The sequence below is a fragment of the Streptomyces sp. NPDC057616 genome (genome assembly GCF_042800575.1).
Taxonomy (GTDB): Bacteria; Actinomycetota; Actinomycetes; order Streptomycetales; family Streptomycetaceae; genus Streptomyces.
The window spans coordinates 196,811-250,266 of record NZ_JBHVGU010000012.1; the positions used below are offsets into that span (position 1 = coordinate 196,811).

41 protein-coding genes are annotated in these 53,456 nt (G+C 72.3%); 21 read left to right on the forward strand and 20 right to left on the reverse strand.

Features of this window, described 5'->3' with window-relative positions:
* Positions 1–502 precede the first annotated feature (502 nt).
* Positions 503–1,780, forward strand: coding sequence for an MFS transporter (locus tag ACFU97_RS17535; RefSeq protein ID WP_384256940.1), 1,278 nt, complete (start codon positions 503–505; stop codon positions 1,778–1,780).
* Positions 1,781–1,797: 17 nt separating this feature from the next.
* Here ACFU97_RS17535 and ACFU97_RS17540 read toward each other — a convergent pair whose 3' ends face one another.
* From ACFU97_RS17540 to ACFU97_RS17565, 6 genes are all read right to left on the reverse strand, one after another.
* Positions 1,798–4,674 (reverse strand): glycoside hydrolase family 2 TIM barrel-domain containing protein, encoded by a 2,877-nt coding sequence (locus ACFU97_RS17540; RefSeq protein WP_384256942.1) that lies wholly within the window; start codon positions 4,672–4,674, stop codon positions 1,798–1,800.
* A 25-nt stretch (positions 4,675–4,699) separates the two neighbouring features.
* Complete coding sequence (locus ACFU97_RS17545; RefSeq protein WP_384256945.1) at positions 4,700–5,569, reverse strand: carbohydrate ABC transporter permease; 870 nt, start codon at positions 5,567–5,569, stop codon at positions 4,700–4,702.
* Positions 5,566–6,534, reverse strand: a complete 969-nt coding sequence (locus ACFU97_RS17550) for a carbohydrate ABC transporter permease (RefSeq protein WP_384256947.1) — start codon at positions 6,532–6,534, stop codon at positions 5,566–5,568. Before ACFU97_RS17550 ends, ACFU97_RS17545 begins: the two co-directional genes overlap by 4 nt.
* Before the next feature lie 20 nt (positions 6,535–6,554).
* Entirely contained in the window at positions 6,555–7,820 is a 1,266-nt protein-coding gene (locus ACFU97_RS17555) for an ABC transporter substrate-binding protein (RefSeq protein ID WP_384256949.1), read from the reverse strand.
* A gap of 666 nt (positions 7,821–8,486) precedes the next feature.
* The gene (locus tag ACFU97_RS17560; RefSeq protein ID WP_384256951.1) at positions 8,487–9,746 is read right to left on the reverse strand and encodes an ROK family transcriptional regulator; all 1,260 of its coding nucleotides are present in this window, start codon (positions 9,744–9,746) and stop codon (positions 8,487–8,489) included.
* Between the two features lie 217 nt (positions 9,747–9,963).
* Positions 9,964–11,217 carry a D-arabinono-1,4-lactone oxidase gene (locus ACFU97_RS17565; RefSeq protein WP_384256953.1) on the reverse strand — a complete coding sequence of 418 codons (1,254 nt, stop codon included), beginning with the start codon at positions 11,215–11,217 and terminating at the stop codon, positions 9,964–9,966.
* Positions 11,218–11,358: 141 nt separating this feature from the next.
* Here ACFU97_RS17565 and ACFU97_RS17570 point away from each other — a divergent pair, with 141 nt between their 5' ends.
* The 7 genes from ACFU97_RS17570 to ACFU97_RS17600 all read left to right on the forward strand — a co-directional run bounded on the left by ACFU97_RS17570 (position 11,359) and on the right by ACFU97_RS17600 (position 19,513).
* Positions 11,359–12,366, forward strand: coding sequence for a hydroxyacid dehydrogenase (locus ACFU97_RS17570; protein ID WP_384256956.1), 1,008 nt, complete (start codon positions 11,359–11,361; stop codon positions 12,364–12,366).
* A gap of 88 nt (positions 12,367–12,454) precedes the next feature.
* On the forward strand, positions 12,455–13,129 hold the full coding sequence (locus tag ACFU97_RS17575; RefSeq protein WP_384256958.1) for a pyridoxamine 5'-phosphate oxidase family protein: 675 nt from the start codon (positions 12,455–12,457) through the stop codon (positions 13,127–13,129).
* A 58-nt stretch (positions 13,130–13,187) separates the two neighbouring features.
* On the forward strand, positions 13,188–14,516 hold the full coding sequence (locus tag ACFU97_RS17580; protein ID WP_384256961.1) for a radical SAM protein: 1,329 nt from the start codon (positions 13,188–13,190) through the stop codon (positions 14,514–14,516).
* Between the two features lie 231 nt (positions 14,517–14,747).
* Positions 14,748–16,226 carry a cellulose binding domain-containing protein gene (locus tag ACFU97_RS17585; protein ID WP_384256963.1) on the forward strand — a complete coding sequence of 493 codons (1,479 nt, stop codon included), beginning with the start codon at positions 14,748–14,750 and terminating at the stop codon, positions 16,224–16,226.
* Positions 16,227–16,435: 209 nt separating this feature from the next.
* Positions 16,436–17,536, forward strand: a complete 1,101-nt coding sequence (gene rsgA, locus ACFU97_RS17590; RefSeq protein ID WP_384256965.1) for a ribosome small subunit-dependent GTPase A — start codon at positions 16,436–16,438, stop codon at positions 17,534–17,536.
* Between the two features lie 76 nt (positions 17,537–17,612).
* Entirely contained in the window at positions 17,613–19,013 is a 1,401-nt protein-coding gene (locus ACFU97_RS17595) for a DNA-3-methyladenine glycosylase 2 family protein (RefSeq protein WP_384256967.1), read from the forward strand.
* Positions 19,013–19,513, forward strand: a complete 501-nt coding sequence (locus ACFU97_RS17600; protein WP_384257046.1) for a methylated-DNA--[protein]-cysteine S-methyltransferase — start codon at positions 19,013–19,015, stop codon at positions 19,511–19,513. Before ACFU97_RS17595 ends, ACFU97_RS17600 begins: the two co-directional genes overlap by 1 nt.
* Here the strand turns inward: ACFU97_RS17600 and ACFU97_RS17605 are convergent.
* The 3 genes from ACFU97_RS17605 to ACFU97_RS17615 form a co-directional block, all read right to left on the reverse strand.
* Positions 19,510–19,890: a PPOX class F420-dependent oxidoreductase gene (locus ACFU97_RS17605; RefSeq protein ID WP_384256970.1), complete on the reverse strand. Its 381-nt coding sequence runs from the start codon at positions 19,888–19,890 to the stop codon at positions 19,510–19,512. The genes ACFU97_RS17600 and ACFU97_RS17605 overlap by 4 nt on opposite strands.
* Before the next feature lie 106 nt (positions 19,891–19,996).
* On the reverse strand, positions 19,997–20,479 hold the full coding sequence (locus tag ACFU97_RS17610) for a DUF456 domain-containing protein (RefSeq protein WP_384256972.1): 483 nt from the start codon (positions 20,477–20,479) through the stop codon (positions 19,997–19,999).
* Between the two features lie 56 nt (positions 20,480–20,535).
* Complete coding sequence (locus ACFU97_RS17615) at positions 20,536–21,525, reverse strand: helix-turn-helix domain-containing protein (RefSeq protein ID WP_384256974.1); 990 nt, start codon at positions 21,523–21,525, stop codon at positions 20,536–20,538.
* A 500-nt stretch (positions 21,526–22,025) separates the two neighbouring features.
* On the opposite strand from ACFU97_RS17615, the gene ACFU97_RS17620 reads away from it, so the two are divergent.
* Together ACFU97_RS17620 and ACFU97_RS17625 are read left to right on the forward strand one after the other, a co-directional pair.
* Positions 22,026–23,519, forward strand: coding sequence for a PP2C family serine/threonine-protein phosphatase (locus ACFU97_RS17620; RefSeq protein ID WP_384256976.1), 1,494 nt, complete (start codon positions 22,026–22,028; stop codon positions 23,517–23,519).
* A 78-nt stretch (positions 23,520–23,597) separates the two neighbouring features.
* On the forward strand, positions 23,598–25,340 hold the full coding sequence (locus ACFU97_RS17625; RefSeq protein WP_384256978.1) for a pyruvate dehydrogenase: 1,743 nt from the start codon (positions 23,598–23,600) through the stop codon (positions 25,338–25,340).
* Positions 25,341–25,360: 20 nt separating this feature from the next.
* Here the strand turns inward: ACFU97_RS17625 and ACFU97_RS17630 are convergent, their stop codons facing one another.
* On the reverse strand, positions 25,361–26,767 hold the full coding sequence (locus ACFU97_RS17630; protein WP_384256981.1) for a helix-turn-helix domain-containing protein: 1,407 nt from the start codon (positions 26,765–26,767) through the stop codon (positions 25,361–25,363).
* A gap of 239 nt (positions 26,768–27,006) precedes the next feature.
* Here ACFU97_RS17630 and ACFU97_RS17635 point away from each other — a divergent pair, with 239 nt between their 5' ends.
* Entirely contained in the window at positions 27,007–27,624 is a 618-nt protein-coding gene (locus ACFU97_RS17635; RefSeq protein WP_384256983.1) for a hypothetical protein, read from the forward strand.
* A 98-nt stretch (positions 27,625–27,722) separates the two neighbouring features.
* Positions 27,723–28,184, forward strand: coding sequence for a hypothetical protein (locus ACFU97_RS17640; protein ID WP_384256985.1), 462 nt, complete (start codon positions 27,723–27,725; stop codon positions 28,182–28,184).
* Here ACFU97_RS17640 and ACFU97_RS17645 read toward each other — a convergent pair whose 3' ends face one another.
* A complete protein-coding gene (locus ACFU97_RS17645) occupies positions 28,185–31,193 on the reverse strand; it encodes an alpha-mannosidase (RefSeq protein WP_384256988.1) in 3,009 nt (1,002 codons plus the stop codon).
* A gap of 217 nt (positions 31,194–31,410) precedes the next feature.
* On the opposite strand from ACFU97_RS17645, the gene ACFU97_RS17650 reads away from it, so the two are divergent.
* Positions 31,411–31,863: an ATP-binding protein gene (locus ACFU97_RS17650; protein WP_384256990.1), complete on the forward strand. Its 453-nt coding sequence runs from the start codon at positions 31,411–31,413 to the stop codon at positions 31,861–31,863.
* 68 nt (positions 31,864–31,931) lie between these two features.
* On the opposite strand, the gene ACFU97_RS17655 is transcribed toward ACFU97_RS17650, so the two are convergent.
* Positions 31,932–32,978: a DUF2637 domain-containing protein gene (locus tag ACFU97_RS17655; protein WP_384256992.1), complete on the reverse strand. Its 1,047-nt coding sequence runs from the start codon at positions 32,976–32,978 to the stop codon at positions 31,932–31,934.
* 304 nt (positions 32,979–33,282) lie between these two features.
* Positions 33,283–34,143, reverse strand: a complete 861-nt coding sequence (locus tag ACFU97_RS17660; protein WP_384256995.1) for a (2Fe-2S)-binding protein — start codon at positions 34,141–34,143, stop codon at positions 33,283–33,285.
* 155 nt (positions 34,144–34,298) lie between these two features.
* On the opposite strand from ACFU97_RS17660, the gene ACFU97_RS17665 reads away from it, so the two are divergent.
* Together ACFU97_RS17665 and ACFU97_RS17670 are read left to right on the forward strand one after the other, a co-directional pair.
* A complete protein-coding gene (locus ACFU97_RS17665) occupies positions 34,299–35,153 on the forward strand; it encodes a GntR family transcriptional regulator (RefSeq protein WP_384256997.1) in 855 nt (284 codons plus the stop codon).
* Between the two features lie 131 nt (positions 35,154–35,284).
* Positions 35,285–35,590, forward strand: a complete 306-nt coding sequence (locus ACFU97_RS17670) for a hypothetical protein (protein ID WP_384257000.1) — start codon at positions 35,285–35,287, stop codon at positions 35,588–35,590.
* Between the two features lie 25 nt (positions 35,591–35,615).
* On the opposite strand, the gene ACFU97_RS17675 is transcribed toward ACFU97_RS17670, so the two are convergent.
* Both ACFU97_RS17675 and ACFU97_RS17680 read right to left on the reverse strand, forming a co-directional pair.
* Positions 35,616–36,398 carry a hypothetical protein gene (locus ACFU97_RS17675; protein ID WP_384257002.1) on the reverse strand — a complete coding sequence of 261 codons (783 nt, stop codon included), beginning with the start codon at positions 36,396–36,398 and terminating at the stop codon, positions 35,616–35,618.
* A 151-nt stretch (positions 36,399–36,549) separates the two neighbouring features.
* The gene (locus ACFU97_RS17680) at positions 36,550–38,250 is read right to left on the reverse strand and encodes a PucR family transcriptional regulator (RefSeq protein ID WP_384257004.1); all 1,701 of its coding nucleotides are present in this window, start codon (positions 38,248–38,250) and stop codon (positions 36,550–36,552) included.
* Positions 38,251–38,593: 343 nt separating this feature from the next.
* On the opposite strand from ACFU97_RS17680, the gene ACFU97_RS17685 reads away from it, so the two are divergent.
* The 5 genes from ACFU97_RS17685 to ACFU97_RS17705 all read left to right on the forward strand — a co-directional run bounded on the left by ACFU97_RS17685 (position 38,594) and on the right by ACFU97_RS17705 (position 45,281).
* Positions 38,594–39,484 carry an FAD binding domain-containing protein gene (locus tag ACFU97_RS17685; RefSeq protein ID WP_384257007.1) on the forward strand — a complete coding sequence of 297 codons (891 nt, stop codon included), beginning with the start codon at positions 38,594–38,596 and terminating at the stop codon, positions 39,482–39,484.
* Entirely contained in the window at positions 39,484–40,065 is a 582-nt protein-coding gene (locus ACFU97_RS17690) for a (2Fe-2S)-binding protein (protein WP_384257009.1), read from the forward strand. The genes ACFU97_RS17685 and ACFU97_RS17690 overlap by 1 nt, the downstream gene beginning before the upstream one ends.
* A gap of 5 nt (positions 40,066–40,070) precedes the next feature.
* A complete protein-coding gene (locus tag ACFU97_RS17695) occupies positions 40,071–42,455 on the forward strand; it encodes a xanthine dehydrogenase family protein molybdopterin-binding subunit (protein ID WP_384257011.1) in 2,385 nt (794 codons plus the stop codon).
* 169 nt (positions 42,456–42,624) lie between these two features.
* Positions 42,625–44,082: an NCS2 family permease gene (locus tag ACFU97_RS17700; protein WP_384257013.1), complete on the forward strand. Its 1,458-nt coding sequence runs from the start codon at positions 42,625–42,627 to the stop codon at positions 44,080–44,082.
* A 47-nt stretch (positions 44,083–44,129) separates the two neighbouring features.
* Positions 44,130–45,281 carry an XdhC family protein gene (locus ACFU97_RS17705; RefSeq protein ID WP_384257016.1) on the forward strand — a complete coding sequence of 384 codons (1,152 nt, stop codon included), beginning with the start codon at positions 44,130–44,132 and terminating at the stop codon, positions 45,279–45,281.
* A 60-nt stretch (positions 45,282–45,341) separates the two neighbouring features.
* On the opposite strand, the gene ACFU97_RS17710 is transcribed toward ACFU97_RS17705, so the two are convergent.
* From ACFU97_RS17710 to ACFU97_RS17725, 4 genes are all read right to left on the reverse strand, one after another.
* Positions 45,342–48,107: an SIR2 family protein gene (locus tag ACFU97_RS17710; protein ID WP_384257018.1), complete on the reverse strand. Its 2,766-nt coding sequence runs from the start codon at positions 48,105–48,107 to the stop codon at positions 45,342–45,344.
* Positions 48,108–48,966: 859 nt separating this feature from the next.
* Positions 48,967–49,407: an SRPBCC family protein gene (locus ACFU97_RS17715; RefSeq protein ID WP_384257020.1), complete on the reverse strand. Its 441-nt coding sequence runs from the start codon at positions 49,405–49,407 to the stop codon at positions 48,967–48,969.
* Positions 49,408–49,535: 128 nt separating this feature from the next.
* Complete coding sequence (locus tag ACFU97_RS17720) at positions 49,536–50,153, reverse strand: thiol:disulfide interchange protein DsbA/DsbL (protein ID WP_384257023.1); 618 nt, start codon at positions 50,151–50,153, stop codon at positions 49,536–49,538.
* Positions 50,154–50,248: 95 nt separating this feature from the next.
* On the reverse strand, positions 50,249–51,409 hold the full coding sequence (locus tag ACFU97_RS17725; protein ID WP_384257025.1) for a magnesium and cobalt transport protein CorA: 1,161 nt from the start codon (positions 51,407–51,409) through the stop codon (positions 50,249–50,251).
* Between the two features lie 145 nt (positions 51,410–51,554).
* Here ACFU97_RS17725 and ACFU97_RS17730 point away from each other — a divergent pair, with 145 nt between their 5' ends.
* The gene (locus tag ACFU97_RS17730) at positions 51,555–52,682 is read left to right on the forward strand and encodes a winged helix DNA-binding domain-containing protein (protein WP_384257028.1); all 1,128 of its coding nucleotides are present in this window, start codon (positions 51,555–51,557) and stop codon (positions 52,680–52,682) included.
* 18 nt (positions 52,683–52,700) lie between these two features.
* On the opposite strand, the gene ACFU97_RS17735 is transcribed toward ACFU97_RS17730, so the two are convergent.
* A complete protein-coding gene (locus ACFU97_RS17735) occupies positions 52,701–53,348 on the reverse strand; it encodes a LysE family translocator (protein ID WP_384257031.1) in 648 nt (215 codons plus the stop codon).
* Positions 53,349–53,456 lie beyond the last annotated feature (108 nt).

The window sequence follows — 53,456 nt, forward strand, 5'->3', positions numbered from 1 at the left end:
GTGGGGGGGGGGGGGGGGGGTTGGGGGGGGGGGGGGGGGGGAGGGGGGGGGGGGGGGGGAGGGGGGGGGGGGGCCCCTCCTTGGGGTGGGGGGGGGGGGACCCCGTGCCGGTCGCCGTCAGGCCCGTGAGGGTGAGCGCGACGGCCGCGAGGGTGCCGATGAGTCGTCTCATGGTGGGGGTGTCTCCGCTCGGAGGGAGTGGGGAAGGGGGGAGGAACGAGCGTCGGTAACCTGAACGTTGCTCATGTTCGGTGTCAACCAGTGTGACCGGACAGGGCAGTTGGGAGAACAGGGCGGGACGAGTTCACAGCTTCGGCCGAGTTCCTGGGCGGACTCGGCGTGATGCTCTTCGACGTCGGCCTCAACTCGCCGCAGGCGGCGGTGATTTCGGACGGTCTCCGGCGGTGCGCTCGCTCGGTCAGGTGCCCGCCGTGGCAGGGACGGAGGACATGCGGCGCGGACATAGGGTTGCCGGAGCCGGCGAGGGGGAGTGGGGGGACGCGTGACGAGTGAGGCGCGTACGGACGGCGGTGAACCCGGTGGACGGTCGCTCGACGGTGCGTCCGTCGCCGGGCAATCCCTGGGGCGGAACAAGGACTTCGGGGTCTTCTGGGTCGCGCAGACGCTTTCCGTGCTCGGTGACTCGTTCGCTCTGATCGCTCTGCCCCTGCTGGTGCTCGAGGCCACCGGATCGGTCGCCAGGATGGGGCTGCTGACGGCCGCCGGGTCGGTGGCCGCCGTGGGTGCGGCGGTGTTCGCCGGGGCGCTGGTGGACCGGGCCGACCGCCGGCGGCTGCTCATCGCCTGCGATCTCGTGCGGATGGTGCTGTACGGCGTCGTCCCGGTGGTCTGGCTGTTCGGGCCGCGGATCTGGCTGCTGTACGTCGTGCTGCCGCTGTGCGAGGCCGTCGGGATGCTCTTCGCGGTCGGCTATGTGACCGTCGTACGCAGTCTGGTCGGTGGCGAGCGGCTGACCGAGGCCAACGGCCGGCTGAACGCGACGGCCGCGGCGGCCGGGGTGCTGGGACCGCTGGGCGCGGGAGTCGTCGCGGGATGGACCGGGCCGGCCGCCGCGGTCGGCGTCGACGCGGCCAGCTTCGGGGTGTCGGCGGCCTGCATGCTGCTCGTGCGCTTCCGCGCCCGCCCCGCCGACGACCGCGCGGCGCGCGGCGCCGGGCTGTGGCGTGACCTGCGCGCGGGCGTCTCCTTCCTGCGCGGCCACCCGGTCCTGCGCTCCCTCACCGCCCTCCTGTGCGCCTTCAGCTTCCTCACGCTCGGCCTGACCGACCTGGTCATCTACCACCTCAAGCACGACCTCGGCCACGACGACGGCACGGTCGGCACCGTCATGGCGTGCGGCGCGCTCGGCACCATCGCCGGCTCCCTGCTGGTCGCCCGCATCCGCCGCCGGCTCGGCTTCGGACGCACCTGGACGGGCGCCGTCGCCGTGTGCGGACTCGCCTTCGCGGGCCTCGGCCAGGTGCACGGCGTCCCTCTCGTGGCGGCGCTGAGCGCGGCCTTCCTGGCCTGCGTCGGGATCGCCGGCACCTGCTCCATGTCCCTGCGCCAGGAGATCACCCCCGAGCCCCTGCTCGGCCGCGTCACCTCCGCCTTCTGGACCCTCCAGTACTCCGCCGCCCCCCTCGGCGCCGCCGTTCTGACCTGGTCGGCGGAGCATCGGGGGACGGCGGCGGTGAGCCTGGTGGCGGGCGGCTGCTGCGTCCTGGTCGCGGTCGCGGCCCTGTTCACGCCGGTACGGCGCTCAGGGCGCCCCGCGTGACCCGCTGCCCGTGACGCTCAGCCGATCTCCGTGAACACGAAGGAGAACTCGGCCGGTTCGGCGGTCAGCCGGTACTGCGGCAGCACGCCCGGGCCGCAGGAGCCCGAGCCGATGCCGTGCAGGCCGTGGTCGAGATGGACCCAGACCGTGTCGCCCGGCGTGAGGTCGGTGAGATGGGTGGCCGCGTCCAGCTGCTCCGTCGTCCAGCGCCGGGCGCTGAAGGAGAACTCCGGGTCGCCCTCGACGCGCAGCCCGCCGATCTCCGCCCAGCGGACGTCGGCGCGCGCGCCGTTCTCCTGCGGGCGTACGTACGGCGTCTGCAGGCCGTCCACGGTGGACTCCCAGCGGCCCAGCCTGGACGCCGACTTGGTGTCCGGATAGCCCTCGCAGGGACCGCCGCCGAACCACCGCACGGCGTCGGCCCGCGCCAGCCCGAGGCGGATGCCGAGCCGGGGCAGGGGCATCGTCCACTCGCCGTCCGGCCCCACGGACACGGTCAGCTTCAGCGCGGTGCCGTCCGACGTCCAGCGGTACACCGTGCGCAGGCCGAACTCCCAGGCGGCCGGCGCCACCCGGGTCCGCACGGTCAGCGCGTCGTCGCCGAGCTCCACGGCGTCGAGCCGGTGCCGCATCCGGTGCAGGCCGTACGTGCGCCAGACCGTCGCCCAGCGGGTGTCGGACTGCCACGCGGCGCCCGCGTCGTTGTCGGTGGTGGCGCGCCACACGTCCAGGCGCAGCCCGCTCACCCCGACCCCGCCGATCGTCCGCAGCGCACCGGTGCGGGCGTCGAAGGAGGCCGGGCCAAGGGTGATCACCCGGTCCCCGAGCACCGGTCCGTCGGTCGCGGCGACCGCGGGCAACGACCGTACGGCGACGGGGGCCTGTCCCCACGCGATTTCGTGCCCCCGGGGCGCCCAGGCGGTGTCCGCCGCGAGCAGCGCCCGTACCGTCCACCCGGTCTCGGCACCCCGCGGCGTCTCCACGGGCGGCTCCGGCAGCTTGACGTCGGCCGAGGCGCCGGGTGCGAGCGCCGGGACCGGCAGCGTGCCCGTCCCGGCCGTCTCCCCGTCCACCTGGTACGACCACTCGAAGGCGAGGTCGGACAGGTCGGCGAAGTCGCGCCGGTTGGTGATCCGCACGGTGCCGTCCGGATGGTCGGACGCGATGGTGACCGGCTCGACGACCTTCTTGAACTCCAGCAGGCCGGGGGAGGGCCTGCGGTCAGGGAAGACCAGGCCGTCGCAGACGAAGTTGCCGTCGTGCAGCTCCTCGCCGAAGTCGCCGCCGTAGGCGAAGCCCAGCCGCGGGTGGGTGATGCCGTGGTCGATCCACTCCCAGACGAAGCCGCCCTGGAGCCGGTCGTGGGCCTCGAACAGCCGCTGGTAGTCGGCGAGGCCGCCCGGGCCGTTGCCCATGGCGTGGGCGTACTCGCAGAGGATGAAGGGGAGTTGGCGCCGCCTGTGCGTCCCGCCGTCGAGGTTCCGGCCGATGCTCTCGACCTCGGCGTGGGCGGCGTACATACGTGAATAGACGTCCGTGTCACGGCAGTCGATGTCGCCCTCGTAGTGCACGAGGCGTGCGGAGTCGCGTGTGTGGATCCACTCGGCCATGGCGGTCAGGCCGCGTCCGGTGCCGGCCTCGTTGCCGAGCGACCAGATGACCACCGACGGATGGTTCTTGTCGCGCTCGACCATGCGCGCGGCGCGGTCGAGCAGGGCCGGGGTCCAGCGGTCGTCGTCGACGGGGTTGTCCCGCCAGGCCTGTTCGGTGAAGCCGTGGGTCTCCAGATCGCACTCGTCGATCACCCACAGGCCGTACTCGTCGCACAGGTCGAGGAAGGCCGGGTGCGGCGGATAGTGCGAGGTGCGGACGGCGTTGAGGTTGTGCCGCTTCATCAGCAGCACGTCCTCGCGCATGGTCTCCAGGTCCAGGGCGCGGCCCTTGTCCGGGTGCCACTCGTGCCGGTTGACGCCCTTGAAGAGCAGCGGCCTGCCGTTGACCTTGACGAGACCGTCCTCCAGGGCGACCGTCCGGAAGCCGACGCGCAGCGGCACGCGTTCGCCCGCGGTGACGAGCACGCCGTCGTAGAGCTTCGGCGTCTCGGCGGTCCACGGCTCGACGGGGACGGTCACCGGGGTACCCGTCTCGACATCGATGTCCAGCGCGGGCACGGACACCCGCCCGTCGACGTCGGAGTCGACGCGCAGGGTGCCCTCGCCCGTGCGGTGGTCGTAGGAGGCGTGCACGAAGAAGTCGAGCGCGCTGCCGGCCGGGCGGTGCAGCAGCGTCACGTCCCGGAAGATGCCGGGCAGCCACCACTGGTCCTGGTCCTCCAGGTACGAGCCGGCCGACCACTGGTGCACGCGGACGGCCAGCACGTTGCCGCTCGGCTTCAGCAGATGCCCGACCGCGAACTCGTGCGGCAGCCGGGAGCCCTTGAACTCGCCGATGTCCGTGCCGTTGAGCCAGACGCGGGCGCAGGACTCCACGCCGTCGAAGCGGATCACCGCACCGCCCTCGGACAGGTCCGGCCAGTCCGCGGGCAGGTCGAAGACGCGCAGGTGGTCGCCGGTCGGGTTCTCCGTCGGGACGCGCGGCGGGTCCACCGGAAAGGGGTAGAGGTGGTTGGTGTAGATCGGCAGGCCGAACGCGCCGTCGCCCTGGAGCACCCAGTGACCCGGGACCGTGACCTCGGCCCAGTCCCCGGCGTCGAATCCCGGCTCGGCGAACGAGTCGTCCTCTGCGTCGGCGGTCGGTGACCACCGAAGCCGCCAACTGCCGTTGAGTGAAAAGGACTTCGCGTCCGAGGACGCGTACCAGGCGCGCGGCGGCAGAGCCCCGCTGCCGGGGGAGACGTCCTCGACGTAGTCGATGGCCGTGGTGCGGAAAGACATCGGTCTCCAGGTCGTGGAAGGAGGGTCAGCCCTTGATGCCGGTCTGCGCGATCCCCTGGACCAGCCAGCGCTGGAGGAAGAGGAACACGAACACCAGGGGAAGGATGGAGATGGCGGTGGCCATGAAGATCAGATGGAAGTTGACGGTCTGGTTGGTCATGAAGGAGGAGAGCGCCACCTGAACGGTCCAGGAGCTCGGGTCCTGGCCGATGACCAGCGGCCACAGGAAGGCGTTCCAGCCGCTGATGAAGGTGATCGTGGCGATCGCCGCGAAGAAGTTCAGCGAGTTGGGCACGACGATCCGCCAGTACGCCCCCCAGTAGCCGAGCCCGTCCACGCGCGCCGCCTCCTCCAGTTCCTTCGGGAACCCCAGGAAGTACTGCCGGAACAGGAAGCAGGTGAAACCACTGAACAGGCCCGGGACGATCAGACCGCGGTAGGTGTCCACCCAGCCGAGGGAGGAGACCAGCACGAAGCTCGGCACGAACGTCACGGCCGTCGGGACCATCAGGGTGGCGAGGACGGCGTAGAAGACCTTGTTGGCGTGCCGGTACGGGATGCGGGCCAGGCCGTACCCGGCCAGGGAGCACACCAGGAGGGTGCCCACGGTGGTCAGCAGGGCGACCACCGTGGAGTTCCACAGCGAGCGGCCGTACTGGACCGTCGTGTCGTCGAACAGCTCGGAGATGTTGCCCCATTGGAAGGACGGAAGCCACTTCCAGGTCTCGCCCGTGATCTCCGGGTCGGTGGACAGGGAGTTGCGGACGATCAGGTAGAAGGGGATCAGGAACAGCAGGGCGGCGACGACGACGGCGAGGTACAGGCCGGTGTTGCCGAGGACGCCGCCGCGCTTCCCGCGGCCCTGTGTGCGGATCCGCGGTGCGGTGCTGGTCACTGGGAGTCCTCCCCTCGTCCGAAGCCCAAGAGCTTGCCCTGGAACAAGGTGACGAGGCAGATCAGCAGCGACAGGACGACCGCGCCCGCACTGCCGGCGCCGTAGTCCTGGTTGGTGCCGAGGGCCGCCTTGTAGAGCTCCATGAGCGGTGTCTGGGCCCAGGTCGCCTTGGTCGTGATGATGTTGAAGAACTCGTCGAACGCCTGGTACGCGGCGATGAGCAGCAGCAGGATCACCGCGGTGGAGGTGGCCCGCAGCTGCGGCAGCGTGATGTGGCGGAAGGTCTGCCAGCCCGACTTGGCGCCGTCGATGGCGGCGGCCTCGTACAGCTCCGGCGGGATGTTCTGCAGCGCGGCCAGGAACAGGATCATGTAGAAGCCCGACTGGATCCACAGCCGCAGGGTGACGATGACCAGCCAGTACCAGGGCGGGCTGGGGTTGGCGAGCCAGGCGATGTTGTCGACGCCGAACCAGCCGAGGACGGTGTTCGCCAGGCCGAAGCGGACGCCGCTGAAGATGGACATCTTCCAGATCAGCGCGGCGGCGACGTAGGAGACGGCGGTCGGCAGGAAGAACACCGACCGGAAGAACGCCCGCATGAACCGCAGCCGGTTCACCAGCAGCGCCAGCCCCAGCGACAGCGCCCATGTCGTCGGCACGATGAAGGCCGCGAAGACGGTGAACGTCAGCAGCGAGCCGGGGAAGTTGCTGTTGGTCAGGATCTGCCGGTAGTTGTCGAGGCCGACGAAGCGGCTCGGCGTGACGGTGTACCGGGCGTCGAAGAAGCTGAGCCAGACGCTCCAGCCGATCGGCACGAAGACGAAGATCACCAGGCCGATCAGGAACGGCCCGGTGAAGAGCCAGAAGTTCAGGGTGGCATTGGCCCGCAGGCCCCGCCGCGGCCGGGCCGCGGGGGCCTCGGCCGAGGCGGGCCCGGCGACCCCGCGCGTGGTGGTGGTCGACATGACGTGGTCTCTCCGCCGGCCTATCCGAACAGCTTCTTCAGCTCGACGTCGACCTTCTTGTCGCAGGTGTCGAGCGCGGACTCCGGGTCGCCGCCCTTGCGGACGCAGGAGGCGATCACGTCGTTGAACGCCGTGATCATGGTCTGGTCCCAGCCGATGTTGTCGAAGTGGCCGAAGTCGTTGAAGAGCTTGACGCCCTCGGCCGGCAGGCCCGACTTGAGCTTGGTGGCGCCGCCCGCGATCGAGGTGCGCGGCGGGATGTGGAAGCCGTAGGACAGCGACCAGTCCTCCTGGTACTTCTTCTGCTCGATCCACAGCCACTTCACGTATTCCTTGGCCGCGTCGACGTTCTTGCCCTTGGCGTTGACGAACATCGACCAACCGCCGTTGTAGACCGACTGCTTGCCGCTGCCGCCGATCTTCGGGAACGGGAAGATGCCCAGGTCGTCGCCGAGCGCTTTCTGCATCGCCGGCATGGACCACATGCCGCCCCACTGGATGGCGCACAGGCCCTGGTCGAGCGAGGACGGGTCCCAGAAGTCGGTCGGCGCGTCGAGGAGCACATGGCCGCTGGTGAACAACTGGCGCAGCTGCTTGAGGCCCTGGACGACCCCGTCCGTGTGGTACGCGATCTTGTTGCTCGCGTCGAGGGTGTCGGCGCCGGCCGACCAGATCACGTTGGACTGGACGGCGGTGAAGTCGTTGCCGAGGTAGACGCCCTTGACCTTGTCGGTGGTGAGCTTGGCGGCGGCCTCCAGCAGCTCGTCCATGGTGGTCGGCACACCGACCTTGGCCTTCTCCAGCATCGACTTGCGGTAGTAGAAGAACTGCGGGTCGTCGATCATCCGGACGCCGTAGATCTTCCCGTCGACCGTGTGCGACGTGATGTCGTTCTGGTTGAAGTCGTCCTTGACCGGGTCGATGATGTCGCTCAGGTCGGCCACCTGGCCGCTCTTGACCATCTGCAGCTGCGGGTGGAACTCGAAGACGTCCGGCGCCTGCTTGGTGAGCAGCGCCGAGAAGAGCTTGGCCTCGAAGTTGTTGCCCGTGATCCAGTTGGTGCTCACGTGCGCGTCCTGGTACGCGGCCGCGTACCGCTTGATGGCCTGCTCGGTGCCGGCCTCGCCGTAGGCGTGGAAGTACTGGACGAGCTGCTTGCCCGAACCGGAGCCGCCCCCGCGGCCGTTGTTGCTGCCGCACGCGGCGAGCGTGCCGGCGGCCGCCATGCCCGCGGCGGCGCGGAAGAGGGATCGGCGGGACCAGGTGCTGTTGCTCATTGCCGACATGCTGACGTCCTTGTCTCGTGTGCGGCTGCGGCTCCACGGCTTCAGCGCGACGTGGCTCGAAATGCGGTGCGGTGCGGGGACGTTATTCTTCTGCTAAGCCTTCGGCAAGGGGTTGGACGAAGTCTGCGCGAAGCGTTGTACACGGTTCGGGATGCCGAACGGATGGTACGGAGGTGCTACGGCTTCTCTGCCTGCTCCAGCTGAAGTCCGCAAGTCGTCGTCAGGCCTGAACTCCCGTCCGTCAGGTACCCGTTGGCGCCCCTGAGGCCGCCCTCCGAACTGCCGTGGCCCTTCCGGTCGAAGACGTGTCGTGGGAGCCGTCGGGCGCCGGGAAGTCCTCGGCTGCGCGGGCGGGCGTGGTGACCGCGGCACCGCCACCGCCGATGGTGTAGCGGTACGCGAGAGGTCGAGGCCCTGCCTCGAGAAGAGCAACCGGGCCACCCGGGCCTGCACTTCGGGCCGGAAGTGCTGCAGGTCGTCGACCCACCAGGCGCCGGACGCGCCGATGTCGTCGATGGTCTGGGCGGCGTGCGGGGAGACCTCGGCCGCCGCGGGGGGCGGCCGAGACGGGCGGGGCGGAGGTCGGGGGTGCCGCGAGGGCGAGCGCGGCAGCGGCCGTCGGCAGGAACGGTTTTCTGCGGTGGGTCACGTGCATCCCCGCCGTCGTCATGAAGGTGGTGCGGTACGGCTCCTTGCGGGGGTGGTGCGGTTCTTCGCGGGCTGTGCCGTCTGCCCGGGGCGCGTCTGCAGCGCCCCTTCCAGCGCGAACGTCGCCGCGCCCAGGCAGACCGGGTCGGTGGGGATGGGGGAGAGGACGATCTCGGTGGCCGCCATCGGCCGCGGCAGCGCGTGCCGGGCGACCGCCTCGCGCACCTCGGCGATCAGCGGGTCGCCGAGGGCGCTCGCGACCCAGCTGCTGAGCACGACCACCTCGGGGTTGAACAGGTTGACCAGATCGGCGATGCCGGCGCCGAGGTACTTGACGGTGTCGCGGACCACCTTGAGCGCCACCGGGTCGCCGGTGCGCAGCCCCAGCGCCAGCGCGTCGACGGTGGCCGTCTGGTCCTCGGTGTGCAGCAGCGGACTGTCGGGGCTCAGCTCCCGCAGGGTCAGCATGATCCCGGACGCGCCGACGTAGGCCTCCACGCAGCCGTTCTTGCCGCACCGGCACAGCCGGCCGTCCAGGACGATGGTGGTGTGGCCCCACTCGCCGGCGCTGTTGCTGACGCCCCGGTGCAGGGCGCCGCCGAGGACGAGTCCGGCGCCCACGCCGGTGCCGAGGTTGACCACCACGGCGTCCCCGCGCCCGCGCACCGCCCCGAACCACAGCTCGGCGACCGCGGACGCGCGCAGCGGGTTGTCCAGGTACAGCGGGTAGGCGATGTGCTCGGTCAGCAGGTCCAGCAGCGGCACGTCGTGCCAGTTCCAGTTGGGCGCGTACTCCGAGAAGCCGGTGGCGCGGTCGACCTGGCCCGGGACGCTCACGCCGACCCCGAGCACCCGGGCGCCCTCGATTCCGGCCTGCGCCACCACCGAGCCGACGGCGGCGGCGACATGGCCGACCACCTGCTCGGGCAGGCTCTCGCCGGGGCGGACGTCCTCCTCGGCGCGGGCCAGCACGTTCAGCGCCAGGTCGAACAGCTCGACATGGACGTACGTCTCCGCGATGTCGACGCCGATCAGCGCGCCGCCCGAGGCGTTGACGGCGACCAGGCCGCGCGGGCGGCCGCCCGCCGAGTCCTCGAAGCCGACCTCGGTGATCATCCGCAGCTCGAGCAGCTCGCCGACGAGCGTGGCGACCGTCGCCAGGCTCAGCCCGGTGGCGGCCGCCAACTCCTGCCGTGAGGTGGGAGACTGGGCGATGATCTGGCGCAGCACCTCGTAGCGGTTCGCGGTGCGGATGTCCCGTGATGTGCCGCGCTTCATCGAAGTCCCCTCCCTGCCGGGCCCCTCCGGCGCGGCGCAAGGCTATGGCCTGCGGAGGACTTTCGACAAGGGGTTAGGAAAGGGGTCCGGAAAAGTCCTGGCCCCGGGCCCCGGAGGGCGCGACGGGCACGCGACGCGTGGCGGAGAACCGACGCGTACGAGCCCGGACGCGCCGCGGAGCCCGGACGCGCGCCGGCGCCCGGACGCGCGGCGTAGGTCAGCCGTCGAGCACGTCCCGCACGAACGCGTTGCTGAACTTCCCCGCCGGGTCCAGCGCCCGCGCCAGCGCCCGGAAGTCGTCCAGCCGCGGGTACAGACCCCGCACCGCCGGCGCCGGCAGGGTGAACACCTTGCCCCAGTGCGGGCGGGCGCCGAAGGCGTCCAGCGCCTCCTCCAGCCGCCGCACCACCGGCAGCACGGCCTCGGTGTCCTCGATCCAGGTGAAGTGCAGCGCCACGGTGTCCCGCCCGTACGCCGGGCTCAGCCACTGCGTGTCGGCGGCGACGGCACGCACCTCGCAGGTCTGCGTGACGGGTGCGAGCGTCGCCCGGACCGCGTCGACGGCGTGCAGCGCGTCCAGCGCGTGCGGCCGCGGCAGCAGGTACTCCGACTGGAGCTCCGCACCGCTGCTCGGCACGAACTCGGCCCGGAAATGCGGCAGTCGCTCGTGCCAGGGCCCGGGCACGCCGAACTGCTCGGTGCAGTTGACCGCCGGCATGCCCGGCACCGGGTGCAGCTTCTCGGTCGCGGGCGGGGCCCACGGGAAGTCCGGCAGCGGCTGGTCGGTACGCCGCTTGCGCCACACCTGGCGGAAGCCCGGCGCCCGCCAGTCGGTGAACAGGCTCACGCTGTACGCCGACGCCATGATCGTCTCGAACGTCCCGAAGTCCATTCCGTCCAGGGGGAGTTCGGTGAACAGGTGCTGCTCGACCTCGTAGGCCGGCTCCAGGTCGAGGATCAGGGCGGTCACGACACCCAGCGCGCCCAGCGAGGTCACGGCGCCGTCGAAGCGGTCGTCGCCGCGTGCGATCCGCAGCGTCGACCCGTCCGCCACGACCAGCTCCACCTCCCGTACGGCCGAGGCGAGCGAGCCGTTGGCCACGCCCGAGCCGTGGGTGCCGGTGGCCACCGAACCGGCGACGGAGATGTGCGGCAGCGACGCCATGTTGGGGAGGGCGAGCCCGTGCGCGTGCACCGCGCGGGCCAGTTCCGCGTACCGGACGCCGCCCGAGACCCGTACCGTACGGGCGGCCGTGTCGACGTCGAGCACCGGCGGCAGCCCGGCGATGGAGACCAGCGCGCCCTGCGGGCCCGGCTCGGCGATCTCGTTGAAGGAGTGGCCGCTGCCGAGCACGCGCACCGTCGTGCTCGCGGCCACCAGGGTCCGGAGCGCGTCGAGCGAGTGCGGGCGCAGCAGCTCCTTGGCCGTGTAGGTGATGTTGCCGGCCCAGTTGGTGACCGTGTCCGTCATGCGTGCCGTCCCTCCGCGGAGTGTGTGCGCGTTGACCCTCTCATCCGCACCCGCCTACTTTAGAGAGCGTTTTCCACGCGGTTTCCGTGCCCCCGGCCTCGTGCCCCGGCGTGCGCGCCGCCCGGCTGGAGGGTCACGTCGTTGCCCGAGCGTCCCCAGGCGCTGTTCGCCATGACCGCCGAGAACGTTCCGCAGGTCTTCCCGCCCCAGGTGCTGGCGCGGCTGCGCGAGTCCGTGGACGTCGACCCCGCACTGGTGGTCCAGGACGTCACCGGTCCCGCGGCCCGCGACGCGCTGGCCCGCACCGAGATCCTGATCACCGGCTGGGGCTGCCCCCGGCTGGACGCGGCCGCCCTCGACGCGGCGCCCAAGCTGCGCGCGATCCTGCACTCGGCCGGGTCGGTCAAGGGCTTCACCACGCCCGAGGTGTGGCGGCGCGGCATCGCGGTCTCCTCGGCGGCCGCCGCCAACGCGATCCCGGTCGCCGAGTACACCCTCGCCATGATCCTGCTGGCCGGCAAGGACGCCCTCGGCGCCCGTGACCGGCTGCGCACCGGGCGCGCGTTCCCCGGCTGGGAGGTCGTCCCCGGCATCGGCAACCACGGCCGCCGGGTGGGCGTCGTCGGCGCCTCCCGCATCGGCCGCCGCCTGCTGGACCTGCTCCGCCCCTTCGACCTGCGCCCGAGCCTGACCGACCCGTACGTGGACGAGGCGCAGGCCGCCGCGCTCGGCGTCCCGCTGCTGCCCCTGGACGACCTCCTGCGCACCTCGGACGTCGTGACGCTGCACGCCCCCTCGACCCCGGAGACACGACACCTGATGGGCCGCCGCGAACTGGCCCTGATGCCCGACGGGGCGGTCCTGATCAACACCGCGCGGGGCGCCCTGGTCGACCACGAGGCGCTGACCGCCGAACTGCGCACGGGGCGCCTCGCCGCGATCCTCGACGTCACCGACCCCGAGCCGCTGCCGCCCGACTCACCCCTCTACGACCTCCCGAACGCCTTCCTCACCCCGCACCTCGCCGGCTCCCAGGGCAACGAGGTCGCGCGCCTGGGCGGCGTGGTGGCTCAGGAGGCGGACCGGTTCGTCAGGGGTGAGGGACTGGCGTACGCGGTGGACCCGCGGATGCTGGAAAGAGAGGCTTGAGCTACGGATTTCGTAGCTCAAGCCTCAAGTGATGGGTGATATCGAATCCCCGTAGCCATCTCGATGCGATATCAGTAGCGTACGGACCATGGCTCCCGAACCGTTGCCCCCGGCCCTCCCGCAGACCGGCCTCACTCGTCATCGCCGCCTGCGCGAGCAGGGCAGTCTCGACCGGGCCGACCTGGAGGCGATCCTCGACGCCGGATTCGTCTGCCACCTCGGTGTGGTGGTCGAGGGGCGGCCGCTCGTCGTCCCGACGGTCTACGGACGGGACGAGCGGCAGCTCTACGTCCACGGGTCCGTGGCCAGCCGCAGCCTCGCCGGCGGTACGCCGGTCTGCGTCACCGTCACACACGTCGACGGCCTGGTCCTCGCCCGCTCGGTCTTCGAGCACGGCGTGAACTACCGCAGCGCGATGATCCACGGTGAGGCCCGCGCGGTGACCGACCCGGAGGAGAAGCTGGAGGGCCTGCGACGTCTCACCGAGCACGCGGCGCCCGGGCAGTGGTCCTACGCCCGCCGCCCGAACCGCAAGGAGCTCGCGGCCACCACCCTGCTCGCCCTCTCCCTGGAGGAGGCCTCCGTCAAGATCCGCACCGGGCCGCCCGACGACGGCGACGGCCCGGACGCGGAGCTCGGCCTGTGGGCCGGCACCCTGCCCCTGACCTCGCTCTGGGGCGCTCCCGTCGCCGACCCGGCGCTGCCGCCGGGCACCCCCGTACCAGGACACATCGCGCACCGTGGGGGGACCCGGCACGGCTGACGCGCGGGCGAAGGCATACCGTGAGGAGTCGAACGTCCGAACCGGGAGGAGAGTGGGGATGGGCAGCCGTACCGCACTGGTCGAGGATCTGATGGAGCGCTTCCCGCACGTGCCGCGGGAAGCCGTCTTCAAAGAGGACCTGCTGCGAGGAGGCGTGGCCTTCGACCCGTCCGCGCTGAGCGACAACGAGTCCGGCGAGGTCAAGCCGAAGTCCTACTTCATCTTCTCCTTCGACCACGGCACCCTGCCGGAACTCGGCGAGGCCGCTCTGCGGCGTCCGCCGGAGGAGATCATCCTCACCGGCGGCCCCTACGACCTGCGCCGCACCGTCGTCTCGGTGCGCGTGAACCCGGCCTCGCCGTACCGGGTCGCCGCCGACGAGCACGGCGTGCTCGGCCTCTACCTCGACGGGAAGCGCATCTCGGACGTCGGCGTGCCGCCCATGCCCGAGTACTACCGGCACACCCTCTCCAACGGGAAGTCGGTCATGGAGGTCGCCCCGACCATCCAGTGGGGCTACCTGATCTACCTCACCGTCTTCCGCGTCTGCCAGTACTTCGGCGCCAAGGAGGAGTGCCAGTACTGCGACATCAACCACAACTGGCGCCAGCACAAGGCGGCCGGGCGGCCGTACACGGGCGTCAAGGACGTGGAGGAGGTCCTGGAGGCGCTGGAGATCATCGACCGGTACGACACCGCCAAGGCGTCCACCGCCTACACGCTCACCGGCGGCGCGATCACCAAGACGGTCTCGGGACGCGACGAGGCCGACTTCTACGGCCACTACGCCAAGGCCATCGAGGAGCGCTTCCCCGGCCGCTGGATCGGCAAGGTCGTCGCGCAGGCGCTGCCCAAGGACGACGTGCAGCGGTTCAAGGACTACGGCGTGCAGATCTACCACCCCAACTACGAGGTGTGGGACGAGTATCTGTTCAAGATGTACTGCCCGGGCAAGGAGCGGTACGTCGGCCGGGACGAGTGGCACCGGCGCATCCTGGACTCGGCGGACGTCTTCGGCGCGCGCAACGTGATTCCCAACTTCGTGGCGGGCGTGGAGATGGCCGAGCCCTTCGGGTTCAAGACGGTCGACGAGGCGATCGCCTCCACCACCGAGGGCCTGCGCTTCTTCATGTCGCACGGCATCACGCCCCGCTTCACCACCTGGTGCCCGGAGCCCACCACCCCGCTCGGCAAGGCCAATCCGGCGGGCGCGCCGCTGGAGTACCACATCCGGCTGCTCCAGGCCTATCGCCAGACGATGGAGGACTTCGGCCTGTCCTCGCCCCCCGGCTACGGCCCGCCCGGACCCGGCCGCGCCGTCTTCTCCGTCAGCTCCTTCATGGACAGCCTCCCGGCGCAGGAGGCGGCGCAGACGGCGCAGGTGTGAGCCAGAGCTTCGAGTGATCCCTGGGCACGGTGAGTCGAAGCGTGGTCTCCTTGCGTACATGAGGCTGTAGTTGCGCCGCGCGGCCGGTTCCCCAGGGGTCTGTCAGGACAACTGAACACAGCGCTTGTCAGTTGTGAGAGAAACGTGAAAGGCTCCTGCCCTGCCGCGAGGTTCCCCCCAACTCCTTTGCCGTCATGGTGAGTTGACCTCGCTTGTGGATGCAGGAGACCCATGCCCGACCTGCCGACCCCGAAGGACGCCGCCGAGGCCGCGCTGTTCTCCGAGTGCTGGGACGCGGTGCTTTCCTACGCGGACCTGTGCACCGCCGGCGCTGCGGCGGCGACGCAGCTGGCCACCGAGGCGTTCGCGCTCGGAATCCGTGAGGTCCGCGCGTCCGGGGCCGCCGCGGTCCGCGACAGCGGCCGCCGCCGGCCCCGGCTGCCGGTGATCCCGCTGCTGCTGACCGCCGTACGCACCACGGCGACGGCCTGGGAGTCCGGCGGCCAGGGGTCCGACCTCGACCCGGACCTGCGGCTGTGGCTCAACTCCGACAAGGCCGCGCGCTACACCGGACTCCCACTGCGCCGCCCGCTCGCGCTGCGGGCCCTGCGCGATCTCCAGGAGCCCGACGCGGCGCTGCTGTGGCTGGCCGAGGTGGAGGCGCTGCCGCTGCCCGTGGTGGCCCGCCGGCTCGGCCTCGACCCGGACCTGGTCGGCGACGAACTCGCCCAGGTGCGAGGCCTGTTCAGGGACCGCTGCCACCGCGCCCACCTCGACACCCCGATGGACGCGCAGTGCCGCAGCTACGCCCGCCTTCTCGACGCGGTCACCCGCTCGCCGGCCGCCGACGTCCCGCCTGACCTCTCGCGGCACCTGGCCACCTGCGTGGACTGCGCCGAGGCCGCCGCCTGTCTGCGCCCGCAGGGCGGCGGGCTGCCCGCCGCCCTCGCCGGCGGCGTCATCGGCTGGGGCGGCCTCGCCTACCTGGAGCGCCGGCGCCGCGCTGCCGAGGTGCGCCTGGGCGCCGGACGCCCCGAACGGGCCGACGCCGAGGGCCGCGAGCCGAAGAACGGCACGAACCGCGCACGGGTGCTGCGCGGTGGCCTGCTCGCCACCGCCGTCGTGGTGTCGCTGCTCGCGCTGGCGGTGTCGCTGATGCCGTTCGGCTCCGGTGACGAGGGCGCCGCGGGCGGCGACACCCCGGCCGACAGCTCGCCGGTGGCGGCCCCCGCGCCGTCCCTGCCCGCCCTCACGACCTCGCCCGCCGCCTCCCCGACGCCCACCCCGACCGCGACCAGGACCCGCGGCAAGGCGAAGAACCCGGACCCGGAGCCGCAGGGCACCACCTCGTCCACGGCCGCGAGCAAGCCGGTGCCCGACACGAGCGAACCGGCCTCCTGCGAGGTCACGTACCACCTCGACAGCCAGTGGCCCGACGGCTTCCAGGCCACCGTCTCCGTCACCACCGCCGGTGCGCTCGACGGCTGGCAGGTCGCCTGGTCCTTCCGCGACGGCCAGCAGGTCGGCCAGATGTGGGACGCGAGCGTCGCCCAGACGGGCTCCCGCGTCACCGCGTCCAACGCCGACTACAACAGCTCGGTCGCCGCGAACGGCACCCTCACCTTCGGCTTCCTGGCGTCCTGGCAGGGCACGAACTCACCGCCCTACGCCTTCACGCTCAACGGGCGTGCCTGTACGAAAACCGGTTGACGGGCCACCGCCGCGACGGGCTACTGTGGCGGCGGTTCACACGGCGGCCCCCGGCCGCCGTGCCGAGACAAGTGTGTGACCGAGGAGGTGTCGACCGATGGCTGTCTTTGCGACGAGCGCTGCCCGCATCCAGATCATCACGTCCACCTCCGTGGCCGCCGGCTGACGACCTCTCACCTCGCCGGGGCCGCCCTTCGAAGGGTCACCCCTTGACTTCCAGCTCTGCTGCTTCCGTTTTCTCCGCGCTCACTCCCTACGGCTGGGACGACGCATGGGCGGACGAGTTCGCCCCCTACGACACCGAAGGACTCCTGCCCGGGCGGGTGATCCGGGTCGACCGCGGTCAGTGCGACGTGGTCACCGCCGGCGGAATCGTCCGGGCCGACACCGCGTTCGTCACCCCGCACGACCCGATGCGGGTCGTGTGCACCGGCGACTGGGTCGCCGTCGAACCCGGCGGGAACCCCCGCTACGTCCGCGCGTATCTGCCGCGCCGTACCGCCTTCGTGCGCTCCACCTCCTCCAAGCGGTCCGAGGGGCAGATCCTCGCCGCCAACGTCGACCACGCGATCGTCGCCGTGTCCCTCGCGGCCGAGCTCGACCTCGGGCGCATCGAGCGCTTCCTGGCCCTGGCCTGGGAGTCCGGCGCGCAGCCGCTCGTCGTGCTCACCAAGGCGGACCTGGTCCCGGACCCGGTGACGCGGGCGCACCTCGTGCAGGACGTCGAGCTGTCGGCACCGGGCGTGCAGGTGCTGCCCACCAGCGCCGTGGACGGGGGCGGGCTCGACATCCTCGTCGCCACCGTCTCGGGCGGCACGTCGGTGCTGCTCGGCCAGTCCGGCGCGGGCAAGTCGACCCTCGCCAACGCGCTCCTCGGCGCCGAGGTCATGGAGGTGCAGGCCACCCGGGACGTCGACGGCAAGGGACGCCATACGACGACCACGCGCAACCTGCTCGCCCTGCCGGGCGGGGGCGTCCTCATCGACACACCCGGCCTGCGCGGCGTCGGCCTGTGGGACGCCGAGACCGGTGTCGGGCAGGTATTCGCCGAGATCGAGGAACTGGCGCAGCGGTGCCGCTTCCACGACTGCGCCCACGAGGCGGAGCCGGGGTGCGCGGTGCTCGCCGCGCTGGACTCCGGTGACCTGCCGGTCCGCCGGCTGGAGAGCTACCGCAAGCTCATGCGGGAGAACCAGTGGATCGTCGCCAAGACCGACGCGCGGCTGCGGGCCGAGCTCAGGCGCGACTGGAAGCGGAAGGGGGCCGAGGGCCGCGCGGCGATGGAGCTGAAGCGCGGCCGTACCCGGTAGAAGCCGGGACGGTCCCAGTGTCGCGTCCGATTTCCGCCAGACCGGTGGGCCGCCAGGGCGGAGACTGGAGAGCGTGATGGACGAGGACACACGCTACGAAGCCGTACGCAGCCGCGACGCCCGTTTCGACGGTGAGTTCTTCTTCGCCGTCGAGACGACCGGGATCTACTGCCGGCCCAGCTGCCCGGCGGTGACGCCGAAGCGGCGCAACGTGCGGTTCTTCGCGACGGCCGCCGCCGCGCAGGGCTCGGGGTTCCGGGCCTGCCGGCGGTGCCGGCCGGACGCCGTGCCCGGATCGGCCGACTGGAACGTCCGCGCGGACGTCGTGGGGCGGGCCATGCGGTTGATCGGGGACGGCGTCGTGGACCGCGAGGGCGTCTCCGGGCTCGCGGCACGGCTCGGCTACAGCGCGCGGCAGGTGCAGCGGCAGCTGACCGCCGAGCTCGGTGCCGGGCCCGTCGCGCTCGCCCGGGCCCAGCGCGCGCACACCGCGCGCGTGCTGGTGCAGACGACGCGGCTGCCGATCACGGAGATCGCGTTCGCGTCCGGATTCGCCAGCGTGCGGCAGTTCAACGACACCATCCGTGAGGTGTACGCGGCCACCCCGACCCAGCTGCGGACCACCGCACCGGACGGGGGCCGGGCCGGGCGGCGGGGGACCCCCGGCGCCGAGATCCCCCTGCGGCTCGCGTACCGGGGGCCGTACCGCTCCGGTGCCGTCTTCGACCTGCTGGCCGGCGAGGCCGTGCCCGGGGTCGAGGAGATGAGCGGGGAGCGCGGGCGGCGGACGTACCGCCGCACGCTCCGGCTGCCGCACGGCACCGGCATCGTCGCCGTCGACGAGCGGACGGGCAGCGCCCGGTCCGCGTCCGGGCCCCACCCCGGCGGCTGGCTGGACGCCCGGCTGCACCTCACCGACCCCCGCGATCTGACCACCGCCGTCGGACGGCTGCGGCGGCTGTTCGACCTCGACGCCGACCCGTACGCCGTCGACGAGCGGCTCGGCGCCGACGACCGGCTCGCTCCCCTGGTCGCCGCCCGGCCGGGGCTGCGGTCCCCGGGCGCCGCCGACGCCGAGGAGCTGGCGGTGCGCGCGGTGGCCGGGACGGCGCAGGCCGAGCGGCTGGTGCGGCGGTACGGCAAGGCGCTCGACTCGCCCTCCGGCGGCCTCACCCATCTCTTCCCGGAGCCGGCCGTCCTCGCCGGGGCCGAACCCCACGGCGCGCTCGGCGCGCTCACGGCCGCCCTCGCCGACGGCGCCGTACACCTCGATCCCGGCGCCGACCGCGACGACGCGGAGGCGGCCCTGCTGGCCCTGCCCGGCCTGGACGCCGCTACCGTCGCCGTGATCCGCACCCGCGCCCTCGGCGACCCGGACGTCGCCCCGCCCGGCCCGGACGTGCCCGACAGCTGGCGCCCCTGGCGCTCCTACGCCCTGCAACACCTGCGCGCAGCAGGAGAGTTGGACCGACCGTGATGACCACCCTCTGGACCCGCGTCGACAGCCCGGTCGGCCCCCTCCTCCTGACCGCCGATCCGAGCGGCGCCCTGACCTCCCTCTCGGTGCCCGGGCAGAAGAACGGCCGCACGGTGCAGGACGGCTGGCGGCACGAGCCCGCGCTCCTGCGCCCCGCCGAGGAGCAGCTGGCGGCCTACTTCGCCGGTGAACTCAAGGAGTTCCGGCTGGAGTTCAGCACGCCGGGCAGCGAGTTCCGCGAGCGGGTGTGGGCCGCCGTCGAGTCCGTGCCGTACGGGGCGACCACCACGTACGGAGAGATCGCCGCCCGTATCGGTGCCTCCCGCGCCGCCGTGCGGGCCGTCGGCGGCGCGATCGGCGCCAACCCGCTGCTGATCGTCCGCCCGTGCCACCGGGTGATCGGCGCGGACGGATCGTTGACCGGCTACGCGGGCGGCCTGGAGCGCAAGGTGCGGCTGCTCACCCTGGAGGGGAGCCTCCAGGGCGTGTCCGGCTCTTAGGACGTGCCGTCGTCCTCCAGGCCCCAGCTGTGGATCCGGCGCGGGTGGATGCGGATCACCTCCTCGCTGAAGTGCGGGCCCAACTCGTGCGGCCCGGTGAGGAGTTCGGCCTCGCCACGGATGTCGATGCCGCGGACCCTCCAGGGGCGCAGGCTGACGATGTCGTCGACGACCAGGGCCACCTTGGGGTTGTGCCGGAGGTTGCGCCACTTCTTGGTGCGGCCCATGGCATGGCCGCCGACCAGGATCGTGCCGTCGTCCTGCGGGAAGAAGCCGACCGGGTTCGCCTGCGGCTGCCCGTGCGGGTCGACGGTGGCCAGCCGCCCCAGCCGCTGCGATCTCAGATACGCGCGCTCGGCCTCGCTGAATTCGGTCATGCCCGCCAGCCAAACACGCCACCCCGGCGCGCACATCGGTCCCCGCCCTACGCCGCCGGACCTACGCCCGCCCCATTGGCTCGGCGCCGCGTCAGCCCCGGACCCGTCAGCCCCAGACCACCGCCCCCAGCCACGCCCCCGCGATCAGCAGGCACGTGAACAGCTCCGCCAGCAGGCTGGAGCCGCCCGAGCGCATAGCGGTCCGCAGCGCCGCCATCGCCTCCCCGTGCCGTCCCAGGCGGTGGCGCTCGCAGAGGTAGATGCCGCCCATGAAGCCGGGGATCGCGCCGAGCACGGGGATCAGGAGGAAGCCGAGGAACGCGCCCGCCCCCGCGCAGGCCCAGGTGCGGGCGGTGGCGTCGCACGCGCGCAGCCGTCTGGGCGGCAGGGCCCAGCGCACCACCTGGGCGAGAAACAGCGCGACGGTCGCCCCCACCAGCACGAACCACGCCACCGGCTGCGGATCCTTCAGCGCCCACCACAGCAGGGCGGCCCACACGAGCCACGACCCCGGCAGCCCGGGCACCAGCACTCCGCACAGGCCGAGCAGGAGGACCAGTCCGACCAGCAGGAGGTCCCACACTCCCATCTGACCAGGGTGCCGGAGGAGCGCGGAAGCCGCAGATCAGCCGTGATCGGCCGTGCTCAGCCCGAGTGGTCCCGGGCCACCCAGCCCCGCTCGTACGCGTGCCAGCCGAGCTGCAGCCGGGTCGTCACGCCCGTCAGCTCCATCAGCCGCTTGACCCGGCGCTGCACGGTCCGCAGCCCCAGGTCCAGCTGTTTCGCCACGCTCGCGTCCGTCAGGCCGGCCAGCAGCAGCGACAGCACCTCCAGGTCCGTGGCGTCGGGCCCGTCCGGCTGCTGCTCGGTGACCCCGTCCGCCCCCAGCCGCAGTGGCAGCGCGTCCCGCCACACCGACTCGAACAGCCCGGACAGCAGCTCCAGCAGCCCGCTCTCGTGGACGACCAGCGCGGCCGGCTCCGCGGTGTGCGTGGTCAGCGGGACCAGGGCGAGCGTCCGGTCGGCCACCACCAGCTTGGTCGGCACCCGGTCCACCACCCGCACCTGCTCGTCGCGGCCGAGCGCGGCGGACAGCTCGGTGATGCCGTCCGGCAGGTCCAGCACCGAGCGCTCGACCACCACCCGGTAGCGGACCCCGCGCCCGGCCGCCTGCTCCTCCGCCTCGTTGTCCGGGCCGGTGACCACGACCGGGGCGCCGGTGACCAGGGCGCACACCTCCTCGCTCGCCCCGAGCTGAAGCTGCAGGAAGCGCTGGGCGACCGCGGCCGCGCCGATCACCACCTCGACCAGGTCGTGCACGGCGGGCTCGGCCGCGGCCGCCCGGTACTCCTCCGCGAGCAGCGCCACCGCCAGCTCCGCCTGCTCCAGCTCGTGCCGCTGCTGGGTGAGCAGGGCGCCCAGCGCCACCGCGGGCGGCGCCGCCACCCAGCGCCCCGGCCGGGCCGAGGACTGCGCGGCGAGCCCGTGCCGCTCCAGCCGGCGCAGCGCGCGCTCGGTGTCCTGTTCGCCGAGCACCAGCCGCCGCGCGAGATCGGGCACGTCCGCCGCGCCCACGGACACCAGCGCCCGGTACGCCGACTCGTGCGTCTCGTCCAGCCCCAGCACGCCCAGCATCGGTCTCCCGCCCTCCCCGACGTTCCGCGCGGGGTGCGCGGTGGCGGAAAACAGCCACGGCGCAAACCCGCCTCGGCACATCATCGCCGTATCACCCGGCACTCTGCCAAGGTGTGGGCACGCCTGGGTTGATCAGCACGTGTGCGAGGCGGAGGGGGCGCGTCCGCGCCGCACGGCGGATCTTCAGGTACATCGGTCACACTCGGGTCCGGTCGACCGGGACCTTGGCGTGATCCGGGCATCCAGAGCGTGATCCGGGCCCGAGACGTGCCGTCGGCGCAGCGCCGGCACGAAGGGGATTCGGGCCCGGGTCACTCCCACGTCGCCGGGCGGTTCTCCCGTGGGGGGTGGAACCGCCCGGCGGCCTTGACGCACGGCCGTTCGACGGCCCCCCCGACGCGCCGTTCGAGGCGGACAGCGCGCCGTTCGAGGCGGAGTGCCGTGCCCGATTTTCCTGATGCCCCGTTTTCATACGGCCCGGTCGGTGGACAATTGGGGGCATGAGCCAGCAGGGGGGAAGTCCCACCGGTCACGACGACGACTGGTGGGGGCAGTTGTACGACGAGGCCACCGAGGACACGGGGCCCACACCCGCGCCCGACAGCCTGGACGACCGGTTCGCCTCCGCCTCGGGAGCCGTCGGCGGAGCCGAGCACGAGGGCGCCGAGGCGCCCCCGGCACCGCCCCGCGCCGCGATCGCCCCGCAGCGCGCCCCCTGGGAGCCGCCGCCGGCCGCACCCGCGGGCCCGGCACCGGTCTCCGCGCAGTCCGGCGTGCAGTCCGGCGCCCGAAGCGGGGTCGAGTCCGGCGCCCCATCCGGTGACCGCACCTCGACGGAGACCCCCGCCACGACGGCCCCCGCCTCGGCCGCCTCCGTCGCTCCGGCCGCTTCCGCAGCCTCGGCCGCCTCCGTGACGGACACCGTCGCGGACACCGGTGGTGCCGGCGCGGAGCCGCCGCCGGAGCCCGCGCCCGACGGACAGGCCGCCCGCACCGCCACACGGCTGGACGTCCCCACCCTCCCGCCGTCCCCGGTCGACTACGTCGGCTCGGGCCCGCCCACCTACGAGGCCGAGCCCACCGCGCTGCCGCCCGCCGACCCGGACGACCTCGACGACCTGGTCGCGGACACCGTGCTCGACGGCGCCCGCTACGGCGCCTGCGTCCTGCGCGCCGCCTCCGTCCGCGGGGACTCCGCGCGCTACCGCGGCGAGCCGCGCCGCGACTCCCTGCTCACCGCCCGCTTCGGCACCGGCGAACAGGCCCTGGTCCTGGTCGCGATGGCCACCGGCGCCCGCGCCACCCCGGGTGCGCACCGGGCCGCCGCCGAGGCCTGCCACTGGATCGGCCGGGCCGTCGGCCGCAGCCATGCCCGGCTCGCCGAGGACATCAGGGCCGGCCGGCGCGGCGACCTCAAGTCGGGCCTGCACCGCCTCACCGACCGCAGCCTCGGCAAGCTCCGCGCGAGCGCAGCCGAGCAGGGCATCGAGCCGGAGGAGTACGCCGCCACCCTGCGCTGCCTGCTGCTGCCGGCCGACCCGGAGTGCCGCACCCGCGTCTTCTTCGGCGTGGGCGCCGGCGGACTGTTCCGGCTGCGCGACGGCGACTGGCAGGACATCGAGCCGCGCGTGGGCGAGGTCGCCGGCGAACCCGTCGTCGGCTTCGGCTCCCTGCCGGCCGAGACCCCCGAGGGCGACCGGCTCACCATGGACCTCGGCATCCCCACGCCCCCGAGCCCGTACGACCCCGCACCCGAACCGCCCCGCGAACCCTTCCGGTTCCGCGCCTCCGTCGCCCGCACGGGTGATGCGCTGCTGATGTGCACCGGAGGTCTCGCCGAACCCCTGCGCGGCGAGCCCGACCTGTGCCGCCACCTGGCGACCCGGTGGTCCGGGGCCAACCCGCCCGGTCTCGCCTCCTTCCTCTCCGACACCCAGGTCAGGGTCAAGGGGTACGCGGACGACCGGACGGCCGCGGCGGTTTGGGAGGCGTGAGGGCCCGCGCTGTGAATTGATGGAACCCGGAGGGATCCGAAAGACGCAGACCGCGGAGACCGAAGGGCACTGACAGCCATGGCCAAGCAGAACGTCGCCGAGCAGTTCGTCGACATCCTCGTCCGCGCCGGAGTCAAGCGCCTCTACGGCGTCGTCGGCGACAGCCTCAACCCGGTGGTGGACGCCGTACGCCGCAACGCCGCCATCGACTGGGTGCACGTCCGCCACGAGGAGACCGCCGCCTTCGCGGCCGGTGCCGAGGCCCAGATCACCGGACAGCTGGCCGCCTGCGCCGGCTCCTGCGGGCCCGGCAACCTCCACCTCATCAACGGCCTGTACGACGCCCACCGCTCGATGGCGCCCGTCCTCGCCCTGGCCTCGCAGATCCCGTCCAGCGAGATCGGCCTCGGCTACTTCCAGGAGACCCACCCCGACCAGTTGTTCCGCGAGTGCAGCCACTACAGCGAGCTGATCTCCAACCCGAAGCAGATGCCCCGCCTGCTGACGACCGCCATCCAGAACGCGGTCGGGCGCGGCGGCGTCAGCGTGGTCTCCCTGCCGGGCGACATCGCCGACCAGCCCGCCCCGGAGCGGGCCGCCGAGACCGCGCTGGTCACCTCCCGGCCCAGCGTCCGCCCCGGCGACGCCGAGATCGACCGCCTCGTCGACATGATCGACCGCGCCGAGAAGATCACCCTGTTCTGCGGCAGCGGCACGGCGGGCGCCCACGCGGAGGTCATGGAGTTCGCCGGGAAGGTCAAGTCGCCCGTGGGACACGCCCTTCGGGGCAAGGAGTGGATCCAGTACGACAATCCCTACGACGTCGGCATGAGCGGACTGCTCGGCTACGGCGCCGCCTACGAGGCCACCCACGAGTGCGACCTGCTGATCCTGCTCGGCACCGACTTCCCGTACAACGCCTTCCTCCCCGACGACGTCCAGATCGCGCAGATCGACGTACGGCCCGAGCACCTGGGCCGCCGCTCCAAGCTCGACCTGGCCGTGTGGGGCGACGTGCGCGAGACGCTGCGCTGTCTGATCCCGCGGATACGCACCAAGCAGAACCGGCGCTTCCTGGACCGCATGCTCAAGAAGCACGCGGACGCGCTGGAGGGGGTGGTGAAGGCCTACACGCGCAAGGTCGAGAAGCACGTGCCCATCCACCCCGAGTACGTGGCGTCCGTGCTCGACGAACTCGCCGACGAGGACGCCGTGTTCACCGTCGACACCGGCATGTGCAACGTCTGGGCCGCGCGCTACATCTCGCCCAACGGCCGCCGCCGCATCATCGGTTCCTTCTCCCACGGCTCGATGGCCAACGCGCTGCCGATGGCGATCGGGGCCCAGTTCACCGACCGCAGGCGGCAGGTCGTCTCGATGTCAGGGGACGGCGGGTTCTCCATGCTGATGGGCGACTTCCTGACCCTGGTGCAGCACGACCTCCCGGTGAAGGTCGTCCTCTTCAACAACTCCTCGCTCGGCATGGTCGAGCTGGAGATGCTGGTCGCCGGTCTTCCCTCCTACGGCACCACCAACAAGAACCCCGACTTCGCGGCCGTCGCCCGCGCCTGCGGGGCCCACGGTGTGCGGGTCGAGAAGCCCAAGGACCTGCACGGCGCCCTGAAGGACGCCTTCAAGCACAAGGGCCCGGCGCTCGTCGACATCGTCACCGACCCCAACGCCCTGTCCATCCCGCCGAAGATCAGCGCCGAGATGGTGACCGGCTTCGCCCTGTCTGCGTCGAAGATCGTGCTGGACGGCGGGGTCGGGCGCATGGTGCAGATGGCCCGCTCCAACCTCCGCAACATGCCGCGGCCGTAGCGCCCCGACGGCCGTGGGGCTCAGCTGTCGTAGGGGACCCAGGCGCGGTCGCCGGCGCCGTTGGTGCCGTACCAGTAGCGCGGCATGCCCTTGATGCCGCTCGTGCGGAACGGGCGGCCGTGGTCGTCGATGCGCAGCGTGCCGCTGCTGCCCTGGCAGGACCAGTCGAGCTCCAGGTACCAGCGCACGTCGTAGGCCTGCGTGGTCGCGTCGACCAGCAGCACCTCCGGGTCCTCGGCCGAGACGCGGTAGGGGAAGTGCACGGCGGGGATGGTGTGTTGGCTGTCCGCGCCGTCCTTCGGGCGGGCCACGGGGCGGTCGGCGTCGAGGTTCACGGTGAAGCTGCGCGGGGTGAGCTCGCCGCCGCAGCCCTGGTCCATGGCGTACGCGCTGCCGGCGGCCGGGGTGCCGCGGCTGACGACGCGCACCCGCAGCGCCTCCAGGACCACGGCGGTGGAGGACCGCCCCTGCACGGAGATCTGCACCATCGTCTGCCGCCCGTGCACCGCGCCCTGCGTGGCCGCCCAGGTCCCGGCGTCCTGCTGCACCGGGGGCGGCGGGACCTGCGCGGGCGGCTTGTCGACGACGTAGTCGTGGCCGCAGCCGTTCTGCCAGACCTGGGAGTCCGCGTGCCAGGCGAGGGGCACACCGGTGACCGGCCGGCCGGCGCCGGTGGGGTCCTGGCCCGGACCGGCGGACGAACCGGCGGACTTCTTCCCGGCGGCGGACGCGGACGCGCTCGGAGTGCCGCCGGGAGACGAACTCGCGGACCGCTTCGGCGTCGGCGAATCGTGGGGTGCCGCGGGAGCACTCGTCCCCGGCACAGAGTCGGAACGCGGCCCGGCCGTGTCCGAGGAGTGATCGTCCGACAGGGCCGACAGCCCGCCGAGGGTGGCGAGCAGCGCACAGGCGACGGCGGTGGACACGAGCACGCGCCGGCGGCGGTACCAGGGGCGGGCGGCCGCGGCGGGGGAGGGCGCGGGGTGTTCGGCACGCTCCGGCGAGGCACCTTCGGCAGGTCCGGCGTCCCGTGGCGACGCACCGTCGTCGGGCCCTGCCCCCTGCGGAGAGACCCCTTCATCGGGCCCGGCGTCCTGCGGCGAGGCATCGTCGGTGTCGGACCCGCCGTTCTCGGGCGAGGCACCTTCGGTGGTCGTGCCCGTGGCCCGGGGCCGCTGACGTGCCGCCACGGCCAGCAGCCACAGGCGGTGCAGTTCGAGGCGTTCGTCCGGGGCCGCCTCGCAGAAGGCCGCGAGCCGCTCGACGGGCGCGAAGTCCTGGGGTACCGCCTCGCCCGCGCAGTACCGGTGCAGCGTGGAGGTGTTCATGTTCAGGCGGCGGGCCAGTGAGCCGTAGCTCCGGTCCGTACGCGCCTTCAGCCGGCGCAGCAGAGCCGCGAACTCCTCGACGTCGTCCCGAGTCTCCACTCTTCCCCCGTCGTCCACCGTGTCCCCGTATCCCAGGCACTCATATACCTGCACGTCAGATGGGCTGGGATGGTTCCACCGTCGCCGATGGGCCGTCTGTCGTTGCGCCGGGCCCCGGTGGCGGCCGATGCTCTTGGTGTCGCACCGACCGGGGCCGGACGGACCATCCGCCGGCGGGGCGGCATCCCGCACCCATGCACCGATTCTCGACCCATGCACTCATCCACGGGGGGACATCCATGCCCAAGCGCACCCGAGCAGGCGCGCTCCTCGCACTCTCCGCCGCGGGCCTCGCCCTCGGCACCGCTCTCGCCGCCCCGGCGAACGCGGCGACCACCGCGCCCGGCTTCCTCGCGGCCAGGGACCTGCCGCCGCACCCGTCCTCGACCTGGACGGCGGACAAGGCCGCCGCCGGCGTACCGGAGGACACGGAGTGGGACGCCTGTCTGCGGGCCCTGCCGGGGCACGAGCGGGCCTGGCACCGCGACTTCCGGACGGACCTCGACACCAACGCCCGCCAGATCACCGTCGTGCTGCCCGACGTCCGCTCGGCCAAGGCCCTGGTCTCGGCCCTGGACAAGGACATCAGGTCCTGCCCGCGGCGGATCGAGGCGGCCGACCCGGAGACCGAGGCGACGGGGAAGGACTACGGGAGGCTCGCCGTCGAGGAGGGCGCCCACGTCTACGGGCTGCACACCGAGACGTCCTGGGGGGCCACCGACGTCCGGCTCCTGGCGGCCGGCCGGGACGGCCGGACCGTCACGGTCGTCAACTGGGCCCAGCTGGGCGGCTTCGAGGGCGCCCCGGTGAAGGCCTTCAAGAAGACGGCCGTCACGGCCGTGAACAAGCTCCACTGACCGCAGCACCGGGGCCGCCCTCCCGCCACGGGGGTCGGGAGGGCGGCCGGCACGACCATCTCATCGACCACAGCACACACCGAAAACGGGGAACACACATGTCCGGCAAGACCCGCACCGTCCTGACCGCCGGCGTCCTCGCCGTCGCCCTCGGCCTCGGCGCCACCGCCACGGCCTCCGCCGGCACGCCGCGCAGCGTCAGCGGCAAGCCGTCCGACGACATCACCCGCATCGCGAACTTCTACGGCGCCTACATCGACGCGGTCACCGACGAGGACAGCGGCAACCTCGGCACCGCGCTGCGCAGCCACTACCTCAGCGCCGGCTTCCAGAAGGAACTGGCCGCCTGGGAGGACAGGGAGCACGCCGACGGCGTCCTGCGCGCCCAGAACGTGCCGCTCGCCTGGAAGGTCACCGCCAACGGCAGCACCGCGAACCGCACGGAGGCCGTCGTCACCCTCACCTGGAGCAGGAGCAGCACCACCAAGCTCGTGGTCGACATGGCCCGCGACAGCCGCAAGATCGTCCACATCGGCGAGCAGGGCGCGGCGGCCAGGTAGTCACTGCGGCCGCAGCCGCACGGTGAGGATCTGGAACGGCCGCAGCTCGAAGGCCAAGTCGCTCTCGCGCAGCGGCCGTTCCAGCAGATCCGTCACCTCGGACCCGGCCACCGGGAACCCGGGCGTCAGCGTGGCCCGCGCCCGTCCGCCCCGGGACTCGTAGAGCCGTACCACCACGTCGCCGCTGCGGTCCTCGGCGAGCTTGACCGACTCGACGGTCACGGCCGGGTGGTCGACGCGGACGAGCGGCTCCACGGCGGGCGCGGGCGCCACCCGCAACGGCAGGTTGAGCGCGAGCCCCTCGGCGACGGCGTCCCCGACGTCCGCGCCCGGCAGCAGCGCGTACGTGAAGCGGTGCGTGCCCAGGTCCGTCTCCGGGTCGGGGCTGTGCGGGGCGCGCAGCAGCGTCAGCCGTACGGTCGTGCCGAGGCCGGCCTCGTGCGGCGTACGGGTCACGTCGTGGCCGTACGTCGAGTCGTTGAGGACCGCCACGCCGTAGCCGTCCTCCGCCACCCTCAGCCAGCGGTGCGCGCAGATCTCGAAACGGGCCGCGTCCCAGGAGGTGTTGGCGTGCGTCGGGCGGTGCACATGCCCGAACTGGATCTCCGCCGTGGAGCGTTCGGCGTGCACGTCGACCGGGAAGGCGGCCTTCAGGACCTTCTCCGACTCCTGCCAGTCGACGTCCGTCACGACGTCGACGCGGCGGCCCGCGGCCGCCAGCCGGATCTCCTGCGTGATCCGGGACTTCCCGAACAGGCGGGTCACCCGCACCGCCGCCGCCAGTGGCCCGTCCGCCACCAGCTCCACCGACTCGACGTCGGTGAGATCCGTGTGCCGGCGCCGGTAGTGCCGGTCGATGTCCCAGGCGTCCCAGGCGTTGGGGTGGTCGGGGTGCAGCTGGAGCAGGTTGCCCGGGCCGCACAGCACCTCGCGGCCGGCGGCCAGGTCGCGGACGGAGGACAGCAGGCCCCGCTCGTCCACGGTCACCCGCAGCCGGGAGTTCTCCAGCACGTACGCGCCGCCGTCCTGCCGCGCCCGTACGGTGTCGTCCGCGGTGTCCGTGACCGCCGCGCCGCCCAGGCCCGGCACCGTCACCAGCCCGCTCGCGACCACCTCCGTGCGCGGATACGGCGAGGCGTTGAGCACCACCGGCCCGCCCGTCCCGAGCGCGGCCACCGCCTCGGCGGTGATCTCCTCGATCTCGGTGAGCACCCGCGCATAGGTCTCGCGCGCCTCCCGGTGCACCCAGGCGATGGACGAGCCGGGCAGGATGTCGTGGAACTGGTGCAGCAGCACCGTCTTCCACAGGCGGTCCAGCGCGTCGTACGGGTAGGCGTACGACGGATCGTGTACGGCCGCCGTCGCGCACCACAACTCGGCCTCCCGCAGGGCGTGTTCGGAGTGCCGGTTGCCCTGCTTGGTCTTGGCCTGGGTGGTGTAGGTGGCCCGGTGCAGCTCCAGGTACAGCTCGCCCGACCACACCGGCGCCTGCGGCCCGTACTCCTGCTCGGCGGCGGCGAAGAAGGCCGCCGGCTTCTCCACCTCGACGCGCGGCGACCCTTCCAGCGACCGCAGCCGGCGGGCCCTCTCCAGCATCTCGCGGGTCGGACCGCCGCCGCCGTCGCCCCAGCCGAAGGGGACCAGCGAGCGGGTGGCACGGCCCTTGTCGGCGAAGTTCCGCTCGGCGTGGGCGAGTTCGCGGCCGTGCAGCTGGGAGTTGTAGGTGTCCACGGGCGGAAAATGGGTGAAGACGCGGGTGCCGTCGATGCCCTCCCACCAGAAGGTGTGGTGGGGCATCTTGTTGGACTGGTTCCAGCTCAGCTTCTGGGTCAGGAACCAGCGGATTCCGGCCAGTTTCGCGAGCTGCGGAAAGGCCGCGGTGTAGCCGAAGGAGTCCGGCAGCCAGATCTCCTCGGTCTCCACGCCGAGTTCTTCGGCGAAGAACCGCTTTCCGTGCACGATCTGCCGCGCGAGCGCCTCGCCGCCGGGCATGTTGGCGTCCGACTCCACCCACATCGAGCCCACCGGGGCCCAGTTGCCGTCCCGCACCGCCTTCTTGATCCGCTCCCAGATGTGCGGCTGGTTCTGCTGCACCCAGGCGTACTGCTGGGCCTGCGAGCAGGAGAACACCAGCTCCGGGTAGTCGGCCGCGAGCGCCGTGACGTTGGCGAAGGTGCGCGCGGCCTTGCGGACCGTCTCGCGCAGCGGCCACAGCCACGCCGAGTCGATGTGCGCGTGCCCGGTCGCGGAGATCCGGTGCGCGCTGGCCGAGGCGGGACGGGACAGCACGTCGGCCAGCGCGGCCCGGGCCGCAGGCGCCGTACCGGAGACGTCGTGCAGGTCGAGGGCGTCGAGCATGTCCTCCAGGGCGCGCAGGATCTCGTGCCGGCGCGGCCGGTCCATCGGCAGCTCGTGCATCAGCTCCGACAGCACCTCCACGTCCAGCACCAACTGCCACACGCCTTCGTCGAGTACGGCGAGGTCGGCAGAGCGGAACCGGTAGATGGGCCGATCCCCGGCGGTCAGCACGTCACCCAGGCGCGTAGGTGCGAAGCCGTGCAGAACAGCCGGATTGGCGGCCGCCTCCAGAAGCAGATGCACCGGTTCGCCTCCGCTCGCCGGTGAGCCGACGGCCAGGTGCCGGTTGCGCGGGTGAATGCCCTTCAACGGCACGCCGGAGGCGTCGTGGAGGAGTCCCTCGGCCTGGAAGCCGGGGCCGTCGCCGGAGAAACCGGGGTCGATCACCGCCTCGACGCGGCGGCCCGCCCACCCCTCGGGCACCTGGCCGGTCAACCGGAACCAACTCGTCGACCAGGGCTTTCCCCACGCCGTTCCGGCGGTGAAGGGGGCGAACTCGGCCTGCAGCGCCTCGTGCACGGGAACCGGCTCGCCCGGCACATGCCAGACGGACAGGACCAGGGGCACACGCTCCGCGTACTGGGCGGGTCGCACGAACTGTCCCATGGCGCGCTCCAGCCGCGCCTCCACCAGCAATCGGTCGTCGTGCACGGCGGCTCCCTCGGCGCTCGGACGGCACTGCCCAGGGTGGCACCTACCCGGCCGGAATCGTCGCATCCGTGGCCGAACGCCTGGTCGTTGAGCAATCGACATGACTGGCGCGTGCGCAGAGGGGCAAGCATCCCCCGTGAACGTGTTCGACACGGAGGGGACCGACATCGGCACGCGGGCGGGGGTCATGAAGAGGCAGGCGCGAGGGGGCGGTCCCATGGCGATCGGGGCCTTCTCGGCGAAGACGGCGGAGGTACAGGACGACGACGGCACGGGGCGGACGGAGCCGTCCCAGCTGCGGCAGAGACTCGGACGGTCCGACCTGAAGGCGGTGCCCGAGGCACGCAGGGCACTGCGCGAGCTGCTCACGCAGTGGGGCAGGCCCGGCCGTTCGGAGGTGGCGGAGCTGCTGACCAGCGAGCTCGTCACCAACGCACTCATCCACACCGACACCGACGCGGTCCTGACGGCCACCGTCTCACCCTGCGGCCTGAGGGTCGAGGTACGGGACTTCGTGGCCCGCAGACCCAGGCTGCGCGTCACCAACACCGACGACGGCACGCACGGCAGAGGTCTGCTGCTGGTGCAGTCCCTCGCCGACGCCTGGGGGGTCCGCACCCACGGCGTGGGGAAGGTGGTGTGGTTCGAACTGGACGCCGGGGCGGCCTAGCCGGCCCGGCGGCAACGGGAAGGGGGCGCGGCCCGCAGGCCACGCCCCCTTGTTCCGTCACACCACTGCTAGCCGAACTGCTGCTCCAGGTCCTTGAGCTTGCGCTCCAGGGAGTCGAGGCGCGGCAGGGCCATGGTGTCGTCCTCCGCGGTGAGATCGACGGTCACCTGTTCAGAACCGCCCTTGCGGACGGGCTGCAGGGACGGACGCGAGCGTACGGGCAGCGGCTCCGGGTTCGCTATGGCAGGCTCCGCTGAGACCGAGGCGGAGGAGCCCCGCTCCAGCGCCTGCGGTTCGGTCTGCCGGCCGCCGCCACGGCCGATGAACCCGCGGTGCCCACGGCTGATGGCCTTGAGCTGGGCCCGCTCCAGACGCTCCTGCTCGCGCCGGCGCAGCCGGTTGGACTCCTTCTGCCGCTCGTCCTCGCGCACCTCCTCGACCGCCTCGTCCAGGCTGCGCACGCCCTCCAGGAGCATGAGCGACCAGGCCTTGTAGGTCTCGCGAGGGGCCCGCAGCCAGCGGACGATGCGGATCTGCGGCAGTGGACGCGGCACCAGGCCCTGCTCGCGCAGTGCGGCGCGGCGGGTCTGCTTCAGCGCGCGGTCGAACAGGACGGCCGCGGACAGCGACATGCCGGCGAAGAACTGCGGGGCGCCCGCGTGGTCGATGCCCCTCGGCGCGTGCACCCAGTTGAACCAGGCCGCGGCACCCGCGAACGTCCACACCAGTATCCGGGAGCCGAGCGCCGCGTCACCGTGGCTGGCCTCGCGCACCGCGAGCACGGAGCAGAACATGGCCGCGCCGTCCAGGCCGAACGGAACCAGGTACTCCCAGCCGCCGGAGAGGCCGAGGTTCTGCTGGCCGAAGCCGACCAGACCGTGGAAGGAGAGTGCCGCGGCGACCGCCGCACAGCAGAACAGCAGGACGTAGGAAGCGGTGCCGTATATGGCTTCCTTGCGCCTGCGGCGCTCCTCGCTGCGCTCCCACGAGTCGTCCGTCTTCGCGTGCTCCCCGGACCGCTTGCTGCGCGCGAGCACCGCCACCGCCGCCAGCATGCCCAGGAGCAGTACGGCGCCCGGAAGCAGCCAGTTCAGCGATATGTCGGTCAGTCTCATCTGGGGTCCCTTGCATTGGGATAGGGCGTAACGCCCGCCATAGTGGCCCAATCCCTCCGGCCCTCAGGGGGTTTCGGGGCAAGAGGCCGCCAAGGAAGTGCAAGGGGATGCCCATGGCAGCGATCTGCTCGAACTGCCGCTTGAGGGGCGGGAGTTGAGTTCGAATAAGACTACCCGTACGGGTGGTTCCACGGAAAGTTCCTGCGGCAAGTGAGGAAGTTGTGAATTGCCGGTAACCGGGCGGGCGCCTCGTACCGCGGCCGATCCTACGGGACCGGCGGCGTCCGCGGCGCCTGAGGGTGCCTCAACTCGCGGCCGTGGCCAGCAGCTTGGTCACCCGGTCCGCGTCACAGGTGCGCGGGCAGGTGGCACACGTGTCCTGGGGGCGCACGGTGTAGAACATGCAACAACTCGCCCGGTCCCGGGTGGGCAGCGCCTCGCCGTCCGGCCCGGTCAGCTCCCGGAAGGCGGCGGACCCGGCGTACGGCTTCGTGGCGCCCGGCAGCAGCGCCTCCAGCTCGCGCATCGCGCGCCGCTCCTCGCCGAGCAGGTGGGCGACGTACCACAGACCCTCGACGATCTCGTCGGTCGCCATGCCCCACAGGGCGCGGCCGCGCCGGCGCATCCGCGGCCCGAACCCGGCCAGGACCGGTTCGAGGTGCTCGGCGACCGCGGCCCGCACCTCCGCCCGCAGCGCCTCCTCGCCGGCGACCACGCGTGCGCCGGGCAGGGCGGCGGCCGGATCGCCCGGCAGACAGGCGAAGCCGGCCGGGCGCACGGCCAGGCGGCCGGCGGAGAGGCCCGGCGCGGTGCGGTCGTAGGCGACGTGCGTGACGGGGAGGCGGGGCACCCGGCGCAGCAGGAACCACGGCACGGTGATCAGCAGGCAGGCGGGCCAGGCGTAGCGGTGCAGGCCGAAGCTCGCGACGACGTCCGGGCGGGCTCGCGTTCCGTAGTCCCGCCGCACCTGTGCGTCGTCCCACTCCAGGAAGGCCGTGAGGCCGGTGCCGCCCTCGGCGAGCGCGTCGGCGCCGACCCAGCCCCCGGTCCTCGGCGCCGGCTCGTCCGCGCCGAGCTGGGTGATCTCCAGGCCCGGAAAAGCGGTGGTCAGCCGGGTGTACGCGGCCGCGAGCACCGACGGGGGCACGGGGGTGTGCACGGGCATGCGGAACCGCCGATCCGGGATCGTTTGGAGGTAAGCCTTACCTTACCCGTATTCGTAGAGGTTTGAACTGACGGCTCCTGCGCCTATGGTGCTTGACGGACGAGTAACAACCCGTCGTAATGGCCCCAAGTACCGATACGTCCGAAGGAGGACCCGTGAGGCAGAGCGCACAGGGCTCGGCGGAGACGGGGACTCCCGAGGTGTGGACGGCGGCCGTGCCGCGGGTGCCGCAGCAGCCCGCCGCGGCGGACGTCGACCGGGAGCGCTGGGGCCCCACCCGCGCGGGCGGAGGCGAGCGCGCGGGAAGCGCCGAGCGCGGAGACGACGCCTCGGGTGCCACGCGCGGCGAGCACACGCACAGCGAGCCCCCGATCCCGCGCCCCCGCCCGGTGCAGCGTGCCTCCGTGCGCGGCCAGATCCTCGCCGCGCTGCGCAAGGCGCTGGTCGCGGGCGAGCTGGCCCCGGGCGAGGTCTACTCGGCCCCGGCGCTGGGCGAGCGGTTCGGGGTCTCCGCGACGCCCGTCCGCGAGGCGATGCAGCAGCTGGCGCTCGAGGGCGCGGTCGAGGTGGTCCCCAACCGCGGCTTCCGGGTGATCGAGCGCGGCACCCGTGAACTGGCCGAACTGGCCGAGGTCCGCGCCCTGATCGAGGTCCCGGTGGTGCTGCGGCTGGCCCGCACGGTCCCGGTCGAGCGCTGGGCGCAACTGCGCCCGCTGGCCGAGGCGACGGTCCGCGCCGCCTCCTCCGGCTGCCGCGCCACGTACGCCGAGTCCGACCGCGCCTTCCACCGCGGCCTGCTCTCCCTCTCCGGCAACGAGCAGCTCGTCCAGGTCGCCGACGACCTCCACCGCCGGGCCCAGTGGCCCCTCGTCGGCGCCCCGGCGTCCCGCGGCCGCACCGCGCTCCTCGCGGACGCGGCCGAACACGCGGCCCTGCTCGACGCGTTGATCGCCCGCGACCTCGAGGTGGTACGGGGACTGGTGGGGGAGCACTTCACCTCAGCGCCCTGAGGGACGGGCCGCCGTCACGGAACGGTGGGCTCCAGGTGACGGTTCCCGACGCGGCGAACCCGCACCGCGCGCCGTGCGTGGACGTCCGCACACGGCACGGACAGTGCGTGCCGGCGACGGAGGTGACACCGATGCCCGACCCGTCCTTCTACGCCCAGCAGGCCGCGCAGCAGGCCCAGCAGCAGGCGCGACAGGCTCACCAGCAGGCCCACCAGAGCGCCATGCGGGCTCATCAGCAGGCCGTCCAGGACGCCGTGCGGCGCGGCCACCGCCCGCCTCCCGCGCCGGTCCACACGGGGCACGGGGGACGGGCCGGCGGTCTCGTCCCGTTCCTGCTGCTGGTCGTCGTGGCCGTGGTCCTCTCCCGTGACGCCGCGCTGCGCCACTCCGTCCTGGGCTCGCTCCACCACCTGCTCACGACGGTCCTGCACCGCTGACGGGTCGGGCCGCACCGGGTGAGGGTCAGGCCGTCGCCGCTCCGGCGGCCGGTGGGGCCAACTGTCGTGCCAGCCACGTCGGTACGCCCCCGAGCAGCCGGAACAGGCGTCGCGCCTCCTCGCGCAGGCGGGACGCCTCCGGCTCCGGTTCGGTGTCGGCCAGCGAGACCAGCGCGGGTGCCGTGCCGACCAGGTAGCCCAACTCCTCGCGGATGCGCAGGGATTCGGCGAAGCCGTGCCGCGCCTCGGCCAGCTCGCCCTCCCGCAGCGCGAGTCCGGCGAGGTGGCGCCAGGTGAAGGACAGCAGCAGCGGGTCGGAGTGGGCCGTGGCGCCCGCGTGCGCCCGCCGGAACGCCGCCCGGGCGGCCTGCGGCGACCCGGTGAGGTTCTCCGCGAGCAGCCCCCGCCGGAAGTCCAGCACGGCCCGGCCCGCGGCGCCCGGCGCGATCAGTGCCGCCGCCCGCCCCAGCGCCGCCCGCGCCTCGTCGGCCCGGTCGCGCACTCCGTGCAGCGTCGCCGCGTACGCAAAGTGCCCGCGTTCACAAGCGGCCGCGCCCCGCTCGTCGTCGGTGTGGGCCAGCGCCTCGGCCGTGCGCAGCGCGTCCTCGGCCTCTTCCCAGCCCTGCTCGGTGTAGAGACACCGCTCGACCAGCAGCGCGGTCCGCTGCAGAGCGGCATCCGCGGTGCCGGGCGGGAGCAGCGCCGCCGCGTCGGCCCAGCAGGCCCGCGAGCGCAGCCGCCATACCGCGGTCTGGAGGGGATCGTCACCAGCGGTCGTTCCGTAACCAGACATGGCGGTATGCGCCACGTTGCCCTCCCCGAGCACGCCATCGAGCTATGAGTGGTGGCGGCATCTCAGCACGAATTCCGGCGCCCGGCCAAGGGGGTGGGTGAAGGATTTCACAAAGTCGTGGGCGCCGACGGCACTTGGTGCCACAACGCCCGGGGCGCGTGTGACCTCAGCTCATCCGCAGCGCCAGGAAGAAATCGAGCTTGTCCTCGAGGCGCGAGAGATCACGGCTCGTCAACTGCTCGATCCGCCCGACCCGGTAGCGCAGCGTGTTGACGTGCAGGTGCAGCCGGGTCGCGCACCGCGTCCAGGAGCCGTCGCAGTCGAGGAACGCCTCCAGCGTGGGGATCAGCTCGGCGCGGTGGCGGCGGTCGTAGTCGCGCAGCGGATCCAGCAGCCGGGCGGTGAAGGCGCGGCGGACGTCGTCCGGCACGAACGGCAGCAGCAGCACGTGCGAGGCCAGCTCCTGGTGGCCCGCCGCGCACACCCGTCCGGGCCGCGCCGCGGCCACCCGCCGGGCGTGCCGTGCCTCCTCCAGCGCGCCGCGCAGCCCCTCCGCCGAGTGCACGGCGGCGCTGACGCCGAGCGTGACCTGCCCGTCGTCGTCCAGGCCCGCCGACAGCGGGTCCCGGACGGACTCCAGCAGCGTGTCCGCGAGGATCCCGGCCTCGGAGCCGTCGTGCTCGGCCGAGACGGCGGGCAGCGGTACGAGCGCGATGGCCTCGTCGCCCGTGTGCGCCACGGCGATGCGGTCGGACGGCTCGGGGCCCGTCGCGAGCGGGTCGACCAGGATCTCCTCCAGGAGTGCCTGCGCGACCGGCCCCGCCTCGATGTCCGAGCCCTCCCACTCGACCCGGGCCACCACCACCTGCCAGTGCGGGGCGGCCCCGAGCCCGGGCAGCAGCACCGGCGCGGCCACCCGCAGCCGGGCCGCGATCTCGGCCGGCGCGGCGCCCGACTGCACCAGCTCCAGGACCTCCTGCGCCAGCCGTCTGCGCACCGTGCGGGCCGCGTCCCGGCGGTCCCGCTCGACCGAGATCAGCTGGGTGACGCCCTGGAGCAGGTCGAGCCGCTCCGCGGGCCAGTCCCCGGCGTCGGCCTCGACGGCGAGCAGCCAGTCGGAGAGCACCGTCTCGCGCACGTCCCGCGAGGCCTGTGCCGCGCGCCCGCCCCCGGCCGGCGCCGGGCGCTGCCCCCAGGACCGGATCGGGAAGAGGCTGTACGTGGCCGGGCCGAGCGTCACCCGGTGCGGCCCGCGCCGGCCCGTGCGCGCGGCGGCCAGGTGCTCCGCGGCCAGCTTGGCGCAGAGGTCGGCGGGCATCCCGGGCCCCGCGACCTTGGGGCCCGCGATGAGCCGCCCGGTGGGGGAGAGCACCCAGGCCCGCAGGTCCAGGTCGGAGCCGAGCAGGTCGAGGACCACGTCCGGGCCGCCGCCCGTGGGGCCCGAGGTCATCATCCGCCGGTGCCGGTCGACGACGGCCGCGAGGTCGCCGGCGCGCTCGCCGGACACCTGCCGCACCACGTGCTCGGTGATCGTCGCGAACGCCACCGACTCGTGCACCGCGAACAGCGGGAGCCGGTGCCGCACGCAGGCCGCGACCAGGTCCTCGGGGACGGCCCCCAGCTCCGCCTCACCGGCGGCGAGCGCGGCCACCCCGGCCTGCGCGAGGATTCGTACGAACGGTTCCGAGTCGTCGGCGTCCCGGCGCCAGGCCAGCCCGGTCAGGACCAGCTCGCCGCCCGAGAGGTAGCGGCTGGGATCGCGCAGGTCCGTCGTCATCACACCGCGCACGGTGCGGTCGAGCTCGTCGTCGCCGCCGAGCAGCCGCAGGCCCAGCGCGTCGGTGTCCAGCAGTGCGCGCAGCCGCATTCTCGTCGCCGCCGTTCTTTGTCTCGAAATCTACGATGTGGGGTGAGGAGGGCCGGTGGAAGGTGCCCGCTGACCGCCGCGTCCGGCGCATCCTTCGATTGCCAGGCTGTTTCCTGCGTTTCTACAGGAAAACGAAGAGGTTGCTGATGACCTCCGTTCATACGAATCTACAAGATGCCCGGCTTGGCCAGCCAACTCCTTCATGGTTTCCGTGACTGACCCCGGCGGAGTACGGCGCTGTGTACTGGCTCCACTTCGCGTAAACAGCACATGAACGAGCCGCGACCGCCGCACCCGATCTGGCTCGATCCGTACGACCACGAGACGAAGAAGAGAGCCGGCAATGGACTTCCTTCGCCCCGCCAGCTGGCAGGAGGCGCTCGCCGCGAAGGCCGAGCACCCCACCGCTGTGCCGATTGCGGGTGGCACCGATGTGATGGTCGAGATCAACTTCGACCACCGCCGGCCCGAGTACCTCCTCGACCTGAACCGCGTCGGCGACCTCTTCGAGTGGGAGGTCGGCGAGGAGAGCGTACGGCTGGGCGCCTCCGTCCCGTACACGCAGATCATGGAGCACCTGCGCGCCGAGCTGCCGGGTCTCGCCCTCGCCTCGCACACGGTCGCCTCCCCGCAGATCCGTAACCGCGGCGGTGTCGGCGGCAACCTCGGCACCGCCTCCCCGGCCGGCGACGCCCACCCCGCCCTGCTGGCGGCCGGCGCCGAGGTCGAGGTCGAGTCGGTGCGCGGCAGCCGCCGTATCCCGATCGACGAGTTCTACACCGGCGTGAAGCGGAACGCACTCGCCGCGGACGAACTCATCAAGTGGGTGCACATCAAGAAGGCCGACGGGCCGCAGCAGTACTCCAAGGTCGGAACCCGCAACGCGATGGTCATCGCGGTGTGCGCCTTCGGTCTCGCGCTGCACCCGCAGACGCGGACCGTTCGCACGGGCATCGGTTCGGCCGCTCCCACACCCGTCCGGGCCAAGACCGCCGAGGAATTCCTGAACGCGGCGCTCGAAGAGGGCGGCTTCTGGGACAACGGAAAGATCATCACCCCGTCGGTCGCCAAGCAGTTCGCGGAGCTGTGCTCCGGTGCCTGCAACCCGATCGACGACGTCCGGGGCACGGCGAGCTACCGCCGGCACGCGGTCGGCGTCATGGCCCGCCGCACGCTCACCTGGACCTGGGAGTCGTACCGCGGCGCCCGCCGCATCACCGAGGGAGCTGCGTAATGCGCGTCAACTTCACCGTCAACGGACGCCGGCAGGAGGCCGACGACGTCTGGGAGGGCGAGAGCCTGCTCTACGTCCTGCGCGAGCGCCTGGGCCTGCCCGGCTCCAAGAACGCCTGCGAGCAGGGCGAGTGCGGCTCCTGCACGGTCCGCCTGGACGGCGTCCCGGTCTGCTCCTGCCTGGTCGCGGCCGGTCAGGTCGAGGGCCGCGAGGTCGTCACTGTCGAGGGCCTGGCGGACTTCGCCAAGCAGCGCTCCGAGGGCGGCTGCGCGAGCGGCGCCTGCGGCACGTCGCTGCAGGACGCCCAGCAGTGGGCCGCCAAGGGGCAGGACTCGCAGACGGGCGAGGGCGGCGAACTCTCCCCGATCCAGCAGGCGTTCATCGACGCCGGAGCCGTCCAGTGCGGCTTCTGCACGCCGGGTCTGCTGGTCGCCGCCGACGAGATGCTCGAGCGCACCCCGAACCCGAGCGACGCGGACATCCGCGAGGCGCTGTCGGGCAACCTGTGCCGCTGCACCGGCTACGAGAAGATCATGGACGCGGTCCGCCTCGCGGCCGCCCGGCAGGGAGAGGCGGTCTGAGCCCGATGCCCACCAACGGAGCTCCCACCAAGATCACCCAGGGGTCGCAGACCAAGGGCGGCATCGGCGAGTCCACGCTCCGCCCGGACGGCACCCTGAAGGTCACCGGCGAGTTCGCGTACTCGTCCGACATGTGGCACGAGGACATGCTGTGGGGCCAGATCCTGCGCTCCACCGTCGCGCACGCCGAGATCGTCTCCATCGACACGGGCGAGGCCCTCGCCACCCCGGGTGTCTACGCCGTCATGACCTACGACGACCTGCCGACCGAGGTGAAGAACTACGGCCTGGAGATCCAGGACACCCCGGTCCTCGCGCACGGCAAGGTGCGCCACCACGGCGAGCCCGTCGCGATCGTCGCCGCCGACCACCCGGAGACCGCGCGCCGCGCCGCCGCCAAGATCAAGGTCGAGTACCGCGAGCTGCCCGTCATCACCGACGAGGCCTCCGCGACCGCGCCCGACGCGGTGCTCGTGCACGAGGGCCGCGACGACCACCACTCCGGCCACGTCCCGCACCCGAACATCGTGCACCGCCAGCCGATCGTGCGCGGCGACGCGGACGAGGCGGCGCGGCGCGCCGACGTGATCGTGCGGGGCGAGTACACCTTCGGCATGCAGGACCAGGCCTTCCTCGGCCCGGAGTCCGGCCTCGCCGTACCGGAGGAGGACGGCGGCGTCCACCTCTACATCGCCACCCAGTGGCTCCACTCCGACCTGCGCCAGATCGCGCCCGTGCTGGGCCTGCGCGAGGACAAGGTGCGGATGACGCTGGCCGGCGTCGGCGGCGCGTTCGGCGGCCGCGAGGACCTGTCGATGCAGATCCACGCCTGCCTGCTGGCGCTGCGCACCGGCAAGCCCGTCAAGATCGTCTACAACCGCTTCGAGTCCTTCTTCGGGCACGTCCACCGCCACCCGGCGAAGCTCTACTACGAGCACGGGGCCACGAAGGACGGCAAGCTCACGCACATGAAGTGCCGGATCGTGCTGGACGGCGGCGCCTACGCCTCCGCCTCCCCGGCCGTCGTCGGCAACGCCTCGTCCCTGTCGGTCGGCCCGTACGTGATCGACGACGTCGACATCGAGGCCGTCGCCCTCTACACCAACAACCCGCCCTGCGGCGCGATGCGCGGCTTCGGCGCGGTCCAGGCGTGCTTCGCCTACGAGGCGCAGATGGACAAGCTGGCGGCGAAGCTGGGCATGGACCCGGTGGAGTTCCGCAAGCTGAACGCCATGGAGCAGGGGACCATCATGCCGACCGGGCAGCCGGTCGACTCCCCGGCCCCGGTCGCCGAACTCCTGCGCCGCGTCAAGGCGATGCCCATGCCGCCGGAGCGCCAGTGGGAGTCCAGCGAGGGCGCGGACGTACGGCAGCTGCCCGGCGGCCTGTCCAACACCACCCACGGCGAAGGCGTCGTCCGCGGCGTCGGCTACGCGGTCGGCATCAAGAACGTCGGTTTCTCCGAGGGATTCGACGACTACTCCACCGCCAAGGTGCGCATGGAGGTCGTGGGCGGCGAGCCCGTGGCCACCGTGCACACCGCGATGGCGGAGGTCGGCCAGGGCGGTGTCACCGTCCACGCGCAGATCGCCCGCACCGAGCTGGGCGTCGCGCAGGTGACCATCCACCCGGCCGACACCCAGGTGGGCAGCGCCGGTTCGACGTCCGCCTCCCGGCAGACCTACGTCACCGGCGGCGCCGTGAAGAACGCCTGCGAGCTCGTGCGCGAGCGGGTGCTGGAGATCGGCCGCCGCAAGTTCGGCACCTACCACCCCGCCTGGGCCACCGCCGAACTGCTCCTGGAGGGCGGCAAGGTCGTCACCGACGGCGGCGAGGTCCTCGCCGACCTGGTGGACGTCCTCGACGGCGAGGTGGTGGAGCTGGAGGAGGAGTGGCGCCACCGCCCGACCGAGGCCTTCGACCTGCGCACCGGCCAGGGCAACGGCCACGTCCAGTACTCCTTCGCCGCGCACCGCGCCGTCGTCGAGGTCGACACCGAACTCGGCCTGGTCAAGGTCATCGAACTGGCCTGCGCGCAGGACGTCGGCAAGGCGCTCAACCCGCTCTCCGTCGTCGGCCAGATCCAGGGTGGCACCACCCAGGGCCTGGGCGTGGCGGTGATGGAGGAGATCATCGTCGACCCCAAGACGGCGAAGGTCAGGAACCCCTCCTTCACGGACTACCTGATCCCCACGATTCTCGACACGCCGACCATCCCCGTCGACGTGCTCGAACTCGCCGACGACCACGCCCCGTACGGGCTGCGTGGCATCGGTGAGGCACCGACCCTGTCGTCGACCCCGGCTGTCCTCGCGGCGATCCGCAACGCCACCGGACTCGAGCTGAACAGGACCCCGGTCCGGCCCGAGCACCTCACCGGCACCGTGTGAAAGACCTCCGGGCGGCGCACGGAACGTCACACCTTCCGCGCCGCCCGGAGAACCCAGTTCGTTCGTCTCGGGCCGTCCCCCGGGTCGTGCGGCCGCAGCACCATCCCAAATCCCGCAGTCGCCCCGTGGCGCTGCCGGGTGCCCCTGTGAACCTTGGGAGTAGGCCCACATGACCCAGCAGTCACTGGAGCCGGCGACCACCGCCGACGACGCGGGTGCAGGATCCCGCGTCCCGGCCGGCAGGTCCTGGCTCGACCGGTACTTTCACATATCCCAGCGCGGATCCTCCGTCGCACGCGAAGTGCGCGGCGGCGTCACCACCTTCATGGCGATGGCGTACATCCTGCTGCTCAACCCCCTGATCCTGTCCGGCAAGGACGCGGCGGGGGACACGCTCGGCCAGAAGGCCCTGATCACCGCCACGGCGTTCGGCGCGGCCTTCACCACGCTACTCATGGGTTTCGTCGGCAAGGTGCCGCTTGCCCTCGCCGCGGGCCTGTCCGTCTCCGGCGTGCTGTCCTCGCAGGTGGCTCCGCAGATGACCTGGCCGCAGGCCATGGGCATGTGCGTGATGTACGGCGTGGTCATCATGCTGCTGGTCGTCACCGGCCTGCGCGAGATGATCATGAACGCGATCCCGCTCGCGCTCAAGCACGCGATCACCATGGGCATCGGTCTGTTCATCGCCCTGATCGGCCTGGTGAAGGCCGGCTTCGTGCACCAGGGCAAGGCGACCCCGGTCACCCTCGGCCCGACCGGTGAACTCGCCGGCTGGCCGGTGCTGCTCTTCGCCGTCACCCTGCTCGCGATCTTCATGCTGCAGGCGCGCGGCGTCCCCGGCGCGATCCTGATCGGCATCGTCGGCGGCACCGTGACCGCCGTCGTCCTCAACGCGGCCGGGGTCATCGACCCGAAGCAGTGGGCGAGCGGCGCTCCCGAACTGCACGGCAGCGCGGTGTCCATGCCGGACTTCTCGCTCTTCGGGAAGGTGGAGTTCGGCGGCTGGGGCAGCGTCGGCGCGATGACCGTCGGCATGATCGTCTTCACGCTCGTGCTGGCCGGCTTCTTCGACGCCATGGCCACCATCATCGGCGTCGGCACCGAGGCCAAACTGGCCGACGACCAGGGCCGGATGCCGGGCCTGTCCAAGGCGCTGTTCATCGACGGCGCGGGCGGCGCGATCGGCGGCGTCGCCGGCGCGTCGGGCCAGACGGTGTTCGTCGAGTCCGCCACCGGCGTCGGCGAGGGCGCCCGTACGGGCCTGTCCTCCGTGATCACCGGCCTGTTCTTCGCGGCCTGCCTGTTCTTCACCCCGCTGACGGCGATCGTCCCCGGCGAGGTCGCGGCCGCGGCCCTCGTGGTGATCGGCGCGATGATGATGATGAACGCCCGGCACGTGGACTGGGCCGACCGCGCCACCGCGATCCCGGTCTTCCTGACCGTCGTGATCATGCCGTTCACGTACTCCATCACCGCGGGCGTCGCGGCCGGAGTCGTCTCCTACGTCGCCATCAAGATCGCCCAGAGCAAGGCGCGGGAGATCGGGGCGTTCATGTGGGGCCTGACGGCGATCTTCCTGATCTACTTCGCACTCAATCCGATCGAGAGCTGGATGGGCGTGCACTAGCCGCCCGTGGACAGCCCTACGCAGCAACCCCGTGAGGAGACCGACAGATGCTGGACATCGCCGAGGAGCTGAACCGGTGGGTCGAGCAGGGACGTGACTTCGCCGTGGCCACCGTGGTGGCCGTCGGCGGCAGCGCACCCCGCCAGCCCGGCGCCGCCCTCGCGGTGGACGCCGACGGCACGGCGATCGGCTCGGTCTCCGGGGGCTGTGTGGAGGGTGCCGTGTACGAGCTGTGCCGGCAGGCCCTGGACGACGGCGACACCGTCCTCGAGCGGTTCGGGTACAGCGACGAGGACGCTTTCGCCGTCGGCCTGACCTGCGGCGGCATCATCGACATCCTCGTCACGCCGGTACGGGCCGGGGATCCCGCCCGCCCGGTGATCGCGTCCGCGCTCGCCGCCGCCGCCCGTGGGGAGGCGGCGGCGGTGGCGCGGATCGTACGGGGACCGGCCGAACTGCTCGGCCGGGCCCTCGTGGTGGGCCCCGGAGGCTCCACCGAGGGCGGCTTCGGCGGCCGCCCCGAACTGGACCGCACGGTCGCGGCGGAGGCCGGTGCCTTCCTGGACGCCGGGCGTACCGGCACCCTGGAGATCGGCGAGCAGGGCTCGCGCTGCGGCGCCCCGCTCACGGTCCTGGTCGAGTCGTCCGTGCCCGCCCCCCGGATGATCGTCTTCGGCGCGATCGACTTCGCGTCGGCGCTGGTGCGGATCGGCAGGTTCCTGGGCTACCGGGTGACGGTCTGCGACGCGCGCCCCGTCTTCGCGACGAAGGCGCGCTTCCCCGAGGCCGACGAGATCGTCGTCGAGTGGCCCCACCAATATCTGGAGCGCACGCCGGTGGACGGCCGGACGGTCCTGTGCGTGCTGACCCACGACGCGAAGTTCGACGTCCCGCTGCTGCGGCTGGCGCTGCGCCTGCCCGTCGCCTACGTCGGCGCGATGGGCTCCCGCCGCACCCACCTCGACCGCAACGAGCGCCTGCGTGAAGTCGGCGTGACGGAGCTGGAACTGGCGCGCCTGCGCTCCCCGATCGGCCTCGACCTCGGCGCCCGTACGCCCGAGGAGACGGCCCTGTCCATCGCCTCGGAGATCGTCGCCGACCGGCGGGGGGGCAGCGGGGTCTCCCTGGCCGGCGCGCACACGCCGATCCATCATGACGGTGCGTCGGTGGGGGTGGGGCGGATCGGGTCGGTGGCGTGAAACTCGCCGACGCGGACCGCCCGGCGGTGCATCATCTCGAGTCCGGTTGGACCGCCTCGGTCACAGGAGCCCCTTGCGGGGAAGCACCCACAGCTTCCCCTTGCCCAGTAGCGGAGAGAGGGAAGCATCGGCCGTTGGCACCAGAGTGTCCACCGCTGCCTGTACCGCCACCCACGCGTCGGCGTTCTCGATGGGCGAGACCCCGTGCGCGTCGAGGTAGCGGCGGTGCTGGTTCAGATGACTGGTCGACTGCCTGCTGAGCCGACGTCCCGCCACCAGCCCCACGACACCGCGCAGTGCGTCGAGGAACACGGGGTTGGTCGTCTGCGCGTGCAGCGCGGCCAGCCCAACCCCCATTCCCAGCAGGCCGACCACTACGTCCTGCTCGCGGACGGATAGCGGCAGAGTCACGCCGCACAGCAGGACGTTGGACGCGTACTGGCCATCCTGTCCGGCGGCGGTGCCCCATGCCGGATAGAACTTGATCTTCGAAGCGGAGTCCGTCATGGACCCCAGCTCGCGACAGGCGCGTTCGGCGACGCTCAGCGCGTCGCCGATCCGCCCCGCGCGGCGCAGCGCGGTGATCTGGGCCGTGCGGAAGCTCAGCCGTCTGGGCGAGGCGATCACCGCGGCCTCGGCTGCCGCCACGGCCTCGTGGGCGAACCGTTGCTCCTGCGCCGCTGACAGCCGCAAGGACAGGTAGGCGGTGGAGTGGAGGTCATCGTCGAAAGTCTTCGTCTCCTGGGATATCTCCACGGCCGCGGTGACCAACCTCCGTACGATCGAGGCGAGTTCCTTCGGATCCCCTTCCTGGCTGATGTCGAGGGCGGCGTTTGCGATGGACTGGTGACGGACCCACAGCGCGGGTCCGTGCCCCGACGCCGCGGCCTCCCTGCCCAACGGGTTCATGACCTCCCACTCGACGGCGTCCGCGGACTTCAGCCCCACGGCCCGCGCGAGGACCCGACGGGACAACGGGGACCCGTTGCCCCGGCCAAAGCGGCAGGCGGAGTGGAGCAGCGAGATCATCAGGAAACACTCGCGCAGTGAGCAGTTCCCGACGGGACTGTATGCACGGAGCCGCTGCAGCAGCTCCATGACGTGGCTGCGCAGCAGGGGCCCGTACCGGACCTGCAGCATGGCCCCGACGAGCGCGCTGTCCTGGCGGCCGTAGGAGGCCTGGGCCAGTCGAATCAGCCGGGCGGCCCGCTCCTCCTGTGGCGTCTCGGCGAGTTCGCCCAGGGCGTTGAGCTCCTCCCACGCGGTGACGAGGGCTTGACCCTCCGCTTCCGAGAGACCGGTGCCCACGAGGGTCTCCAGGGCCGGCCGCAGTCGGCCGGCTGCGCCCTGGTCGCGCCACTCCCGTTCCTGTGCGGCCAGCAGCACATGGATGTCCGTGCGGCCGCGGTTCACGCACGCCGTCATGAGCCGCTGGAGGTCGTCGATGACGAGGGCGCCGTCGTCGCTCACCAGGAGGATGCGGTGGTCCGGCCGCTCTGGCAGGGCCAGGACCGCGTCGGGGTCGATGCCGGCGCCGGCTTCCCGCCAGTACACCGTGATGTCGTCGTGGCTGCGCACCAGGTCGACCGTCGCCTGGCGCAATGCGATGCTCTTCCCCTCGCCCATGGGGGCCACGGCAGCCACGATCTGCTTGTCGAGCGTGCCATCAATGCAGTCGCGCACCCGGTCGGACAGTTCCCCGACGAGGGCGAGGCGGGGCACCCGGGTGTCGAGTGCGGTGCGCCAGCCGGGTTCCGCACCGTCGAAGAACCGAACGACGTCGTCCTCGCCGTGCTGAGCCCGGGATTCCTTGTCGAGAAAGGCGCGGTCCACGCGCCGCCAGCCGGTCAGGCCGGGCTGGGGCAGGGCCGCCAGGTAGTCATCGAGCAAGCGCGGGAGCAGTTCGTTGGCGTCGATGCCGTCGTAGAAGTACGTCCTGCGCAGCGAGCGCAGCTCTTGGAAGAGCCCGGATTCGAAGTCGCCGGGGGTGAGCTTCGGATACGAGCACCAGATCAGATCGCTGTCCTGGGTGTTCTGCTCCAGCACCCGCTCGCGCAGCGTCCGGGAGAAGGCGTCGTCCCAGCCGCTGTAGCCGATCACCACTACGACATGACCATGCAGCGACTCCCGTAGGCTGCCGTGAAGTTGGGGACGCTGTCGCTGCAACTGGGTCGCCGTGTGCAGGGTGTCGCCCCAGGACCAGTACCCGTGCACGTGCGCGATGTTGACCTGCTGTTGGTGATGGGGCTGGATCAACCGGCCATCGAGGTCGAAGTACTGGAAGTTCGGTTGGCCGCCGGCTTTGCGCACGGCGATCTCCAACAGTGGATCGAAGTTCGTCGTGATCACGGGGCCGCGGCGCTCAGCGGGCAGATGGCGCAGAAGCCGGCCCAGCGCCTCCACTCCCCGGGGCAGCTTCCACAGGCCGGTCTGCTCTTCGAGGGCGGTGAGTTCCTGCGGGTTGTTGCGCCTGTACAGGGCCGACCGGGCGGCGGCATTCTTGCCGGTGCAGGCACCTAGGACCGCCCGCCGGATTACCCTGTTGAGATGGTCCTGACCGAGGTTGTACTCCACGAAGTGGGCGGCCTGCTGGTACTTCTCGCCGTCCGTGGGGCCGACGACCTTCCGGTCGAACCGATCCCGCTCCACCTCCTCGTCGAGCAGCTTCCGCATGGTCTCCACGATCCTGCCGACGCCGTCGACGGCCCCGATGCTGATGCCGGAGCCGGTGATGAAGGCGACAGGCTTGTCGCCCTTGACCAGCAGCGTCTTCAGGCGTGTGACGAGATCGTCCGCATCGCCGGTGATCACCTCATCGATCGCCAATGAACCTTCCCCCCGCATGCGTTGCACCCCGAGTCTCGGCAGTGTAGTCGCCGCTGCGCCGGCACAGTCAGCGCCGCGACTTGCAGGGTGGCCGGCGGGGCGGCAGGGTGGGGTGACCGAGAGCAGGGGTGCCCGTCGGGCAAAAGCACATCGGGGGCCGGCAGCTGAGCGGGTCGGCGAGTGGAGTGGGCGCGGAGACGGGGCGCCGTTTGTCGCCGGTGGCGACCACGGTGCTCGGCGCCGGTCTCCTGGCCGGACTGGTTGTAGTGTTCGGCGGCCCGGTGAGTCTGTGGCCTTGGAGCTCGAACTAGTTCAGTCCGGCACCGACGAGGGTGCCGTCACGTCCCGGTGTCGCCGTTCGAGATCGGGACGTGGTCGCTGACCGCCGACAGCGCGATGCTGTTCGCGGTGATCCTGTGCAGCGGGCCGGGCAGCTTCGTCCACGGTGACATCGTTCGCGACCTATCTGGGCAACAGGCGGTTGTACGCCAGCTGCTGTGGTGTACCTGCTCCGGGCCGGTATCGGGGTGGCGCTGGTCGTGTTCGTGTACTTCCTGCTTCGCGATGGTCTCTTTGCGGGGGGTTCGGGTGCCGGTGCCACGAATCCGTACGGCTTCTCCGGCATCGCGGCCTGTGTGGTCTGTTCTCGAAGCAGGCGACGGACAGGCTTCGGGAGGTCTGCGACACGATCCTCAGCGCCAAGAGCGACGGCGACCACGAGCGCGGCGACAAACTGCCCGCCGTCGCGACCGGGGACCCCGACCGCGGCCAGGCGCGAACGGGTCCACCGGTCTTCGATCGTGAACATGCCGACCGTTCCGCGCGGCCGCAGGTGCACGGGGCACCCCGGAAGCGGCCCTTACTCCATCCGCAGAAGGCGATTCACCGCTCTCCCGAACATGTATACCGCCGCACTCCGCAGCAGCGGGTCGAACAGCCCCGGCAGCCACAGGACCGCCAGTTCCTCGCGCCAGACGACCCGGCTACGTCCCCCCGGCCCAGTACGTACCTCCATCTCCGCCCAACCCGTCACCACCCGCCCCCGCTTCTCCAGCCGGCACAGGCCCGCCGCGGTGTCCGTGGGCGGACGCCAGACCGTGACCTCCATCGGGTCGTCGAAGGCGAGGGGCCAGATTCCCGAACGGGCCACGACGAGCGTGCCGACCCGGGTCGGCGACGGCGGCACCACTTTGACCCGGGTCAGCGGGACCACGTCGCCATGGCGGCGCCACTCCGTGAGGCGGCGCCACGCCTCGTCGAGCGGGAGCGGTGCCGTGCGTTCGAGAAGAAAGTTGACCACACGACGAATCGTAGGCAATCCGCGCTGCTCACAGGCGTGTTCACCCGCACGTCATGCGCGTGGGCGAGCGCATGGGCGCCGCCGTCGGCGCCTGGTTTCACTCCTTGTGCCTCACGGCGTCAGGCGGCTCACGCGGTGCGGTACAGGTGGTCCATCACCGAGAGCGTGTCCGAGGCGCTGCCGACCTGCAGCGGCGACGTACGGAAACGTCCGCCGACGACCACCGTGGGCTCCTCCACCACCTGGTAGCGCTCCCGGAGCGCGGGCGCCGCCTTGACCTTGGCGTCGACGGCCTTGGACCGGTAGGCGGTCCGCACCGCGTCGACGTCGAGGCCCCGCGTGGCCGCCCAGGCCAGCACCCTGCGCTCGGTGGTGAGGTCCTGGTGCTGGTCGCGTACGGCGCGGAAGACCGGGAGCGCCTCCCGCTCCGCGAGGCCGAGCCGGTCGAGCGTGTAGAACAGGCGGGCGTAGGCGAGCTGGCCGGGCTGGTCCGTCCAGGCAGCGGGGATGCGGACCACCTTCACCCGCGGGCTCTGCCGCGCGGCCCAGTTCTCCAGCGGCTTCTCGAACGCGTAGGAGTCCGGGCAGTCGTACCAGAACACCTCCACCACCTGGCGGGCGGCCACACCGGTGACCGGGTGCTTGAGCCGGAAGTACTGCTCGCCCTCCTTCGGGCCGCCGGAGGCGGCGCCGAGCAGGCAGGTCAGCACGGTCGTCAGCGCCAGCAGGCGCATCGTCTTCTTCATGGCGGCCACCCTGGCGCCCCGCTACCCCGCGCGCCCCGCTGACACACGCAAGGTCCCTCGTTCGGCCGCCCGCGGCGTGGCGCCGGGCGCTGCCGTCAGAGCCAGCCCCGCCGCTTGAAGATCACGTAGAGGCTGAAGCAGACCACGCCCATCAGGCCGATCGCGAAGGGGTAGCCGAAGCTCCAGCTCAGCTCCGGCATGTCGTGGAAGTTCATCCCGTAGATCGTGCCCACCAGCGTCGGCGCGAACAGGATCGCCGCCCAGCTGGAGATCCTCTTGATCTCCTCGTTCTGCTCGAACCCCGCCTGCGCGAGCGCCCGCATCTCCGCGTTCTGCTGCTGGGTGACCAGCGTCGCGTTCACCGTGAGGATGTCGGCGAGGGCCTGGCGGAAGCCGTCGACGCGCTCGCTGGTGTGCGTGACGTGGTCGGCGACGTCGCGCAGATAGCGCTGGAGCTCCTCGTCCGTGCCGTACTTGGAGAACCCGGCGATCAGCCCGTGCAGCATGCCGACCAGGGGGCGGGTGGCGCGCTGGAACTCGACCATCTCGCGGGAGAGTTCGTAGATGCGGCGGGATACCTCGGGGTCGCCGCGGAAGACCTCGGTCTCGATCTCGTCGATGTCGTTCTGGACGCCGGCGACCACCGGCGCGTACCCGTCGACGACCGCGTCGAGGATGGCGTACAGGACCGCCTCCGGACCGAGCTTCAGCAGTTCCGGGGAGTCCTCCATACGGTGGCGGACCGCGGAGAGGTCGGGGGCGGCGCCGTGCCGGACGGTGATGAGGAAGTCGGGGCCCACGAAAACGTGCAGCTCGCCGAAGTCGACCTCCTCGGGGGCGTCGAGATAGCGGGCCGCACGCAGGACCACGAACAGGGTGTCGCCGTAGCGCTCCAGCTTCGGGCGCTGGTGGGCCTCCATCGCGTCCTCGACCGCCAGCGGATGCAGGTCGAACTCGGCCGCCAGGGAGAGCAGTTCGTCGTCGGTGGGGCGGGCGAGGCCGATCCACGCCATGCCGGCCGGCCGGTCCCGCAGCTCGCGGTAGGTCTCGGCGAGGGTGGCCGGCGAGGAGACCCGGACGCCGTCCCGGTACAGCGCCGCCTGGACGACGCTGGCCACCTCCGCCGGCTCCGCGGACGCCGGCGCGGCCGCGGGGGGCGCGGTCGTGGACGACGGCGGCTGCGGCGGGGTCAGCGCGCGGCGCCAGACGGACCTGCGCCCGTTCGCGTGCTCCGGACGGGCGCGTCGCTCGGACATGCGGCTGCCTCCCGGTTCGTGCCTGCGGCCTGCGTGATCCCGGGCAGGATATCCGGGCCGTGCGAACGCGCGGTGGCCGGCGCGTCCGGGATCCGGTGAGAGTTGCGGACAGCCGGTGTCCGCAAGGACGGCTAGCGTGCGGAGCATGACGAAGCCGAGCAGGCCGAGGACGACGACCGCGACGAGCCCCGTGCTCACCGCCCGCGCGCTCAACCGCGCAACCCTGCAACGGCAGTTGCTGCTGCACCGGTCACCGCTGGACGCGAAGGCCGCCGTGGCGCATCTCCTCGGGCTCCAGGCGCAGAACGTGAAGCCGCCCTACTACGCGCTCGCCGCCCGGCTCGACGGCTTCCGCCCCGAGGACCTCTCCGCGCCGATGGCGGACCGCGAGGTCGTCCGCATCGTCACCATGCGCTCGACCATCCACACCCACACCGCCGACGACTGCCTCACCCTGCGCCCGCTCGTCCAGCCGGCCCGCGACCGCGAACTGACCGCCTTCCGCAAGGGGCTCGCGGGTGTCGACCTCGGCCGGCTCGCCGCGCTCGCCCGTGAGCTGGTCGAGACCGAGCCGCGCACCATGAAGGAGCTGCGCGAGGCGCTGCTGGCCGAGTGGCCCGACGCCGACCCGCAGTCCCTCGGCATCGCCGCCCGCTGCACGCTCCCGCTCGTCCAGGTCACCCCGCGCGGGCTGTGGGGCAGGAGCGGTCAGGTCGCCCTGACCACCGCCGAGCACTGGCTGGGCCGGCCCGCCGAGGCGGCGCCGGACGTCGACGCGACCGTCCTGCGCTACCTCGCCGCCTTCGGACCCGCCTCCGTCAAGGACATGCAGACCTGGGCCGGGCTGACGCGGCTGCGCGAGCCCTTCGAGCGCCTGCGCCCCCGACTGGCCGTCTTCCGCGACGAGAACGGCGTCGAGCTCTTCGACCTCCCCGACGCCCCCCGCCCCGACCCGGACACTCCCGCCCCGCCGCGCTTCCTGCCCGAGTTCGACAACCTGCTGCTTTCGCACGCCGACCGCACCCGGGTCGTCCCCGCCGCCTACTGGGGCCGCAGCTGGGTGGGGAACATGGTGCACCGCACCTTCCTCCTCGACGGCTTCATGGCCGGGGTGTGGAAGCTGACGGACGACGCGCTCGTCATCGAGCCCTTCGGCACGCCCGGCAGGCGCGAACGGGAGGAACTGGCCGAGGAGGGCGCGCGGATGCTCGCGGCCATGCATCCGCAGGCGCCGTACGACATCCGGTTCGGGACCGTGATCCCGCGGGGCTGACCGGCGCTGCGGCGGGCGTCAGTCGGCGCGGCCCGTCACCGCCACCGTCAGGCCCAGCCCGATCATCGTGAACCCGCCCGCGCCGCCGATCAGCGACAGCCGGCGGTCGGAGCGGGCGAACCAGGCGCGGGCCGCCGACGCCGTCAGGCCCCAGAGGGTGTCCGTGACCAGGCCGATCGAGATCGGGATCAGGCCGAGCAGCAGCATCTGCAGGGGGACGTGGCCCGCCGAGTGGTCGACGAACTGGGGGAGCACGGCGGCGAAGAACACCACCCCCTTCGGATTGGTGACCCCGACCAGCACACCGTCCAGCACGGTGCGCAGATCACCCCGCGCCGGCTCGTCCGCACGGGTGCTGATGGCCGACGCCTTCAGCTCCCTGCGGTGCCGGAAGGCGTGGACGCCCAGGTACACGAGGTAGGCGGCGCCGGCCAGTTTCACCGCCAGGTAGACCGTCACCGAGCGCTCCACCAGCGAGCCGATGCCCACCGCGACCGCCACCACCAGCAGGTACGAGCCGAAGACGTTGCCGATCGCCGTCGCCACGGCGGTGCGGCGGCCGTGGGCGAGCGCCCGGCCGATGACGAACAGCACGCTGGGCCCCGGGATCACGATGACCAGCAGGGACATCGCGGCGAAGGCGAGGAATCGGTCCGTGGACACCATGCGTATCACTCCCATCCGGGCGCTCATTGAAACAGAGCCCGCCGACTCCCCTCCAGGGCCTGGGGGGGGGGGGGGGGGGGGGCACCCCCCCCCGGAGCCCTACGGCGC

Excerpts from the sequence above, each read along its gene's own strand:
- ACFU97_RS17540 (WP_384256942.1), bottom strand. The coding sequence starts at position 4,674 with ATGTCTTTCCGCACCACGGCCATCGACTACGTCGAGGACGTCTCCCCC.
- ACFU97_RS17550 (WP_384256947.1), bottom strand. The coding sequence starts at position 6,534 with ATGTCGACCACCACCACGCGCGGGGTCGCCGGGCCCGCCTCGGCCGAG.
- ACFU97_RS17555 (WP_384256949.1), bottom strand. The coding sequence starts at position 7,820 with ATGTCGGCAATGAGCAACAGCACCTGGTCCCGCCGATCCCTCTTCCGC.
- ACFU97_RS17560 (WP_384256951.1), bottom strand. The coding sequence starts at position 9,746 with ATGAAGCGCGGCACATCACGGGACATCCGCACCGCGAACCGCTACGAG.
- ACFU97_RS17565 (WP_384256953.1), bottom strand. The coding sequence starts at position 11,217 with ATGACGGACACGGTCACCAACTGGGCCGGCAACATCACCTACACGGCC.
- ACFU97_RS17575 (WP_384256958.1), top strand. The coding sequence starts at position 12,455 with ATGGCTCCCGAACCGTTGCCCCCGGCCCTCCCGCAGACCGGCCTCACT.
- ACFU97_RS17580 (WP_384256961.1), top strand. The coding sequence starts at position 13,188 with ATGGGCAGCCGTACCGCACTGGTCGAGGATCTGATGGAGCGCTTCCCG.
- ACFU97_RS17585 (WP_384256963.1), top strand. The coding sequence starts at position 14,748 with ATGCCCGACCTGCCGACCCCGAAGGACGCCGCCGAGGCCGCGCTGTTC.
- ACFU97_RS17595 (WP_384256967.1), top strand. The coding sequence starts at position 17,613 with ATGGACGAGGACACACGCTACGAAGCCGTACGCAGCCGCGACGCCCGT.
- ACFU97_RS17600 (WP_384257046.1), top strand. The coding sequence starts at position 19,013 with ATGACCACCCTCTGGACCCGCGTCGACAGCCCGGTCGGCCCCCTCCTC.
- ACFU97_RS17605 (WP_384256970.1), bottom strand. The coding sequence starts at position 19,890 with ATGACCGAATTCAGCGAGGCCGAGCGCGCGTATCTGAGATCGCAGCGG.
- ACFU97_RS17610 (WP_384256972.1), bottom strand. The coding sequence starts at position 20,479 with ATGGGAGTGTGGGACCTCCTGCTGGTCGGACTGGTCCTCCTGCTCGGC.
- ACFU97_RS17615 (WP_384256974.1), bottom strand. The coding sequence starts at position 21,525 with ATGCTGGGCGTGCTGGGGCTGGACGAGACGCACGAGTCGGCGTACCGG.
- ACFU97_RS17620 (WP_384256976.1), top strand. The coding sequence starts at position 22,026 with ATGAGCCAGCAGGGGGGAAGTCCCACCGGTCACGACGACGACTGGTGG.
- ACFU97_RS17625 (WP_384256978.1), top strand. The coding sequence starts at position 23,598 with ATGGCCAAGCAGAACGTCGCCGAGCAGTTCGTCGACATCCTCGTCCGC.
- ACFU97_RS17635 (WP_384256983.1), top strand. The coding sequence starts at position 27,007 with ATGCCCAAGCGCACCCGAGCAGGCGCGCTCCTCGCACTCTCCGCCGCG.
- ACFU97_RS17640 (WP_384256985.1), top strand. The coding sequence starts at position 27,723 with ATGTCCGGCAAGACCCGCACCGTCCTGACCGCCGGCGTCCTCGCCGTC.
- ACFU97_RS17650 (WP_384256990.1), top strand. The coding sequence starts at position 31,411 with ATGGCGATCGGGGCCTTCTCGGCGAAGACGGCGGAGGTACAGGACGAC.
- ACFU97_RS17655 (WP_384256992.1), bottom strand. The coding sequence starts at position 32,978 with ATGAGACTGACCGACATATCGCTGAACTGGCTGCTTCCGGGCGCCGTA.
- ACFU97_RS17660 (WP_384256995.1), bottom strand. The coding sequence starts at position 34,143 with ATGCCCGTGCACACCCCCGTGCCCCCGTCGGTGCTCGCGGCCGCGTAC.
- ACFU97_RS17670 (WP_384257000.1), top strand. The coding sequence starts at position 35,285 with ATGCCCGACCCGTCCTTCTACGCCCAGCAGGCCGCGCAGCAGGCCCAG.
- ACFU97_RS17680 (WP_384257004.1), bottom strand. The coding sequence starts at position 38,250 with ATGCGGCTGCGCGCACTGCTGGACACCGACGCGCTGGGCCTGCGGCTG.
- ACFU97_RS17685 (WP_384257007.1), top strand. The coding sequence starts at position 38,594 with ATGGACTTCCTTCGCCCCGCCAGCTGGCAGGAGGCGCTCGCCGCGAAG.
- ACFU97_RS17690 (WP_384257009.1), top strand. The coding sequence starts at position 39,484 with ATGCGCGTCAACTTCACCGTCAACGGACGCCGGCAGGAGGCCGACGAC.
- ACFU97_RS17695 (WP_384257011.1), top strand. The coding sequence starts at position 40,071 with ATGCCCACCAACGGAGCTCCCACCAAGATCACCCAGGGGTCGCAGACC.
- ACFU97_RS17700 (WP_384257013.1), top strand. The coding sequence starts at position 42,625 with ATGACCCAGCAGTCACTGGAGCCGGCGACCACCGCCGACGACGCGGGT.
- ACFU97_RS17705 (WP_384257016.1), top strand. The coding sequence starts at position 44,130 with ATGCTGGACATCGCCGAGGAGCTGAACCGGTGGGTCGAGCAGGGACGT.
- ACFU97_RS17720 (WP_384257023.1), bottom strand. The coding sequence starts at position 50,153 with ATGAAGAAGACGATGCGCCTGCTGGCGCTGACGACCGTGCTGACCTGC.
- ACFU97_RS17725 (WP_384257025.1), bottom strand. The coding sequence starts at position 51,409 with ATGTCCGAGCGACGCGCCCGTCCGGAGCACGCGAACGGGCGCAGGTCC.
- ACFU97_RS17730 (WP_384257028.1), top strand. The coding sequence starts at position 51,555 with ATGACGAAGCCGAGCAGGCCGAGGACGACGACCGCGACGAGCCCCGTG.
- ACFU97_RS17735 (WP_384257031.1), bottom strand. The coding sequence starts at position 53,348 with ATGGTGTCCACGGACCGATTCCTCGCCTTCGCCGCGATGTCCCTGCTG.